The 56,261-nt window shown below is 70.7% G+C and carries 42 protein-coding genes and 1 pseudogene; 24 read left to right on the forward strand and 19 right to left on the reverse strand.

What is annotated here, in order from left to right; translation table 11 throughout:
- From ACIBEC_RS42670 to mmsB, 4 genes are all read left to right on the forward strand, one after another.
- Positions 1 to 173, forward strand: a 173-nt coding sequence (locus tag ACIBEC_RS42670; RefSeq protein ID WP_396290390.1) for a non-reducing end alpha-L-arabinofuranosidase family hydrolase, incomplete at its 5' end; no start/stop codon positions are given.
- Between the two features lie 620 nt (positions 174 to 793).
- Positions 794 to 1,894, forward strand: coding sequence for a multiple monosaccharide ABC transporter substrate-binding protein (gene chvE, locus ACIBEC_RS42675; RefSeq protein ID WP_360501618.1), 1,101 nt, complete (start codon positions 794 to 796; stop codon positions 1,892 to 1,894).
- Positions 1,895 to 2,000: 106 nt separating this feature from the next.
- Positions 2,001 to 3,569, forward strand: coding sequence for a multiple monosaccharide ABC transporter ATP-binding protein (gene mmsA / locus ACIBEC_RS42680; RefSeq protein WP_360501621.1), 1,569 nt, complete (start codon positions 2,001 to 2,003; stop codon positions 3,567 to 3,569).
- Positions 3,566 to 4,810: a multiple monosaccharide ABC transporter permease gene (gene mmsB, locus ACIBEC_RS42685; RefSeq protein WP_360501623.1), complete on the forward strand. Its 1,245-nt coding sequence runs from the start codon at positions 3,566 to 3,568 to the stop codon at positions 4,808 to 4,810. The genes mmsA and mmsB overlap by 4 nt, the downstream gene beginning before the upstream one ends.
- A 96-nt stretch (positions 4,811 to 4,906) precedes the next feature.
- Here the strand turns inward: mmsB and ACIBEC_RS42690 are convergent, their stop codons facing one another.
- From ACIBEC_RS42690 to ACIBEC_RS42730, 9 genes are all read right to left on the reverse strand, one after another.
- Positions 4,907 to 5,986 carry a LacI family DNA-binding transcriptional regulator gene (locus tag ACIBEC_RS42690; RefSeq protein ID WP_360501626.1) on the reverse strand — a complete coding sequence of 360 codons (1,080 nt, stop codon included), beginning with the start codon at positions 5,984 to 5,986 and terminating at the stop codon, positions 4,907 to 4,909.
- Positions 5,987 to 6,436: 450 nt separating this feature from the next.
- The gene (gene yjfF / locus ACIBEC_RS42695; protein ID WP_360501629.1) at positions 6,437 to 7,423 is read right to left on the reverse strand and encodes a galactofuranose ABC transporter, permease protein YjfF; all 987 of its coding nucleotides are present in this window, start codon (positions 7,421 to 7,423) and stop codon (positions 6,437 to 6,439) included.
- Positions 7,420 to 8,472: an ABC transporter permease gene (locus ACIBEC_RS42700; RefSeq protein WP_360501632.1), complete on the reverse strand. Its 1,053-nt coding sequence runs from the start codon at positions 8,470 to 8,472 to the stop codon at positions 7,420 to 7,422. Before ACIBEC_RS42700 ends, yjfF begins: the two co-directional genes overlap by 4 nt.
- Positions 8,472 to 10,022, reverse strand: coding sequence for a sugar ABC transporter ATP-binding protein (locus tag ACIBEC_RS42705; protein WP_360501635.1), 1,551 nt, complete (start codon positions 10,020 to 10,022; stop codon positions 8,472 to 8,474). The genes ACIBEC_RS42700 and ACIBEC_RS42705 overlap by 1 nt, the downstream gene beginning before the upstream one ends.
- Positions 10,023 to 10,078: 56 nt before the next feature.
- On the reverse strand, positions 10,079 to 11,077 hold the full coding sequence (locus tag ACIBEC_RS42710; protein WP_360501638.1) for an ABC transporter substrate-binding protein: 999 nt from the start codon (positions 11,075 to 11,077) through the stop codon (positions 10,079 to 10,081).
- Positions 11,078 to 11,990: 913 nt separating this feature from the next.
- Positions 11,991 to 12,188: a hypothetical protein gene (locus ACIBEC_RS42715; protein WP_360501641.1), complete on the reverse strand. Its 198-nt coding sequence runs from the start codon at positions 12,186 to 12,188 to the stop codon at positions 11,991 to 11,993.
- Between the two features lie 76 nt (positions 12,189 to 12,264).
- Positions 12,265 to 13,770 (reverse strand): L-arabinose isomerase, encoded by a 1,506-nt coding sequence (araA, locus tag ACIBEC_RS42720; protein ID WP_360501643.1) that lies wholly within the window; start codon positions 13,768 to 13,770, stop codon positions 12,265 to 12,267.
- An 11-nt stretch (positions 13,771 to 13,781) separates the two neighbouring features.
- Positions 13,782 to 14,462 carry an L-ribulose-5-phosphate 4-epimerase gene (locus tag ACIBEC_RS42725; protein ID WP_360501646.1) on the reverse strand — a complete coding sequence of 227 codons (681 nt, stop codon included), beginning with the start codon at positions 14,460 to 14,462 and terminating at the stop codon, positions 13,782 to 13,784.
- Positions 14,459 to 16,189 (reverse strand): ribulokinase, encoded by a 1,731-nt coding sequence (locus tag ACIBEC_RS42730; protein ID WP_360501649.1) that lies wholly within the window; start codon positions 16,187 to 16,189, stop codon positions 14,459 to 14,461. The genes ACIBEC_RS42725 and ACIBEC_RS42730 overlap by 4 nt, the downstream gene beginning before the upstream one ends.
- A gap of 1,142 nt (positions 16,190 to 17,331) precedes the next feature.
- Here ACIBEC_RS42730 and ACIBEC_RS42735 point away from each other — a divergent pair.
- The 13 genes and pseudogenes from ACIBEC_RS42735 (at position 17,332) to ACIBEC_RS42795 (ending at position 35,977) form a co-directional block, all read left to right on the forward strand.
- A complete protein-coding gene (locus tag ACIBEC_RS42735) occupies positions 17,332 to 18,888 on the forward strand; it encodes an alpha-L-arabinofuranosidase B (protein WP_360501651.1) in 1,557 nt (518 codons plus the stop codon).
- Positions 18,889 to 19,035: 147 nt separating this feature from the next.
- On the forward strand, positions 19,036 to 20,592 hold the full coding sequence (locus ACIBEC_RS42740) for an alpha-L-arabinofuranosidase B (protein WP_360501653.1): 1,557 nt from the start codon (positions 19,036 to 19,038) through the stop codon (positions 20,590 to 20,592).
- Positions 20,593 to 20,716: 124 nt separating this feature from the next.
- On the forward strand, positions 20,717 to 21,271 hold the full coding sequence (locus ACIBEC_RS42745) for a polysaccharide deacetylase family protein (RefSeq protein ID WP_360501655.1): 555 nt from the start codon (positions 20,717 to 20,719) through the stop codon (positions 21,269 to 21,271).
- 48 nt (positions 21,272 to 21,319) lie between these two features.
- Entirely contained in the window at positions 21,320 to 23,302 is a 1,983-nt protein-coding gene (locus ACIBEC_RS42750) for a glycoside hydrolase family 31 protein (RefSeq protein ID WP_360501658.1), read from the forward strand.
- Between the two features lie 377 nt (positions 23,303 to 23,679).
- On the forward strand, positions 23,680 to 25,359 hold the full coding sequence (locus ACIBEC_RS42755) for a Tat pathway signal sequence domain protein (RefSeq protein WP_360501660.1): 1,680 nt from the start codon (positions 23,680 to 23,682) through the stop codon (positions 25,357 to 25,359).
- Positions 25,356 to 26,303: an ABC transporter permease subunit gene (locus ACIBEC_RS42760; protein ID WP_360501663.1), complete on the forward strand. Its 948-nt coding sequence runs from the start codon at positions 25,356 to 25,358 to the stop codon at positions 26,301 to 26,303. The genes ACIBEC_RS42755 and ACIBEC_RS42760 overlap by 4 nt, the downstream gene beginning before the upstream one ends.
- On the forward strand, positions 26,300 to 27,271 hold the full coding sequence (locus tag ACIBEC_RS42765) for a carbohydrate ABC transporter permease (protein ID WP_360501666.1): 972 nt from the start codon (positions 26,300 to 26,302) through the stop codon (positions 27,269 to 27,271). The genes ACIBEC_RS42760 and ACIBEC_RS42765 overlap by 4 nt, the downstream gene beginning before the upstream one ends.
- 106 nt (positions 27,272 to 27,377) lie before the next feature.
- Positions 27,378 to 28,415 carry a LacI family DNA-binding transcriptional regulator gene (locus tag ACIBEC_RS42770; RefSeq protein ID WP_360501668.1) on the forward strand — a complete coding sequence of 346 codons (1,038 nt, stop codon included), beginning with the start codon at positions 27,378 to 27,380 and terminating at the stop codon, positions 28,413 to 28,415.
- Positions 28,416 to 28,471: 56 nt separating this feature from the next.
- The gene (locus ACIBEC_RS42775; RefSeq protein WP_360501671.1) at positions 28,472 to 30,616 is read left to right on the forward strand and encodes an alpha-galactosidase; all 2,145 of its coding nucleotides are present in this window, start codon (positions 28,472 to 28,474) and stop codon (positions 30,614 to 30,616) included.
- Positions 30,617 to 30,679: 63 nt separating this feature from the next.
- Positions 30,680 to 30,862, forward strand: a pseudogene (locus tag ACIBEC_RS42780) (cellulose binding domain-containing protein); the annotation flags it as partial.
- 87 nt (positions 30,863 to 30,949) lie between these two features.
- Positions 30,950 to 32,461, forward strand: coding sequence for a glycoside hydrolase family 43 protein (locus tag ACIBEC_RS42785; RefSeq protein ID WP_360501673.1), 1,512 nt, complete (start codon positions 30,950 to 30,952; stop codon positions 32,459 to 32,461).
- 48 nt (positions 32,462 to 32,509) lie between these two features.
- The gene (locus tag ACIBEC_RS42790; RefSeq protein WP_360501675.1) at positions 32,510 to 34,255 is read left to right on the forward strand and encodes a cellulase family glycosylhydrolase; all 1,746 of its coding nucleotides are present in this window, start codon (positions 32,510 to 32,512) and stop codon (positions 34,253 to 34,255) included.
- A 69-nt stretch (positions 34,256 to 34,324) separates the two neighbouring features.
- The gene (locus ACIBEC_RS42795) at positions 34,325 to 35,977 is read left to right on the forward strand and encodes a glycoside hydrolase family 27 protein (protein WP_396290379.1); all 1,653 of its coding nucleotides are present in this window, start codon (positions 34,325 to 34,327) and stop codon (positions 35,975 to 35,977) included.
- 79 nt (positions 35,978 to 36,056) lie between these two features.
- Here the strand turns inward: ACIBEC_RS42795 and ACIBEC_RS42800 are convergent, their stop codons facing one another.
- The gene (locus ACIBEC_RS42800) at positions 36,057 to 36,917 is read right to left on the reverse strand and encodes a helix-turn-helix domain-containing protein (protein ID WP_396290381.1); all 861 of its coding nucleotides are present in this window, start codon (positions 36,915 to 36,917) and stop codon (positions 36,057 to 36,059) included.
- A 106-nt stretch (positions 36,918 to 37,023) separates the two neighbouring features.
- Here ACIBEC_RS42800 and ACIBEC_RS42805 point away from each other — a divergent pair, with 106 nt between their 5' ends.
- Positions 37,024 to 38,217, forward strand: a complete 1,194-nt coding sequence (locus ACIBEC_RS42805; RefSeq protein WP_360501679.1) for a Gfo/Idh/MocA family oxidoreductase — start codon at positions 37,024 to 37,026, stop codon at positions 38,215 to 38,217.
- Positions 38,218 to 38,406: 189 nt separating this feature from the next.
- Positions 38,407 to 38,988: an oxygenase MpaB family protein gene (locus tag ACIBEC_RS42810; protein WP_360501682.1), complete on the forward strand. Its 582-nt coding sequence runs from the start codon at positions 38,407 to 38,409 to the stop codon at positions 38,986 to 38,988.
- Here the strand turns inward: ACIBEC_RS42810 and rpmF are convergent.
- Genes rpmF through rpmB form a run of 5 tightly spaced genes read right to left on the reverse strand, consistent with a single transcriptional unit; the run spans position 38,954 to position 41,107 of the window.
- Positions 38,954 to 39,118, reverse strand: coding sequence for a 50S ribosomal protein L32 (gene rpmF, locus ACIBEC_RS42815; RefSeq protein WP_360501684.1), 165 nt, complete (start codon positions 39,116 to 39,118; stop codon positions 38,954 to 38,956). The genes ACIBEC_RS42810 and rpmF overlap by 35 nt on opposite strands.
- Before the next feature lie 11 nt (positions 39,119 to 39,129).
- Positions 39,130 to 39,378 carry a 30S ribosomal protein S18 gene (gene rpsR, locus ACIBEC_RS42820; protein WP_360501686.1) on the reverse strand — a complete coding sequence of 83 codons (249 nt, stop codon included), beginning with the start codon at positions 39,376 to 39,378 and terminating at the stop codon, positions 39,130 to 39,132.
- Positions 39,379 to 39,396: 18 nt separating this feature from the next.
- Positions 39,397 to 40,569 (reverse strand): GTP-binding protein, encoded by a 1,173-nt coding sequence (locus ACIBEC_RS42825; protein WP_360501689.1) that lies wholly within the window; start codon positions 40,567 to 40,569, stop codon positions 39,397 to 39,399.
- The gene (rpsN, locus tag ACIBEC_RS42830) at positions 40,566 to 40,871 is read right to left on the reverse strand and encodes a 30S ribosomal protein S14 (RefSeq protein WP_360501691.1); all 306 of its coding nucleotides are present in this window, start codon (positions 40,869 to 40,871) and stop codon (positions 40,566 to 40,568) included. The genes ACIBEC_RS42825 and rpsN overlap by 4 nt, the downstream gene beginning before the upstream one ends.
- Entirely contained in the window at positions 40,871 to 41,107 is a 237-nt protein-coding gene (gene rpmB, locus ACIBEC_RS42835; protein WP_360501693.1) for a 50S ribosomal protein L28, read from the reverse strand. The genes rpsN and rpmB overlap by 1 nt, the downstream gene beginning before the upstream one ends.
- A gap of 155 nt (positions 41,108 to 41,262) precedes the next feature.
- On the opposite strand from rpmB, the gene rpmG reads away from it, so the two are divergent.
- From rpmG to atzF, 5 genes are all read left to right on the forward strand, one after another.
- Positions 41,263 to 41,427 carry a 50S ribosomal protein L33 gene (gene rpmG / locus ACIBEC_RS42840; RefSeq protein WP_360501696.1) on the forward strand — a complete coding sequence of 55 codons (165 nt, stop codon included), beginning with the start codon at positions 41,263 to 41,265 and terminating at the stop codon, positions 41,425 to 41,427.
- Between the two features lie 249 nt (positions 41,428 to 41,676).
- A complete protein-coding gene (locus ACIBEC_RS42845) occupies positions 41,677 to 42,411 on the forward strand; it encodes a GntR family transcriptional regulator (RefSeq protein ID WP_360501699.1) in 735 nt (244 codons plus the stop codon).
- A gap of 145 nt (positions 42,412 to 42,556) precedes the next feature.
- A complete protein-coding gene (locus tag ACIBEC_RS42850) occupies positions 42,557 to 44,203 on the forward strand; it encodes an allantoin permease (protein ID WP_360501701.1) in 1,647 nt (548 codons plus the stop codon).
- A gap of 75 nt (positions 44,204 to 44,278) precedes the next feature.
- Positions 44,279 to 47,869: an urea carboxylase gene (gene uca / locus ACIBEC_RS42855; RefSeq protein WP_360501704.1), complete on the forward strand. Its 3,591-nt coding sequence runs from the start codon at positions 44,279 to 44,281 to the stop codon at positions 47,867 to 47,869.
- A complete protein-coding gene (atzF, locus tag ACIBEC_RS42860; protein WP_360501707.1) occupies positions 47,866 to 49,614 on the forward strand; it encodes an allophanate hydrolase in 1,749 nt (582 codons plus the stop codon). The genes uca and atzF overlap by 4 nt, the downstream gene beginning before the upstream one ends.
- 607 nt (positions 49,615 to 50,221) lie before the next feature.
- Here atzF and ACIBEC_RS42865 read toward each other — a convergent pair.
- From ACIBEC_RS42865 to ACIBEC_RS42880, 4 genes are all read right to left on the reverse strand, one after another.
- Entirely contained in the window at positions 50,222 to 51,775 is a 1,554-nt protein-coding gene (locus tag ACIBEC_RS42865) for a Na+/H+ antiporter (RefSeq protein ID WP_360501709.1), read from the reverse strand.
- 269 nt (positions 51,776 to 52,044) lie between these two features.
- On the reverse strand, positions 52,045 to 53,484 hold the full coding sequence (locus ACIBEC_RS42870) for a hypothetical protein (protein ID WP_360501711.1): 1,440 nt from the start codon (positions 53,482 to 53,484) through the stop codon (positions 52,045 to 52,047).
- 604 nt (positions 53,485 to 54,088) lie between these two features.
- Entirely contained in the window at positions 54,089 to 54,763 is a 675-nt protein-coding gene (locus ACIBEC_RS42875) for a response regulator transcription factor (RefSeq protein ID WP_360501713.1), read from the reverse strand.
- Positions 54,760 to 56,261: ATP-binding protein (locus tag ACIBEC_RS42880; RefSeq protein ID WP_360501716.1), on the reverse strand; the 1,502-nt coding region annotated here is incomplete at its 5' end. The genes ACIBEC_RS42875 and ACIBEC_RS42880, both read right to left, overlap by 4 nt.

The following is a 56,261-nucleotide window of genomic DNA, read 5'->3' on the forward strand; positions in this document are numbered from 1 at the left end:
GGACCAACGACATCAGCCACGGTGACCTGGTCCGCAACAACCCCGACCAGACCATGACCATCGACCCCTGCAACCTGCAGTTCCTCTACCAGGGCTACGCCCCCAACACGCCGACGAACACCACCTACCTGCAACTTCCGTACCGGCCGGGCGTCCTCACCCTGCAGCGCTGACCCGCACCCTGCAGCGCTGACCCGCCCGATCCACGGTGATCGCGATGCGGTGCGGTCCGCCGACGCGTGGACGAGCGGTTCACGGCGTGGGTGACTCCACCTGCTGACCGATACTCACCGCCCTGAGGAACCCCAGCCGCGCGTCGGCTGGGGTTCCTCTCCTTCGTGGGGCCCGTCCAACCGACGGCTCTGTCCCGTCATCGGACTGGCGATCACCCGCGAGGCCGTCCCGGTCGGCTGCTGGACCTGGCTCGGCAACACCAGCGGCGCTACCGTGCCGATGACCGAAGATGAGCGGCCTCCAGGCCCAGGAACAGCCCCTGACCAGGCCTTATCCCTCACGGAGCCGTGGCCGCACAACCCCCCGGCGGCACCTCATACCCATTCTTCCCAGGTCAACCCCCACGTTGAGCCCGCCCTTGGGCCTGCCAACTGTCGAACTCGGGCGGCTCGTCGAGTGGTCGACGAGGCCGACAGCACAGCCCGGGAAACCACTCCGACACATCGGGGTAACGGTTCGAAACCGGTCTCTTGACGTGTCTGTTGTTAGCGTTAACACTCAGGCAACGTAACCCGAGAGCAGCTGGCTCGGCAGCATTCGGCGCACCACTGGAGGAACTGTGCGTAAGGCAATAGCGGGACTCGCCACGGCGGCACTCGCCCTGACGCTGTCGGCCTGCGGGCAGAGCAGCAACGGCGTCGGCGACGGTGCCGCCAAGAGTGCCGACGCCAAGGGCGGCACCATCGGCATCGCGATGCCGACCAAGTCGTCGGAGCGCTGGATCAACGACGGCAACAACATGGTCAAGCAGTTCCAGGCCCAGGGCTACAAGACGGACCTCCAGTACGGCGACAACGTCGTCGAGAACCAGGTCTCGCAGCTCGAGAACATGATCACCAAGGGCGACAAGCTCCTGGTGGTCGCGGCGATCGACGGTGCGGCACTCACCGACGTGCTGCAGAAGGCCGCCGACGCGAAGATCCCGGTGATCTCGTACGACCGCCTGATCCGTGGCACCAAGAACGTCGACTACTACGCGACCTTCGACAACTTCAAGGTCGGCGTCCTGCAGGCCACCTACATCGCCGACCAGCTCGGGCTGAAGGACGGCAAGGGCCCGTTCAACATCGAGCTCTTCGCCGGCTCGCCGGACGACAACAACGCGGGCTTCTTCTTCAACGGCGCGATGAGCGTGCTCAAGCCGTACATCGACTCGAAGAAGCTGGTGGTCCAGAGTGGCCAGACCGAGTTCAACCAGGTCGCCACGCAGCGCTGGGACGGCGGGGTCGCACAGTCCCGGATGGACAACCTGCTGAGCAAGTCGTACACCTCCGCGCACGTGGACGCCGTCCTCTCGCCGTACGACGGCATCTCGATCGGCATCCTGTCCTCGCTCAAGGGCGTCGGCTACGGCGGTACCGGCAAGGCACTGCCGATCGTGACCGGCCAGGACGCCGAGCTGGCCTCGGTGAAGTCGATCATCGCGGGTGAGCAGACCGAGACCGTCTACAAGGACACCCGTGAGCTGGCCAAGGTCACGGTGCAGATGGCCAACGCCGTGCTGACCGGTGGCAAGCCCGAGGTCAACGACGAGAAGCAGTACAACAACGGCGTCAAGGTCGTGCCGGCCTACCTGCTCGACCCGGTGAGCGTCGACAAGGCGAACTACCAGAAGGTGCTGGTGGACGGCGGCTACTACACCGCCGACCAGCTCAAGTAGCCTGTCGGCCCGAACCCGGGCCACACCCCGAGCCGGCGGAGCCGGCGGCGGACCGCCCCGACCGATCCCGCCGCCGGCGCCGCCCCCAAGCGAACGGATGCACCACATGGCCGGACCCGTCCTCGAGATGCGTTCGATCAGCAAGTCCTTCCCCGGCGTCAAGGCCCTCTCGGACGTGAACCTCACCGTCGCGCCGGGTGAGGTTCACGCCATCTGCGGCGAGAACGGCGCCGGTAAGTCGACCCTGATGAAGGTCCTCAGCGGCGTCCACCCGCACGGGTCCTACGACGGGGAGATCCTCTTCGAGGGCGAGCCCTGCGCCTTCAAGGACATCAGGGCGAGCGAACACCGCGGAATCGTCATCATCCACCAGGAACTCGCCCTGGTCCCCTACCTCTCGATCGCCGAGAACATCTTCCTCGGCAACGAGCACTCCCGCCGGGGGATCATCGACTGGAACCGGGCTCTCGGCCATGCGAAGGAGTTGCTCGCGCGGGTCGGCCTGCCCGAGCACCCGCAGACCAGGGTCGCCGACATCGGCGTGGGCAAGCAGCAGCTGGTGGAGATCGCCAAGGCGCTCGCCAAGCAGGTCAAGCTGCTCATCCTGGACGAGCCCACCGCCGCGCTCAACGACGAGGACAGCCGCAAGCTTCTCGACCTGATCCTCGAGTTCAAGGCGCAGGGCATCTCCTGCATCATCATCTCGCACAAGCTCAACGAGATCGCGCGGGTCGCCGACGCCGTCACCATCCTGCGCGACGGCCGGACCATCGAGACCATCCAGGTCGGCGAGGAGGGCATCGCCGAGGACCGGATCATCCGTGGGATGGTCGGCCGCGACCTCGACCACCGCTTCCCCGAGCGCGAGCCGTACACGGGCGAGGACGCGGGGGAGATCGCCTTCGCGATCGACGACTGGACGGTGTTCCACCCGATCGACCAGCACCGCAAGGTGGTCGACGGTGTCTCGATCAACGTGCGGCGCGGCGAGATCGCCGGCATCGCAGGCCTGATGGGCGCCGGCCGGACCGAGTTGGCGATGAGCGTCTTCGGGCGCTCGTACGGCCGGTACGCCGGCGGCCGGGTCGAGCTGAACGGCACGGAGATCCGCACCCGGACCGTCCCCGAGGCGATCAAGCACGGCCTCGCGTACGTCACCGAGGACCGCAAGCACTTCGGGCTGAACCTGATGGACAGCATCGGCCGGAACATCTCGCTCAGCGCGCTGGGCAAGGTCTCGAAGCGCGGGATCGTCGACGAGTACGCGGAGTCCCGGGTCGCCGAGTCCTACCGCAAGAGCATGAACATCAAGGCCCCGTCGATCTTCGCGGCCACCGGCAAGCTCAGCGGCGGCAACCAGCAGAAGGTGGTGCTGAGCAAGTGGATCTTCTCGGCGCCCGAGGTGCTGATTCTCGACGAGCCCACCCGGGGCATCGACGTCGGCGCGAAGCACGAGATCTACACGGTCATCGGTGAGTTGGCGGCGCAGGGCAAGGCGATCCTGATGATCTCCTCCGAACTGCCCGAGCTCCTCGGCATGTGCGACCGCGTCTACACCATGGCCGAGGGCCGGCTGACCGGCGAGGTCCAGCGGGCGGACGCCACACAGGAATCACTCATGCGCCTCATGACCAGGGGCAAGGCGCCCGACATCGAGCAGGGAACTACCGAATGAGCGACGTGAAGACCGAAGAAAGCCTGCGCCCCGCGCCCACCGCGCCGGCCCCGGGCGGCGGCACCCCCGGCACGCTCGGCCTGCTGGTGCAGGCCGTGCGCGGCAACCTCCGCCAGTACGGCATGCTGGTCGCCCTCGCCCTGATCGTGGTGCTGTTCCAGTTCTGGACCGACGGCATCCTGCTCAAGCCGCTCAATGTCACCAACCTGATCCAGCAGAACAGCTACATCCTGATCCTGGCGATCGGCATGATGATCGTCATCATCGCCGGGCACATCGACCTCTCGGTCGGCTCGCTGGCGGCGTTCGTCGGCGCGGCGGCCGCGGTGATGATGGCCAAGGACCACATCTCCTGGCCGGTGGCCCTGGTAGCGGCACTGCTCATCGGCGCGGCGGCCGGCGCCTGGCAGGGCTTCTGGATCGCGTACATCGGCATACCCTCGTTCATCGTCACGCTGGCCGGGATGCTGCTCTTCCGGGGCGGCACGCAGATCCTGCTCCAGGGCCAGTCGGTGGCGCCGTTCCCGAAGGGCTTCCAGAAGATCAGCAGCGGGTTCCTGCCCGAGGTCGGTCCGCAGACCAACTACCACAACCTGACTCTGCTGCTCGGCCTGGCCGTGCTGGCCGTCTCCCTGCTGCAGGAGGTGCGCGGCCGCCGCCAGGCGCAGCGCCACGGCCTGGAGCCGCTGCCGGTCGGGCTCTTCCTGGCGAAGTGCGCGGCGATCACCGCCGCCGTCGTCGTCTTCACCCTGCTGCTCGCGAGCTACCACGGCTTCCCGATCGTGCTGCTGATCCTGGGCGTGCTGCTGGTGGCGTTCGGCTACCTGATGCGCAACTCCATCCTGGGCCGGCACACGTACGCCATCGGCGGCAACCAGGCGGCGGCGAAGCTGTCGGGTGTGAAGAGCAAGCGCGTCGTCTTCCTGGTCTTCGTCAACATGGGCGTCCTCGCGGCGCTGGCCGGCATGGTCTACGCGGCCCGGTTGAACGCGGGAACGCCGAACGCCGGTATCAACTTCGAGCTGGAGGCGATCGCGGCCGCGTTCATCGGCGGGGCCTCGGCCAGCGGCGGTGTCGGCACGGTGTTCGGTGCGATCGTCGGTGGCCTGGTGCTGGGTGTGCTGAACAACGGCATGTCGCTGGTGGGCATCGGTACCGACTACCAGCAGGTCATCAAGGGTCTGGTGCTGCTGGCCGCCGTCGGTTTCGACGTCTGGAACAAGCGCAAGAGCGGATCCTGAACCCTGCATGCACAGCACTGTGCCCGCCTCTCGTGTGAGGGGCGGGCACAGTGCCGTGCGCGGGCAGGGCCGGGTGCGGGCGCCGGGCTGTCCGGACTACGCCCGGCTGCGAGCGGGTGCGGGCGCGGTGCTCAGGCGGACCACCATCTCCGGGGCCACCAGGACGCTGCCGGGTGCGCCCGAGCGGTTGTCCGGGGTGTCGTCGAGCTGGGCGACGAGGAGCTCGAGCCCGCGTCGGCCGAGCCCGCCGAAGTCCTGGCGGACCGTGGTCAGCGGCGGCACCAGATAGGACGCCTCCGGGATGTCGTCGAAACCGACCACGCTGATGTCCTCGGGCACCCGGCGGCCCGCCTCGTGCAGCGCCCAGAGCAGGCCGAGCGCCATGTGGTCGTTCGCGCAGAACACCGCAGTGACGTCCGGGTCCGCTGCCAGCTGCCGGCCGGCCTCGTACCCCGAACGGGAGCTCCAGTCGCCGGGCAGCGGGCGGGGTGCGGCCACGCCGGCATCGGCGAGCGTGGCGGACCAGCTCTCGGCGCGGTGCCGGGCCTCCAGCCAGCTCGGTGGGCCCGAGACGTGGTGCACCGTGCGGTGCCCGAGATCGAGCAGGAACCGCGTCGCCGCCCTGGCGCCTGCGATGTTGTCCGCGGCCACCGTGGGCACCCGAACCTGGCCGGACGTACCGAGGCGAACGACCGGGACGCTCACCGAGATGTGGGCCAGCGGGTCCGCCGCGGAGGTCTGGGGCGCGATCAGCACGATGCCCTCGACGCCCTGGTCGCGCAGGCGGTCGACGGCCTCCTGCACCGATCGGGCGTCCAGTGCGCGCGGCGAGACGATGCTGATGTAGTAGCCCGCCGCGCGAGCGGCCCGCTCGATGCCGTAGAGCATCGAGGCCGGGCCGAACAGCGTGGTGTCGAAGCTCACCACGCCGAGCATGTTCGACTTCCGGGTGACCAGCGTGCGGGCTGCCGAGTTCGGGCGGTAGCCCAGCTCCCGGATCGCCGAGAGCACGCGGTCGCGGGTGGCCGGGCGTACGTTCGGGTGATCGTTGAGAACCCGGGAGACGGTCTGGTGCGAGACTCCGGCCAGCGCCGCGACGTCGGCCATCACCGGCTGGCGGGGCCCGGCGGCAGCGGCCTCCTCCGACCTGCCCTGTCGACCTGCGGCGGTGCTCATGATCTCCGCTCCGTCCTGAGTTTGTGGATCACTCTCACGAGCCTACCGAGAGCGCGGGCGCGCTCCGGTTGGCGCCCCGGCACCGGCGCCGCCGGCCAGGCAACCGTCACAGCTCGCAGCCGCCGACGACCGGCCGCGCCTCCGCACCGGGTGGGTGTGCGGAGGTGCGGCCGGTCGTCAGCCGACGGTGCGGTGGAGGATCCGGTCAGGCCCAGGCTGTGCGAGCCGACCTGGCCGACGGTGTGGGTCGCGCCCGACCCGAGTGTCGCGGTGTGCGCGTTCCCCGGATTCTGGTCCGGTGGCGCATGGGGATCCCTTGCTGGTGGGTGGCAAAGGGAAGGTGCCATGGCGCCGGTCCTGCGGGCGCCATGGCACCGGTGGTGGTGGTGCTGGTGGTGTTTTCTTTCTGGTCCCCCGTGCGTGGTCCCCCGTTGAGCCCGCCGCCGTCCGTCAGGAGCGGCGGCGGGCCGTCATGATGCGCTGCAGCAGGACGAAGACGAAGAGCAGCGTGCCGACCGCGATCTTCGTCCACCAGGAGCTGAGCGTGCCCTCGAAGGTGATGATGGTCTGGATCACGCCGAGCACCAGGACGCCCAGCACCGTGCCCAGGACGTATCCCGAACCGCCGGTGAGCAGCGTCCCGCCGATCACCACGGCCGCGATGGCGTCCAGTTCGGTGCCGACCAGGTGCAGGCTGTAGCCCGACAGGGTGTACAGCGTGAAGAGCACGCCGCCGAGCGCGGAGCAGAGCCCGCTGACGGTGTAGGCCCGGATGACGGTCCGTCCGACCGGCACGCCCATGAGCAGCGCCGACTGCGGGTTGCCGCCGACGGCGTACACCGCCCTGCCGAACCGGGTGTAGTGCAGCACGACGAACGCGGCCGCCACCACCGATACGGCGATCACCACCGACCACGAGACGAACACCCCGCCGGGCAGCGTCAGATGGCTCTGCGCCAGGGTGGTGAAAAGGTGATCGGAGATCGGGATGGAGTCGGTGCTGATCAGGTAGCAGAGGCCCCGGGCGAAGAACATGCCCGCCAACGTGGCGATGAACGGCTGCACTTCGAAGTGGTGGATGGCGTACCCCATCCCGGCGCCGAACAGAGCGCCGACCACCAGGACCAGCGGGATCACCAACAGCGGTGGCCAGCCCTGACGTTCGACCAGGTCGGCACAGAGCATGGTGCTGAGCGCCCCGACCGCGCCGACCGAGAGGTCGATCCCGCCGGTCAGGATCACGAAGGTCATGCCGACGGCGATCACCAGCAGGTGGGCGTTGTCGACGAAGAGGTTGGCCAGGACCTGGCCGGAGAGGAAGCCGTAGTAGCGGTAGTTGCCGGCCTCCAGAGTGAGCGCGAAGAGCGCGGTGGTGGCGAGGACCGGGAGGTAGCCCCGGCGCTGTGCGGCGAACTCCCGCAGGGACGTCGTACTCATGCCGCCGTGGCCTCCTTCTTCCCTGGCTTGGCTTCGACGACACCGGCACGGCGGCGGGCCCGGCCGGGGAGCACCTTGGCGCGGAAGGCCGGGGACTGCAGCAGGCACACTGCGGTGACCACCAGGGCCTTGAACACCAGGGTGGTCTCCGGCGGAACGCCGATCGTGTAGACGGTCGTGGAGAGGGTCTGGATGACGAGCGCTCCGACGGCCGTTCCGCCGAGGTGGAAGCGGCCCCCGGAGAGCGAGGTCCCGCCGATCACGACGGCCAGGATGGCGTCGAGCTCGATCCACAGACCGGCGTTGTTGCCGTCCGCCGACGCGACGTTGGAGCTGATCATCAGGCCGGCGCCGGCCGCGCACAGGGCGCAGAAGGCGTACACCGTGACCGTGAGGCCCCGCGCCCGGATGCCGACCAGCCGGCTGGCCTCGCGGTTTCCGCCGACCGACTCGAGCAGCAGGCCGAGCGCGCTGCGTCGAACCGTGAGACCGGTCAGTACCAGCACTGCCGCCGCGATCAGGACCGAGAGCGGCAGGCCGAGTTCGTAGCCGCCGCCGATCAGGTGGTACGGCTCGCTGTTGACGGTGATGATCTGTCCGCCGGTGATCATCTGGGCGACACCGCGCCCGGCGACCATCAGCACCAGGGTGGCGATGATCGGCTGCATCCCGGCTCCCGCCACCAGCAGGCCGTTCCAGATCCCGAGGGCGACGCAGACCGCCAGCGCGAGCAGCACGGCCGGCACGACCGCCCCGCTGTCCTTCTGGTTCGTCAGGTGACTGATGTTCAGGCAGGCGACGGCTCCGGAGATGGCCACCAGGGCGCCGACCGAGAGGTCGATGCCGCCGGTGGCGGTGACCAGCGTCATCCCGAGGGCGACCAGCAGCAGCGGCGAGCCGAGGCGCAGGATGTCGATCAGGCTGCCGTAGAGGTGGCCGTCACGGACCCGGATGCTGAGGAAGTCCGGCGAGTAGATCACGTTGGTGACGAGCAGTGCGGCCAGCAGGGCCACCGGCCAGAACAGTCGGTGGCCTAGGAGTTGCCTCATCAGTGGGCACCTCCGCTCGCGATGGTCTCCATGAGCCGGTCCAGGGTGAGTTCGGGAGTGTTGGGGAGCGTCGCCACGAGCTCGTGGTCGCGCAGCACGCCGACGGTGTCGGAGAGGCGCAGGACCTCTTCGAGTTCGGCGGAGATGTAGAGGACTGCCATGCCGTCCTCGGCCAGCGAGGCGACCAGCTTCTGGATCTCGGTCTTGGCGCCGATGTCGATGCCACGGGTGGGCTCGTCCAGGATCAGCAGCTTGGGTTCGGTGATCAGCCAGCGCGCGAGCAGGACCTTCTGCTGGTTGCCGCCGCTGAGGTTGCGGACCAGAGCCGAGGGGTCGGCCGGATGGACGTGCAGCGCCTTGATCCACTTGTCGACCAGTTCGTCGGCCCGGCGGGTCGGCAGCGGCCTGGTCCAGCCGCGGGAAGCCTGCAGGGCGAGCAGGATGTTCTCGCGGACGGTGAGGTCCGGGACGATGCCCTCCGTGCGGCGGTTCTCGGAGCAGAACGCGATGCCGTGCCGGATCGCGGCCCGCGGGCTGCGCAGGCTGACGCTCTGTCCGGCGACGGAGATCTTGCCGGTGTCCGCGTGGTCGGCCCCCGCGATCAGCCGGGCGGCCTCGGAGCGCCCGGCGCCGAGCAGGCCGGCCAGGCCGACCACCTCGCCCGGGTGCAGGGCCAGGTCGAACGGCTCCACCGCGCCCTTGCGCCCGAGGCCGTGCGCGGCCACGTACGGCTCGCCGGCCGCGCCGGACTCCCGGCCCGTCCGCTGGTGGTCGGAGACCTCCAGCTCGCCGAGTTCCTGGCCCAGCATCGCCGCGACCAGCTCCAGTTGGGGCAGCTCGGCGGTCAGGTACTCCCCCACCAGCTGCCCGTCGCGCAGGACGGTGATCCGGTCGCAGACCTCGTAGACCTGGTCGAGGAAGTGCGTGACGAAGAGGATCGCCACGCCCTCCTCGCGCAGCCGGCGGATGACCGTGAAGAGCCGCGCGACCTCGTCGCGGTCGAGGCTGGAGGTGGGCTCGTCCAGGATCAGGACCTTCAGCCCGCCGACGCCGCCGTCCTCGGTGTCCACGGCTCGGGCGATGGCGACCATCTGCTGCAACGCGAGTGGCAGGGTGCCGACTTCGGCCCGTACGTCGATGTCGAGGTCCAGGCTGCGCAGCAGCTCGGCCGCCTTGCGGCGCAGGGCGGACCAGTGGATGCCGCCGAGGCGGCGCGGTTCACGTCCGAGGAAGAGGTTCTCCGCGACCGAGAGGTTCGGGCAGAGGTTCACCTCCTGGTAGACGGTGCTGACTCCGGCTCCCTGTGCCTGCAGCGGGCCACCGAAACGGACCGGCGCGTCGGCGAGGACGATCTCGCCGACCTCCGCGGTGTGGACGCCGGTGAGTACCTTGATCAGGGTCGACTTCCCGGCGCCGTTCTCGCCCATCAGGGCGTGCACCTCGCCGGCGAATAGCCGGAGGTCGACGCCGGACAGAGCCTGGAATCCGGCGAACTCCTTGCTGATACCGGTCATTTCGAGGACCGGGCTGGCGGACTGTGGCGCCGGCATGGTTGCTCCTCTCCTCGCCTGGTGGCCGGGGCCCGGCGCGGGCCCCGGCGGGGTGGTCAGTACTGGCGGTTGGGGAGCTCGGCGGCGGCCTGGTCCTTGGTGAAGACGCCCTCCTTGGAGAGGACCCGGTCGGACACGTCCTGCTTGTCGTGGATCTTCTGGACCAGGTCCATGATCTGCGGGCCGATCAGCGGGTTGCACTCGACGACCTCCTCGATCTTGCCGTCGGCCATCGCCTGGAAGGCGTCCTTGATGCCGTCGATCGAGACGATCTTGATGTCCGTGCCCGGCTTGAGGCCGGCCTCCTCGATGGCCTGGATGGCGCCGACGGCCATGTCGTCGTTGTGCGCGAAGAGGATGTTGATGTCCTTGTGCGCCTTGAGGAAGGCCTCCATGACCTCCTTGCCCTTGGCGCGGGTGAAGTCACCGGTCTGGTCGGCGATGATCTTGAACTTCGGGTCCTTGAGGACGACGTCCTCGAAACCCTTCTTCCGGTCGAGCGCCGGGGCCGATCCGGTGGTGCCCTCGAGCTCGGCGATGTTCACCGGCCCGGTCGCGCTCTTCTCGGCGTCCACCAGCCACTGCCCGGCGCTGGTGCCCTCCTTGACGAAGTCCGACCCGATGAACGACTTGTAGAGCGTCTTGTCCTGGGTGTCGACGGCCCGGTCGGTGAGGATGACCGGGATGCCGGCCGCCTTGGCCTCCTTCAGGACGGTGTCCCAGCCCGTGGTGACCACCGGCGAGAAGCCGATGACGTCCACCTTCTGCTGGATGAAGGACCGGATCGCGGCGATCTGGTTCTCCTGCTTCTGCTGGGCGTCCGAGAACTTCAGCTCGAAGCCGGCCGCCTTCGCCGCGTCCTGGATCGACTTGGTGTTCGCGGAGCGCCAGCCGCTCTCGGCACCGACCTGCGAGAAGCCGAAGACGAGCTTGTGCTGACCGCCCGCGTCGGCGGAGCCCGCGGGGGCCTTCTTGCCGTCGCAGGCGGCCAGCGAGACGGTCAGCGCGGCGGCGACCGCGACGGCGCCGAGGGTTCTGCTGATGGAACGGGACATCGTGCTCTCCTTGATGATGGCGGATCAGTGAGCGTTGTCTGAAGTGCGATCGGTGATGCTCCGGTCCCGGAGGGCGGCCGAGGGGCGGGCGCCAGCCGGCACGGTCGACGGGCCTCGAAGGCCGGCCACCGCCCCCGCCGCGAATGGCGATCCTCGGTGTCTGCGGGTACGCGCCGCTCGGGCGGCGGGCGAGCGCGCGGGCGCCGGACGGGACGGGTGCGACGTGAGTGGATCTTCCGATCCCCACCGATGGCGCCGGGAGGGGCTGCGGCCGCCACGGGGTCACCCGTGGAAGCGGTGGGACGGGCGGCCCCGGGCGGCCGCAGCCGCGCGGAGCAGCGGGCCCGCCCGGTCGCCTATTTGACCGTGCGACCCCACTGCCTGGCCAGGACCCCGCCCTGCGGGTCACCAGGAGCGGTCCCGAAGGCCGACCGGCGGCAGGCGGCTCTGCCGGTCAGCTCCGCGGACGCCTCGGACGAGAATCGGGTCGCGCCGACGGCGGCTCCGGTGGAGCTCATCTTTGATCTCCGTACTCGGTGGGGTCTACGGGCAATGTGGCAGTTGGCGCTGACAAAGAACCGTCGAGAAAGCGCGCCGACAGGTCACGGGGGCACGCCTTGAAAGCTGCCGCAATTGAGCCCCTGTCAGGGTCCGGATCACTACCGACGTGTGAATTGTTATCGCTAACATTCTGTCCGTCAATGCCCTGTGCAGGTCACATTCGGGTCTCGCCAGGACACACGGGCTCGCGGAATCCCCGTCCGCTTCCGGGCAAGGCGAAGGGAAAGGCGCGAAGGGAAGGTGGGGGGATCGAGGACACGCAGGCAGGGCGAATTCGACGACATGCCTGCCTCGGCTCCGACCATGCGTCACATTGTCGAGAAGCGATAGCGGGGTGGTGCTGCGGCACTCCTCACCGAGGCGCAACACCGTGGACGGATAGTCGGGGTGGTGCGTCCCGGTCGCGAGCGCGCAGCGTGTGCAGGGTCGCACCGAGGTCGAGCATCTCCACCGTGACCGCGCTCTCGCAGCCGAACGTCCAGCACCTGATGGTCCGTCCGTCCGGGAGGACGGCATACGGCTCGTGCCGGACGGACAGTGCGGCGGTCATGCTGCTCCGTTTTCAAGGGTGGGACACGGTGCTGTGGCGGCGCCCCGCCGGCGCCGGGCGCCGCCACGTCAGGGTGTCAGAAACCCTGGGCCAGCCGGTGGTAGGCCTGGTTCCAGCGGATCTCCTTGGTGAACTGGCGCATCGTGGTGTCCGCGTCGATGAGCAGCAGTTCGGTGCCGACCATCTCCGCGAGGTCGGTCAGCTCCTCGGCGCCGATCGCGCTGGAAAGCACGGTGTGGTGCGGGGCGCCGGCGGTCAGCCATGCCTCGGCGGAGGTCCGCAGGTTCGGCCGCGGCTTCCAGACGGCGCGGGCGACCGGCAGGTTCGGCAGCGGCTCGGCGGGCTCGACGACGTCGATCTCGTTGGCCACCAGCCGGAACCGGTCGCCCATGTCGGCCAGGCCCACCACCACGGCCGGCCCGGTCTGCGCGTCGAAGACCATCCGGACGGGGTCCTCACGGCCGCCGATACCCAGCGGGTGGATCTCGAGCGTGGGCGTCTCGGAGGCGATGCTCGGGCAGACCTCCAGCATGTGGGCGCCGAGGATGACCTCCTGACCGGGCTCCAGGTGGTACGTGTAGTCCTCCATGAAGGACGTGCCGCCGGGCAGCCCGGCGGCCGCCGCCTTGAGCGTGCGCAGCAGGACGGAGGTCTTCCAGTCGCCCTCGCCGCCGAAGCCGTAGCCGTCGGCCATCAGGCGCTGCACGGCGAGGCCGGGCAGCTGGCGCAGACCACCGAGGTCCTCGAAGTTGGTGGTGAAGGCCTTGAAGCCGCCTTCGTCCAGGAACCCGCGCAGGCCGAGCTCGATCCGCGCCGCGTAGCGCAGCGACTCGTGGCGGTCGGCGCCGTGGCGCAGTTCGGCCGACACCCGGTAGGTGTCCTCGTACTCCTTCACCAGCTCGGTGATCGCGTCGCCCGCGACCGCGTCGACCGCGTCGACCAGGTCGTTGACGCCGTAGGTGTTGACCGAGACGCCGAACCGCCGCTGCGCCTCGACCTTGTCGCCCTCGGTGACGGCGACATCGCGCATGTTGTCGCCGAAGCGGGCGAGCTTCAGGGTGCTGAGCTCGGCGCGGCCCGCAGCGGCGCGGACCCAGGAGCCGATCCTGGCGGCCACCGACGGGTCGCTCACGTGGCCGGCGACGGTCTTGCGGGCCACCCCGAGGCGGGACTGGATGTAGCCGAACTCGCGGTCGCCGTGGGCCGCCTGGTTGAGGTTCATGAAGTCCATGTCGATGGACGCCCACGGCAGCGCGACGTTCGCCTGGGTGTGCAGGTGCAGCAGCGGCTTGCGCAGCGCGTCGAGTCCGGCGATCCACATCTTCGCCGGGGAGAAGGTGTGCATCCAGGCGATCAACCCGACGCAGTCGTCGGAGGCGTTGGCCTCCAGACAGACGCGGCGGATCGCGGAGGCGTCGGTGAGCACGGGCATCCACCGGACCTTGACCGGCAGGCCGGTACCGTCGCCCAGCGCGTCGGCGATCTGCCGGGACTGCTCGGCGACCTGCCGCAGGGTGTCCTCGCCGTAGAGCCCCTGGCTTCCGGTGAGGAACCAGACCTCGCGGCCTTCGAGTGACGTCACTTCAGGACTCCTTAGCCGGCCACGGACTGCTGGCCGTACACGTTCTGGTAGCGGTGGTTGAGGCTGTCGATGTCCGCCTGGGCGATCGGCAGCGGCTCGCCGAGCTGGCGGGAGATGTGGACCGTGCGGGCGACGTCCTCGCACATCACGGCCGCCTTGACCGCCGCCTTGGCGTCCTTGCCGACGGTGAAGACGCCGTGGCTCTTCATCAGCACGGCCGGGGAGCGGTGGCCGCTGAGCGTCTCGACGATGCCCCTGCCGATCGAGTCGTCGCCGATCAGGGCGAACGGGCCGACCGGGATCTCGGCGCCGAACTCGTCGGCCATCGCGGTCAGTACGCAGGGCACGGCCTCGCCGCGCGCCGCCCAGGCGCAGGCGTACGTCGAGTGGGTGTGCACCACTCCCCCGACCTCGGGCATGTGCCGGTAGACGTACGCGTGGGCGGCGGTGTCGGAGGAGGGCGAGTAGTCGCCCTCGACGACCTTGCCGTCCAGGTCGCAGAGGATCATGTTCTCCGGCGACAGCTCGTCGTACGAGACGCCGCTCGGCTTGATCACCATCAGGTCGTGGCCGGGCACCCGGGCGGAGACGTTGCCGGCGGTCCAGACGACCAGGTTGTAGCGCACCAGCTCCTGGTGCAGTTCGCTGACGTGGCGGCGCAGCAGCGCCACGGTGTCGGGCAGGGTGCTCACAGGGTCAGACCTCGCTGTTCGGGGCTGGCGGCGGTGGCTGCCGCGGCGGCGGTCAGGGCGGCGTTGCGGATCGAGCGCAGGCGGTGCAGGGCCTTGTCGGGCCCGGTGCCGAAGTGGTCGTGCAGCAGCCGGTACTCGGCGTACAGGGCGTCGTACGCGTCGGCCCGGTCCGGGTCGGGCGTGTAGGCGGCGCGCTCGACGCGGCCCATCGCGGCGGCGCCCGCACGGACGTTTGGGTAGGCCCCCGCCGCGACGGCCGCGTGGATGGCGGAGCCCACCGCGGGGCCCTGGGTGGAGACCGCGAGGGAGACCGGGCGGCGCAGCACGTCCGCGTAGATCTGCATCAGCAGCGCGTTCTTCTTCAGGCCGCCGGTGACGATGAACTCGGTCACCGGGACGCCGCCCTGCTCCAGGGCGTCGACGATGGCGCGGGTGCCGAAGGCGGTGGCCTCCAGCAGAGCGCGGTAGATCTCCTCCGGACGGGTGGCCAGGGTGAGCCCGACGATGACGCCGGAGAGATGGTGGTCGACCAGGGTGGAGCGGTTGCCGTTCATCCAGTCCAGCGCCACCAGGCCGTGGCCGCCGACCGGCTGGTCCGCCGCCTTGCGGGTGAGCAACTGGTGGATGTCCTCGCCGAGTTCGGCCGCCTCTGCGAGGTAGTCGGCGGGTACGCCCTGGCCGGTCCACCACGCGAAGATGTCGCCGACCGCGCTCTGCCCGGCCTCGTAGCCGTAGCTGCCGGCGATGATGCCGCCGTCGACCACACCGCAGATGCCGGGGACGTCCGCCAGGGTGGACCCGTTGACGACGTGGCAGGTGGAGGTGCCCATGATGGCGAGGAGTTGGCCGTTCTCGACGGCCTGGGCCGCGGGGGCGGCGACGTGCGCGTCGACGTTGCCGGCGGCCACCGCGATGCCCTCGGGCAGGCCGGTCCAGGCGGCGGCCTGCGCGGTCAGCGAGCCGACCCGGGAGCCGAGCGGGGAGAGCGGGTGGTCGAGCCGGGTGGCGGCGAAGTCCGCGAAATCGGGGTGCAGGGCGGCGAGGTAGTCGGCGCTCGGGTACTGGCCGTCCTGGAAGATGCCCTTGTACCCGGCGGTGCAGGTGTTCCGGGTCTCGGTGCCGCAGAGCTGCCAGACGATCCAGTCGGCCGCCTCGATCCAGCGCTCGATGGCGGCGTAGGTCGGCGGGTCCTCCTCCAGTACCTGGAGCGCCTTGGCGTACTGCCACTCGGCGGAGATCTTCCCGCCGTAGCGCGAGATCCACTTCTCGCCGCGCTGGTGGGCCAGTTCGTTGATCCGGTCGGCCTGGTGCTGCGCCGCGTGGTGCTTCCACAGCTTCGGCCAGGCGTGCGGCCGGGCGGCGAACTCCTCGACCTCGGCGAGGGGGGTGCCGTCGGCCAGCACGGGCAGGACGGTACAGGCGGTGAAGTCGGTGGCGATGCCGCTGACGTCGGCCGGGTCGATGCCGGCTGCGGCAACGGCGGCCGGGACGGCGGTGCGCAGCACCTCGCGCCAGTCGTCGGGGTGCTGGAGGGCCCAGTCGGGCGGCAGCGTGGCCCCGCCGACCGGCAGTGTCCGGTCGATGACGGCGTGGGCGTAGTCGTGGACGGCGGAGGCGAGTTCCTCACCGTCGGCGACCCGCACCACCACGGCGCGCCCGGAGAGCGTGCCGAAGTCGATTCCGACGACGTACTGCTGCGGGTCGTCAGGCGCAGGAGTCACGGTCACGTCATCAGTCCTTCGTCCGGTGCGGGGGTGTCGGTGGGAGGTGGGAGGCAGGCCGCCGAGTCGTCCACCCGGAGGATGTCGGGCTCGGCGGCCTGCGGGCCCGCGCCGCGCCCACCCTCAGAGGTGCGGAACGGGGTCCGGGAAGCACGCGCCGCCGTTGCCGTCGCCGTGTCCGGGCATGGGCGGCGTCGGGGTCGTGGTGCGGGCGCTCCGGGAAATTGTGAGCGCTAACAATTAGCCTGTCAAGACATGCCTCGTAACCCGCTGTCAACGGGAACGAAACAAGGTCGTGGCCCGACCCGCCGGCTCCCGAGGGACGACGGCCACCGGTGGCGCGAGATGGATCCTGGCCGGCGGCGCAGCCGTCCTCCCCCTCCTGCTCCTCCTACGGGCCGGCCTCGACAACGGCGACTCGACGCCTCCTGGCGCCACCACGCCGCCCGTGACCGCCAACGCCACCACACCGGCCGCCACCAGCACGACGACGCCACCGCGGCCCGACTGCCGCCCCACCCGTCACCCGAGGAGCAACGCACCCGAATCGAACGAGGAGTTCGGTGAGGGCGACGGACGTGCCGACGACCACTCGTTGCCGCACGGCCCTCTCATTCCTGTTGCGACGGGGCGGGATCGGCTCAGGGCCTGCGCCCCACGTGCGCGGAGCCGCCGTTCGTGATCGCTTCGACCTCCGCCGGCGACAGCATGGACACGTCTGCGAGCCCGGTCATGACCAGGGCGTCGTGGGCCGCTCCGCAGGCCAGGGCCCGTTCCAGGCCACGCCGGTCGGCAGGCCGTCGATCAGCCCGGCGGCGAAACCGTCCCCGGAGCCGATGCGGTCCGGGTCGAGCCGAGGCGGCTTCCCGGGAACCGCGCTTGCCCTGGTGCGTGTGCGCGCGGCCATCGAGCCGGGAATGCGCAAGCCTTGACTGGGCTTCCGCGTCTACTTGATAGTGATGGCCGCACCGCACTCCTGGCGCGGCGACACCGTCGAAACTCTTGGCATTCCCTGTCGACCGCAATTGTTAGCGCTAACAGTCACCCGGAGTACGAAGCCGGATCGGACCGCCCCCAGGGGGGCAGGCGCGCCGCCGATTCGGCCACGGCGAGGCTCTTGGTATCGCACCGAACAAGGGAGTCCATGCATGCTGCCCACCCTTCGCGCTGATCGCCGACCTCTGCGGGAACTGCTCGCCGCCCTCGTCACGGTCGCACTCGCCCTGACCGGCGTCCTCGCCCTTGCCGGCACGTCTCAGGCCGCCACGCAGAAACCGTGTGACATCTACGCCGCGGGCGGCACGCCGTGTGTCGCGGCGCACAGTACGACCCGCGCGCTGTTCGCCTCCTACAGCGGTCCGCTGTACCAGGTGCAGCGGACCTCGGACAGCGCGTCGCAGAACATCGGGGTACTGTCCGCCGGCGGCGTCGCCGACGCCGCGGCGCAGGACTCGTTCTGCGCGGGCAGCGTCTGCACCATCACCCGCGTCTACGACCAGACCGGCAACAGCGGCAACACCCTGGTCTACCAGGGTCTCGGCGGGACCGGCGGCGCCGACACGGCCGCCACCGCGACCACCGAAGCGGTGACCGTAGGCGGCCAGAAGGCGTACGCGCTCTACATCACCCCCGGCAACAGCTACTTCGCCAACGGCTCGGGCGTGCCGACCGGCAGCTCACCCGAGGGCGCATACATGATCACCAGCGGCACCCACGTCAACAACGGCTGCTGCTTCGACTACGGCAACACCGAGACCGACCACCACGCCGACGGCAACGGCGCCATGGACGCGATCAACTTCGGCACGGAATGCTGGTTCGGCGGCTGCAGCGGAACCGGGCCCTGGGTACAGGCGGACCTGGAGAACGGCCTGTTCACCGGCGGAAGCAGGGCATGGAACCCGAACCAGGTCTCCGAGACCAGCCACTTCGTCACCGCGATGCTCAAGAACAACGGCACCACCCAGATGGCACTCAAGGGCGCCGACGCCCAGTCCGGGAGCCTGACCCAGTTCTACAGCGGCGCACTGCCCAGCGGATACAACCCGATGCACAAGCAGGGCGCCATCATCCTGGGCAGCGGCGGCGACTGCTGCCAGACCAACCGCAACGCGAGCGCGGGCACCTTCTACGAAGGCGCCATGGTCAAGGGCTACCCCTCCGACGCCACCGACGCCGCCGTCCAGGCCAACGTCACCGCGGCCGGCTACCGCACCAACACCACCACCCCCTTCACGCCGGGCGCGAAGGTGTCGCTCCAGGCCACCAGCTCCTGCTGCACCAGCGACTACCTGCAGCACGACACGAGCGACGACAAGGTCGTGATCGCGCCAGTGACCTCCGGTAGTTCCGCCACGGACAAGGGCAACGCCACCTGGATCGTCCGCGCAGGCCTGGCCAACAGCAGCTGCGTCTCCTTCGAGGCGGCCAACGCTTCCGGCAGTTACCTCAGGCACTACGCGTTCCAGCTCCACCTCCAGCCCAATGCCGGCACCAGCCAGTTCGCCGCCGACGCCACCTTCTGCCCCAAGCCCGGAAACAGCGGCACGGGCTACTCCCTGCAGTCCTTCAACTACCCGGCCAAGTACATCCGCCACTACGCCCTGACCGCCTACATCGCGAGCAACGGCGGACCCAACGCCTGGGACTCCGCGTCCTCGTGGGCTCAGGACACCAGCTGGCTCGCCGCCACCCCCTGGAGCTGACCAGCAACCCGCCCCGGGTCCGGTACCGAAGACCGCCGAATCCGCACCGGCTCCGGGGACGTCAACCCGACCCCCGCCGCCCGCACAGCCGGGCACCGGGAGTTCGTCGAGGCTCACCTCACACCCCACCCAGTGAAAGAGTCCTTCATGACCAAGCAACCGTGGATCCACCGCGTCAGGCGCGCGCTCCTCTCGGCCGGCACAACCGCCGTGCTCGCCGCCGGCCTGCTCACCGCCACGGCCACCACCTCGCAGGCCGCCACCCAGCAGCCGTGCGACATCTACGCCGCGGGCGGCACCCCGTGCGTCGCCGCGCACAGCACCACCCGCGCCCTGTACGCGGGGTACGGCGGCCCGCTGTACCAGGTCAGGCGCGCCTCCGACAGCGCGACCAAGGACATCGGCGTCCTGAGCACCGGCGGATACGCCGACGCCGCCGCGCAGGATGCCTTCTGCGCGAACACCAGCTGCGTCATCACCGTCATCTACGACGAGTCCGGCAAGGGCAACCACCTCACCCAGGCACCCGCGGGCGGGGCCGCCGGCGGGCCGGACAACCTCGCCAACGCCTTCGAGGCACCGGTCACCGTCGGCGGCCACAAGGCGTACGGCGTCTACGTGGCCCCCGGCACCGGCTACCGCAACGACCACACCAACGGCATCGCCACCGGCGACCAGCCCGAGGGCATGTACGCGATCTTCAACGGCAAGCACTTCAACGACGGCTGCTGCTTCGACTACGGCAACGCCGAGACCAACGACCACGACACCGGCAACGGCCACATGGAGGCCATCTACTTCGGCAACAACAAGGTCTGGGGCTCCGGCAGCGGCAACGGCCCCTGGGTGATGGCCGACCTGGAGAACGGCCTGTTCTCCGGCGTGAACACCCGCTTCAACGCCGGCGACCCCACCGTCACCAACCGGTTCCTGAGCGCCATGGTCAAGGGCGCCCCGAACCAGTGGGCCATCCGCGGCGGCGACGCGCAGTCGGGCAGCCTGTCCACCTTCTACAGCGGCGTGCGCCCCAACGCCTCCGGCTACAACCCGATGCACAAGGAAGGTTCGATCATCCTGGGCATCGGCGGTGACAACAGCAAGGGTGCCCAAGGAACCTTCTACGAAGGCGTGATGACCTCGGGTTACCCCTCGGACGCCACCGAGAACGCCGTGCAGGCCAACATCACCGCCGCCGGCTACAGCAGCGCCTCGACCAGCACCGGCTCGCTGACGCCCGGCTCCCGGATCTCCCTCCAGGCCACCACCGCCCCCTGCTGCACCTCTGACTACCTCCGCCACGACGACGCCGACAACAAGGTCGTCATCTCCACCATCAACTCCTCCAGCTCGGCCACCGACAAGGCCGACGCCACCTGGATCGTCCGCGCCGGCCTGGCCGACACCTCCTGCCTGTCCTTCGAGTCCGTCGACAACCCCGGCCAGTTCCTGCACCACTACAACTACGAGCTCTACCTGAGCGCCGACACCGGCAGCGGCTCCTTCGCGCAGGACGCCACCTTCTGCCCCACCACGGGCAACAGCGGGGTCGGCCACTCCTTCCAGTCCGTCAACTTCCCGACGAAGTACCTCCGCCACTACAACTTCACGGCCTACATCGCGAGCAACGGCGGAACCAACGCCTGGGACTCCACGTCCTCGTGGGCCCAGGACACGAGCTGGCTCACCGCCTCTCCCTGGAGCTGACGGAAACACTGTCCGGCGCGGCCGGGTGTGATGACGGTGCCGTCGGCGTCGAGCAGCTCCTGCTGGTCGACGCCGACGGCACCGTTCCACGTCCCGGCCCCCCTTCCTGCCAGGGGAGCACCGAATGAGCACCGTGGCCCTGACCTTCGACGACGGCCCACACCCCGACAGCACGCCCGCCCTGCTCGACGCGCTGACCCGGGCCGGCGTCCGGGCCACCTTCTTCGTGTGCGGCGAACAGGTCGTCCGTCACCCGGAGTTGCTGGGCGCCCTGCACGAGGCCGGGATGTGGCTGGGCAACCACAGTCACACCCACCCGCACCTGACGGGCCTCGACGACCACGCGCTGCGGCGTGAACTCCGGTTGCCACAACGCCTGTTGCACCGAGTGACCGGCAGCTACCCGACCCTCTTCCGCCCACCCTACTGCGACACCGACGCCCGGGTGCGCGGCGCCGCGGCGGCACTCGGACTCACCGAGGTGCTGTGCACCACCGACACCCGTGACTGGGCGGGCGCCGACGCCGAGGCCATCGTGCGCGCCGCCCGGGACGAACCGCCGGGCGGCGTGGTGCTGATGCACGACCACGGCCGCCAGAGCACCGTCGAGGCCGTACCGCACCTGCTGGCGGCCTGGGCCGAGCGGGGTCTGCGGCCGGGACCGGTCCCGCCTCGATGACGGCCACAGCCGACAGCTGACGACTCTCCGTCACAGTGAGGAGCCACCTTGCCCTACAGCATCCGCGCGGGCGGCCTGGAGCGGCACACCGCCGAAGAGGTCCTGCGCGTCGAGCCCTGGGGACCGGACGCCGTCCGGGTGCGGGCCTCGGCCGGGACCATCGACCCCGCTGCCCCCGGTGCGCTGGAGAGCCCTTCGCCCTCCCCGCACGCCGAGCTGTCGGTGTCGGACGACGGCTGTGCCCGCCTGGTCAACGGACGCCTCGCGGTCGAGGCCTCCACGGACGGCCGACTGACGTTCCGTCACGCCGCTTCGGGCCGCGAACTGCTCGCCGAGAAGAGCCCGCACGCGCATCCCGCCGGCCATCGCGTCCACGCGGCGGCCGGTCGGACGGAGCAGCACTTCGCGGCCTACGGCGGTGAACGGCTGCACGGCCTGGGCCAGCATCCGCACGGGCACCTGGACCAGAAGGGCCGTGTGATCGACCTCGTCCAGAGCAACACCGTGGCCGCCATCCCGTTCCTGCACTCCTCGCGCGGCTACGGACTGCTGTGGAACAACCCCGCCACCGGCCGCGTCGAACTGGGCGCCGACACCACCGGGTGGACCGCCGACGCCGGTGGGCGCATCGACTACTGGATCACCGCCGGCGACACCCCGGCCCGGATCCTGGACTCCTACACCCGGGCCACCGGCCGCCCGCCGCTCCTGCCCGATTGGGCGTCCGGTTTCTGGCAGTCGAAGCTGCGCTACCGCACCCAGGACGAACTCCTGGCCGTGGCACGGCAGTACAAGGAGCGTGGACTGCCGCTGTCCGTCATCGTCTGCGACTTCTTCCACTGGCCGAGGATGGGCGACTGGCGCTTCGAGGAGAGCGAATGGCCCGACCCCGCCGCCATGGTCGAGGAACTGACGGACCTCGGGGTGAGACTCGCCGTCTCGGTGTGGCCCACCGTCGAGCCCGGCAGCGACACGCACGACGAGCTGCGTTCGGCCGGGCACCTCGTGCGCGACGCCGACGGCGGCTTGCTCACCTACCCGTGGCCGTCGCGGTACAGCGGGGATGCGCTGATCCGCCCCATGGCCTACTACGACGCCACCCACCCCGGCGCCCGCGCCGCGCTGTGGCAGCGGCTGAACGACAACTACCGCTCTCTGGGCGTGGCGTGCTTCTGGCTGGACGCCTGCGAGCCCGACCTGCCCCGGGACCGGGCCGACCGCGCGGTCTACGCCGCCGGCCCGGCCGCCGAGGCCGCGAACCTCTACCCGCTGGAGCACACCCGCGCGGTGGCCGACGGCCTGCGCGCGGCGGGTGAGGACCGGCCGCTGTCGCTGGTCCGCTCCGCCTGGGCCGGCAGTCAGCGGCACGGGGCGCTGCTGTGGTCCGGCGACATCCCCACCACCTTCGACTCCCTCGCGCGCCAGATCAGGGCCGGGCTGAACGTCGCGATGAGCGGCATCCCCTGGTGGAACACCGACATCGGCGGCTTCTTCGGCGGCGCCCCGGACGACCCCGCGTACCGCGAACTGCTGATCCGGTGGTTCCAGTACGGCACCTTCAGCCCCGTCATGCGGCTGCACGGGGACCGCGAGCCCAACCACCCCACATTCTCCGCGGACATGACCGGCGGGCCGAACGAGCTCTGGTCGTACGGGGACGAGGCCTACGGCATCCTCCGCGACCACCTGTTGCTGCGCGAGCGCCTGCGCCCGTACCTGAGAGAGCTGTCCGAGGACGCCCACCGCACCGGCGCCCCGCCGATGCGCCCGCTGTTCTTCGACTTCCCCGAGGACGAGCACACCTGGGACGTGGACGACCAGTTCCTGCTCGGCCCCGACGTGCTGGTGGCGCCCGTGTACGAGGCCGGCGCCCGGGCCCGCCGGGTGTACCTGCCGTCCGGCGCCCGCTGGCTCGACCCGGTCAACGGACAGGTGCTGGAGGGCGGGACGACGCACGACGCCGAGGCCCCGCTGGAACGCATCCCGGTCTTCGTACGGGAAGGGGCCGAGATCGCGGCCCGGCTCGGCTGAAGCGGCCGGAACAACAGGAACGGCGGGCGAGACCGCGTCACCGTCCACCTGGGTGGCGTCGACGACCGTGATGTTCGCATGGTCGTCGACGTCGACCGTCCGGGTCCGACAGTCGAGGACCACGCGGGTCACGGAAAGAAGCAGGTCGGCTGCCGACGCGGACGCGGAACCCCCATGGCAAACCCCTCGGGCAGGTTGGGCTCGACGGCGAACGTCGAAGCGCATCGACGCTGACATGAACCAGATTTGCTGTCAACCACCCCTGCACAGAAGGAATTTGGATTTGTTCAGGGCCTTGCTGAACCGGTAACACGCCATTAGTCTCGCCGAAACATCCAAGCGCTTCGACATCCTCCGCGGGGAAGGGCTGGCCCACCATGACCACCGAGCTGAACCGGAGAAGGTTCCTGTCCGCCGGCGCATCGATCGCGGGAGCCGTCGCCATGGCGCCGCTGCTCTCCGCCTGCGGCGGCGGCTCGCACCAGAAGACCGGGGCGAACACCTCGTCGGGCCTCAAGGCGGCACTACCGGCCTTCCTGTCGAGCACGGCCCTCACGCCGGACATCGCGTCGGTCACGGGCGGCGCCGACGCGGCGACGGACCCCGGTTTCCTCAGCTACCCGGCTGCCCCGGCCGCCACGGTGTCCGGCCCGCCCGGCAAGGGCGGCAGCTACACGGCGGTCACCCCGCTGTGGGGCACCGTGCCGCAGCCCGGCAACTCCTTCTACCAGGCCATGAACAAGGCCCTGGGCGTGAACCTCACCATGAAGCCGGCCGACGGGAACAACTACCACACCATCGTGCCGACCATGACGGCCGCCAAGAAACTGCCCGACTGGATCAACCTGCCGGCCTGGTGGAACCCCAACTTCAACACGGGCGAGCTGGCCCGGACCCAGTTCGCGGACCTGACACCTCACCTGTCCGGCGACAACGTCAAGAAGTACCCCAACCTGGCCGCCCTCCCCACCGGTGCCTGGCAGACCGGCGTCTGGGGCGACAAGCTCTACGGCATCCCCTGCTTCGCCACCACGTTCCCCGGCCCCGGTGGTGTCTTCCACCGCAGGGACCTCCTCGAATCGCACGGGATCACCAATGCCCAGGTGAAGTCCCCCGCCGACCTGATGAACCTCGGCAAGGAGCTGACCGACGCCAAGCGCGGCGTGTGGGCCTTCGACGACGTGTGGACCTACCTCTACCCCTCCTTCGGCGCGCCCGTGAAGTGGAAGGTCGACAACGGCAAGCTGGTCCACCTCTTCGAGACCCAGGAGTTCCTGGAAGCCCTCGACTGGCACTACCGCCTGGCCACCTCCGGGTACATGCACCCGGACGCGCTCGCGGGCGACGGCGCCAACCAGGGCACCCGCTTCTACGCCGGAAAGGTGCTGATCGCGGGCGGCGGGCTGGGTGCCTGGAATCTCGCCGACTACCAGTCCGGTGTCGCCGCCGACCCGAACTACCGGCGCGGCGCCTTCGACATCCTGACCGCCGACGGCAAGAGCACGCCGGTGGCCTACATGGGCGCCCCCAGCAGCATGATCAGCTACCTCAACGCCGACCTGAAGCCGGATCAGATAGCGGAACTGCTCGCGGTGGCGAACTACCTGGCCGCACCGTACGGCTCGGCCGAGTACACGATGACCAACTTCGGGGTCGAGGGCGTCCACCACAATCGGGTCAACGGCGTGCCGACCTTCACCGACGAGGGCAAGAAGAACGTCCAGGCAACCACCTTCCCCTTCCTCTCCTCCAGTTCGTCCGTGATCAGCAACCCGGGCGGCGACGTCGTCACCAAGGACTACTCCGCCTGGCAGGCCGCCAACGTCAAGGCCCTGGTCAAGCCGCCCTTCTGGGCCATGAACTACAGCATGCCGCAGGACATCGCCACAGCCGAGGCGGCGCAGGCCGTCAACGACACCATCATCGACTGCTACCACGGGAAGAAGAAGGTCTCCGACGTCCAGGCGGCGGTCTCCACCTGGAAGTCCGGCCAGGGGGCGCGGCTCAAGCGGTGGATGACCGAGAACGTCCTCGACAAGTACGGCGCCGGCCAGTGAGCACCGCGCGGTCGGAACGCCGGGCATCGCCCACCCGGTTGAGCCGACGGATCAGGCTGCGGCGGGACAAGTCGCTGCTACTGATGACGATACCCGCGGTCGTCCTGCTCCTGGTGTTCAACTACGCGCCGCTGTTCGGCCTGGTGACCGCGTTCCAGAGCTACGACCCACTGGTCGGTGTCTGGCACAGCGACTGGGTCGGGCTCGACCAGTTCCAGGCGCTCTTCGGCGACCCGCTGTTCTGGGAGTCGATGAAGAACACGCTGTACCTGAGCTGCGTCCAGCTGGTCCTGTTCTTCCCGATCCCGATCGCGCTCGCCCTGCTGCTCAACTCGGTGCTGAGCGAGCGGATGCGCAACTTCATCCAGTCCGTGCTCTACCTGCCGCACTTCTTCTCGTGGGTGCTGGCCCTGACGATCTTCCAGCAGATGCTGGGCGGCGCCGGCCTGCTCAACCAGTTCCTGCGTCAGCACGGGATCGGCACCTGGGACATCATGACCGACCCGCACACCTTCGCGCTGCTGGTCACCTCCCAGGCGATCTGGAAGGAGGCGGGCTGGGGAATCATCGTCTTCCTCGCCGCGCTGAGTGCGATCAACACCGAGCTGTACGAGGCGGCGGCCGCCGACGGCGCGGGACGGTGGCGGCGGATGTGGCACATCACCCTGCCCGGCCTGCGCGGTGTGGTCATGCTGATGCTGGTGCTGCGCCTGGGCAACGCTCTGTCGGTCGGCTTCGAGCAGTTCCTGATCCAGCGGACGGCGGTCGGCCACGACGCGGCCGACGTGCTGGACACCTTCTCCTTCTACTACGGCATCGCCGCCGGCAACTACAGCTACGGCGCCGCGGCCGGGCTCTTCAAGAGCCTGGTCTCGCTGCTGCTGCTCTGGGGGGCCAACCGGCTGGCGCACGCCTTCGGCGAGGACGGGCTCTACCGGAAATGACCAACACACTCAGCATCGGCCGCGGCAAGCGCACACGCAACGCGGTGACCGCTCCCCCACGCTCCGCCCGGACCGCACGCCCGCCCTGGCAGGAGCCGCCGACCACGATCGGCCAGGCCGCCAAGGGGCTGACGCTCGGCGGGGTTCTGGCGGTCGTCCTGGTCCCGCTCTGGATCATCGTGGTCACCAGCTTCTCCACCCCCGGGGCCGTCAACCGGGCCGGCGGGATGGTGATCTGGCCGGACGGCCTGACCGTCGAGGCCTACCGCGCGATGCTGGACAACCCGACGGTGCTCACCGCGCTGCTGGTGAGCCTCGGCATCACCGGCGTCGGCACGGCAGTGTCCATGGTGGTGTCGATCCTGTGCGCCTACGGGCTCTCGCGCCCGCGCTCGCTCGGCCACCGCTTCATCCTGCTGCTGCTGGTCGTCACCATGTTCGTCGGCGGCGGCCTGATCCCGACCTTCCTGGTGGTCACCGGACTCGGCGGCTACGACCAGTGGTGGGCACTGATCCTGCCCAGCGCGGTCTCCGTCTTCAACATCCTGGTGCTGCGCGCCTTCTACTCCGAGACCTCCGCCGAACTGATCGACGCGGCCCGGATGGACGGCGCCGGCGACTGGCGGATCCTCTGGTCGGTGGTCCTGCCCACCTCGCGCGCCGTGACCGCGGTGATCGCGCTCTTCTACGGCGTGGGCTACTGGAACTCGTTCTTCAACGTCATGCTCTACATGCCGACCGACAGCCAGAAGTGGCCGCTGCAGTACGTCCTGCTCACCTACGTCAACCGGGGCAACGGAATGCCGGGTTCGGTCAACTCCGGCTTCGGCAGCACACACGCCCAGACCGCGCCGCTCTCCTTGCAGATGGCAGTGGTGGTCCTCACCCTGGTGCCGCTCGTTGTCGTCTACCCCTTCATCCAGAAGCACCTGCGAACCGGCGTGCTGACCGGGGCGATCAAGGGCTGACCCGGCCTCGCCCCCGTCGGCTCGCACCGAACGGAGCGGTCCCGGCACACACCGCCCCGGCACGCACCGGGACCGCTCTCCACCCCGACCCGAAGGAGCAGGACCGATGGTGACACTCGCCGACGTGGCCAGGCACGCCGGCGTCTCGGCAAGCACCGTCAGCTACGCGCTCAGCGGCAAGCGCTCGATCTCGACACAGACCCGGCAGCGAATCGAACGGGCCGTCACCGACCTCGGCTACCACCCGAACGCCGGCGCCCGGGCGCTGGCCGGCAAGCGTTCGCACATCATCGCCCTGGTGGTGCCACTGCACACCGAGGTCTACGTGCCGACCATGATGGAGATCGCCATCGCGGTCACCGTCGCGGCCCGGGACCATGGCTACGACGTGCTCCTGCTCACCAACGACGAGGGCCCCGAAGGGGTGCAGCGCGTCGCCGCCAGCGGGCTGGCCGACGGCGTGATCCTGATGGACATCCGGCTGGACGACGACCGTATCCCGGTGTTGCACGCCCAGCGCACCGCGGCCGCGCTCATCGGGCTGCCCGACGACCCGTCCGGGCTGGCCTGCGTCGACCACGACTTCGCCGCCTCGGGCGCCTTGTGCGCCGACCACCTGGCCGACCTCGGCCACCGCGACATCGCCTTCATCGGCTACGGCAGCGCCGTCTACCGGCGGCACGCCGGTTACGCCGAGCGGACCCTGAACGGCTTCCGCTCCCGGGCCGAGCAGATCGGCCTGCGCTTCCTGCACCGACCCTGCGAGGGCACCTACGAGAGCACCGCCGGCACCCTGGCCCGGATCCTCGCGGACCGCCCGGACACCACCGGCTTCGTGGTGCAGAACGAGGGCGCGATCGGCCCGCTGCTCAACCTGCTGCGCGCCGGCGGGCGGACCGTTCCGGAGGACGCGTCGGTGATCGCCATCTGCCCCGAGCAGCTGGCCGAGCAGCACTCGCCCAGGCTCACCTCCGTGACGGGCCCGAAGAAGGAGCTCGGCCGGGTGGCCGTGGAGCAGGTCCTGGCCCGGATCGCCGCAGTAGCAGCGGGCACCGAGCCGGCGGACGAACTGGTCCTGACGCCACCGGAGCTGGTGGTCCGTGAGAGCACCGGCCCGGCCCCGGTGCGCGGTCCACGCCAATGACGCCACATTGACACGCCGTCAGCATGCCCTCCCCTCCCCACGCGAGGAAGACCACCATGTCCGAAGAGCGCCAGACGATCCGCTGGGGCCACCAGGCCCTGAGCGTGGAGATCGCCCTCGGCGAGGACGGCACCGCCCGCCTGGTCCACATCGGCCCACCCTGCCGGCCCATCGGCGCTCCGCGTCCCGGCGCGCCGCTGCCCCTGGTGGAGGTGACCGCGGGGGGGCAGGGCCGCCACTGGTCGGGCCGGCACCTCATCGACACCGGCATCGGGGCGCGGCTGCGCCACCGGTCCCACCGCGCCACCCGCGAGGGCGACTGGCACGTGCTCACCGTGGAGCTCCACGACCCGGTCACCGGCCTGGCCGCGGAGCTGGTCCACCGGTCGCCGGACGGCCTACCGGCACTGCGCACCGAGGTCACCCTGCGCAACGAGGGCCCGGCCGCCCTGCACCTGGAGTCCGTCAGCTCCCTGGTGGTGGGCTGCCTGACCGACGGGGATCCGGCCGACCTGGAGACCGCCGACCTGCTGTGGGCGGACAACGACTGGTTCGCCGAGTGCCGCTGGCGGCGCGAGCCGCTGCGGACGGCCTCGCCCGCGGCGCACGGCCGCTACCACCTTCGCTCCGGCCGGGTGACCCAGGTGGTGGCCGGCCAGGGTGTCTGGTCCAGCTGCGGCCGGCTGCCGATGGGCGGCCTGACGGACCGTCGGTCCGGGCGCGGCTGGCTCTGGCAGATCGAGCACAACGGCGGCGGCTGGCGCTGGGAGTGCGGGGTTCGCGACGACACCGCGTACGCGGCACTGTTCGGGCCGACCGACCTGGACCACGGCTGGCGCCAGGTGCTGGAGCCAGGGGAGGGCTTCCGCACCGTTCCAGTGACTCTGACGTACAGTCAGAATGCCGGCCTGGACGCCGCATTCGCGACCATGACCCGCTACCGCCGCCTGGCCCGCCGCCCGCACACCGACCACCGCGACCTGCCGGTCGTCTTCAACGACTACATGAACTGCCTGATGGGCGACCCCACCACCGCCAAGCTGCTGCCGCTGATCGACGCCGCCGCCGAGGCCGGCGCCGAGTACTTCGTGATCGACGCCGGCTGGTACGCCGACGAGGACGACAACTGGTGGACCACCGTGGGCGCGTGGGAGCCGTCCGCCACCCGGTTCCCCGGGCCGCGCGGGATCCACGAGGTGCTGGACCGGATCCGCGAACGCGGCATGGTCCCGGGCCTGTGGCTGGAGCCGGAGGCGGTCGGCGCGGCGAGCCCGGTCGCCGGATCCCTGCCCGACGGGGCGTTCTTCCGCCGGGGTGGGCAGCGCGTCACCGAGGGCGGCGGCCGGTACCACCTGGACCTGCGCCACCCCGCCGCCCGAGCCCACCTGGACCGCGTGGTGGACCGCCTGGTCGGCGAGTGGGGCGTCGGCTACCTCAAGCTCGACCACAACACCGACCCGGGCTCCGGCACCAGCGGCCACCCCGGGGAGACCCCGGCCGCCGGCCTGCTCGGCCACAACCGGGCGCAACTCGACTGGCTCGACGGCATCCTGGACCGGCACCCGCACCTGGTGGTGGAGAACTGCGCCTCCGGCGGCATGCGGATGGACCACGCCCTGCTCTCCCGCCTCCAACTGCAGTCCACCAGCGACCAGCAGGACCTGCTGCTCTACGCCCCCATCGCGGCCTCCGCGCCCACCGCCGTCACCCCCGAGCAGGGCGCGGTCTGGGCCTACCCGCAGCCCGGGGACTCGCTCGACGAAGTCGCCCTCACCATGGCCAACGCACTGCTCGGCCGCATCCACCTCTCCGGCAGGATCACCGAACTCTCCACAGAAGCACGGGACTTGGTTGACGAGGCGATAGCCGTCCACAAATCGATCCGCGCCGACCTGCCGCAGGCGCTGCCCGCCTGGCCGCTCGGACTCCCGGGCTGGGAGGACCCGTGGATCGCCCTGGCACTGCACACCCCGGCCACCACCTACGTCACCGCCTGGCGCCGCTCCGGCGAGGAGACCGCCAGGGATCTCGACCTTCCCCATCTGGCCGGGGCCGACGTCCGCGTCGAGGTGCTCTTCCCGTCGTCCAGCCGGGCCGCCGCGGTCTGGCACCCGAACACCGCCGAACTCGCCCTGACCCTGCCGACGGCACCGTCCGCCGTGCTACTCCGCCTCACCAAAAGTGCTTCCGAAGGGAGTTGACGATGCGACCGACGATCGCGCGCGCCCCACCGCGCCGGTCCGGATCCGTACGAAACCCGCCTCACCGACAGCTGGAACGCCTCGGTGTCGCAGAGCGGCACGAGCGTCAACGCCGCGAACGTGTCCTACGGCGCCGCCGTCCCGCAGGGCGGCAGCGTCCACTTCGGCTTCAAGGCCACCTGGTCCGGCAGTGACGCCAATCCCTCCGCCTTCCGGTTCAACGGCGCCGCCTGCGCGATCGGCTGAGCCCGCATGACCGGTGGCGCCCCGGCCGCCCCGAACAGCCGGGGCGCGCACCCGCGAAGAATCTTCCCCACGAAAGGAATTGACCGCGTGTCAGGTCAGCACCAGGCGCACAGCACTGTCACCAACCCCGTGATCCCCGGGTTCCACCCCGATCCCAGCATCTGCCGGGTCGGCGACGACTACTACCTCGTCTGCTCCAGCTTCGAGTACTTCCCCGGCATCCCCGTCTTCCACAGCCGCGACCTGGTGAACTGGACCCAGATCGGCAACGCCCTGGACCGGCCGAGCCAGCTGCGCCTGCCCCGCGACATGCCCTCCTCCGCCGGTATCTTCGCCCCCACCCTGCGCCACCACGACGGCCGCTTCCGGCTGATCGTCACCAACGTCGGCGACGGCGGCAACATGCTCTTCACCGCCACCGACCCGGCCGGCCCCTGGTCCGACCCGCTCCGGCTGCCAGATGTCCCCGGCATCGACCCGGACCTCGCCTGGGACGAGGACGGCACCTGCTGGTGCACCGTCGCCGGCGTCTCCCAGGTCCGGATCGACCCGGCGACCGGAAGGACCTCCGGCGAGCCGCACAAGCTCTGGTCCGGCACCCCCGGTGCACTGGCCCCCGAGGCGCCGCACCTGTACCGGATCGGCGAGTACTGGTACCTGATGATCTCCGAGGGCGGCACCGAACGCGGCCACAGCGTCGCCATCGCCCGCGCCGACTCCCCCTCAGGTCCCTTCGAGCCGTGCCCGGCCAACCCGATCCTGACCCACCGCGGCACCAGCCACCCGATCCAGAACACCGGCCACGCCGACCTGGTGCAGGCCCCCGACGGCTCCTGGTGGATGGTGCTGCTCGCCGTGCGGCCGGGCGGCGGCACACCGGGCTGGCACGTGCTCGGCCGCGAGACCTTCCTCGCACCGGTGAGCTGGGTCGACGGCTGGCCCGTGGTCGGCGCGCTCTCGTCGGAGATGCCCGCGCCCGCATGGCCGCTCCAGCCCGCGCCCAGCGTTGCGGTCCGGGACGACTTCGACCAGGCCGAGCTGCACCCGCGCTGGATCTCGGTGCGGGAGCGCCGCGCCGAGCTCTGCACCACCAAGGAACGGTCCGGCTGGCTGACCCTGCACGCCGCCGGCGCCTCCCCGGACGAACCCGACCTGGTGTTCGTCGGCCGGCGCCAGCAGCACCTGACCTGCCGGGTCCGCACGCTGGTCGACGCGACCGCCGGCCGCGGCGGGCTGGCCGTGCGGCTGGACGAGCAGCACCACTACGAGATCGAGGCCGGCGACGGCCAGGTGCGCGTCCTCGCCCGGATCGGCCCACTGCGCACCGAGGTGGCCGCCAAGCCGCTGCCCGCAGGACCGGTGGTCCTCGGCCTCGGGATCGCCCCGGCACCGCCGCAGGGCTCGCGAACCGGCCCCGATCTGCTCTCCTTCGGCGTCGAGCAACCGGACGGCAGCTTCGCCGTGCTCGCCACCCTCGACGGCCGCTACCTGTCCACCGAAGTGGCCGGCGGCTTCACCGGCCGGGTCATCGGCATGTACTCCGCGGTCGGCACCGTCCGCTTCGACTGGTTCGACTACGAGCCCCTCCCACTTCCCTGATCGTCCGTCAGGGCTCCCCCACCCCCGTTTCACACGAAAGGGACACCCGTGAACGACGCACAGCAGACCGCACGCCCGCGCAACCGCCGACTCCACCGCACGGCCTGTCTCGTGGTGGCGCTGGTCACCGCGGGCAGCCTCGCCGGCGGCACGGCCGTCGCCGCACCGGCCGAGCCGGCCAAGGACCGGGCCCGGGCGGCCTGGGTCCCGAGCGACCCGATGGCCGCGGTCGCCGCGATGCAGCCCAGCTGGAACCTCGGCAACACCTTCGACGCCCTCCCCGACGAGACCTCCTGGGGCAACCCGCTCACCACCAAGGCGACCTTCGACGGCCTCAAGGCGCAGGGCTTCCGCAGCGTCCGCATCCCCGTCACCTGGTACCCCCACCAGTCCCCCACCGCGCCGTACACCATCGACGCGACGTGGATGGCCCGGGTCAAGCAGGTGGTCGACTGGGCGCTGGCGGACGGCCTCTACGTCGAGATCAACGTCCACCACGACTCGTGGCAGTGGATCGCGAACATGTCCGCCGACCACGACAACGTCATGGCCCGGTTCGACTCGACCTGGCAGCAGATCGCCACCGTCTTCAAGGACGAGCCGCGCGCGCTGCTCATGGAGAGCATCAACGAGCCGCAGTTCTCCAACGCGACCGACGCCCAGAAGACCCAGTACCTGCGCGAGCTCAACACCTCCTTCCACCGCATCGTCCGCAACTCCGGGGGGCGGAACAAGGACCGCCTGCTGGTCCTGCCCTCGGAGGAGACCAACAACGCCCAGCACTGGCTCGACGACCTGTCGACGACGATGAACTCGCTGCACGACCGCAACCTGGTGGCGACCGTGCACTACTACAGCTGGTACCCGTTCAGCGTGAACATCGCCAACGGCACGACCTACGACGCCACGGCCCAGGCCGACCTGAACGACGGCTTCGCCCGGGTGCACGACACCTTCGTCGCCAAGGGCGTCCCCGTCTACCTCGGCGAGTACGGCCTGCTCACCTCCCCCTACTCCGGCGTGGTCGAGCGCGGGGAGATGCTGAAGTACTTCGAGCACGTCAACTACGAGGCGCGGGTCAACGGCATGACCTCCGCCGTCTGGGACGCCTCCAACGACTTCCTGAACCGCTCCACCATGCAGTGGCAGGTCCCCGAGATGAAGGCCCTGATCCAGACCTCCTGGCGGACCCGCTCGGGCACCGCCTCCACCGACAACCTCTTCCTGCCGAACTCCGGCCCCCTCACCGCCCGGACCATCACCCTGAACCCCAACGGACAGTGGTTCACCGGGGTGTGGCAGGGCAACACCCCGCTGATCCCGTCCCGCGACTACACCCTCAACGGCGACCAGCTCACGCTGACGGCGACCGCCCTCACCCGGCTGGCCGGCAACCGCGCCACCGGGGTCAACGCCACCCTCGAGGTCCGGTACTCCGACGGCGTGCCGTGGAAGCTCTTCGTGCGCTCGTACCACCAGCCCGTGCTGTCCGACGCCATCGGAACCGCCGACGGGCTTACCATCCCGACCCGGTTCAACGGTTCCCTGCTGGCCAACGTGGAGTCCACGTATGCCGACGGCACCGCCGCCGGCCCGGCCTCCTGGACCACCTACCAGTCGTTCGACAACTACCGCGCCGACTACGGCGCCGACACCACCACCGTCAAGGCCGACTTCCTCAAGTCGCTCAAGGACGACGCCCCGGTGACGCTCACCTTCCGCTACTGGACCGGCGCCACCGTCACCTACCACGTGACCAAGTCCGGCAACACGGTGACCGGCACCGCCTCCTGACCAGCCCCCCCGCCCGCCCGGCTGCCGGTCCCCGCCTGCGGCCGGGCGCCTTCCCGAGATGAGCCCTCCATGTTCTCCCTACGGTCCCACGGACGGCGGCTGCGTCTTCTCGCAACCACCGTACTGATGCTCACCGCGTGCGTCACCGCATCCACCGGCGCGACCGCCCAGGCCGCACCGGGCAGCCCTGCGCTCACCCCGCCGCTGGGCTGGAACAGCTGGAACAGCTTCGGGTGCGGTGTCAACGAGTCACAGATCCGCCAGGCCGCCGACGCAATGGTGTCCTCCGGCATGAAGGCCGCCGGCTACCAGTACGTCGTCGTCGACGACTGCTGGTTCGACCCGCAGCGTGACGGCGCGGGCAACCTCCGGGCCAGCCCGACCAAGTTCCCCAGCGGCATGAAGGCGCTCGGGGACTACATCCACAGCAAGGGCCTGAAGTTCGGCCTCTACGAGGCGCCCAACGAGCGCACGTGCGCACAGGCCGTGGGTTCCTACTCCGGCTCCACCGGCAGCAAGGGCCACGAGGCCCAGGACGCCACCACGTTCGCCTCGTGGGGCGTGGACTACCTCAAGTACGACTGGTGCTCCTCCAGTGGCACGTTGGATGAGCAGGTCGCGCAGTTCACGCTCATGCGCGACGCCCTCCGCGCCACCGGCCGTCCCATCGTCTACAGCATCAACCCCAACAGCCTGCACGCCATCACCGGCTCCTCGTACAACTGGGGTCAGGTCGCGGACCTGTGGCGGACGACCGAGGACCTGCTGGACATCTGGCAGAACGGCAACACCAACAACTACCCGATGGGCGTGGGCAACGTCCTTGACATCGACGCGCCGCTGGCCGCTCAGTCGGGCCCTGGCCACTGGAACGACGCCGACATGCTCGTGGTCGGCCGCCCCGGTCTGTCGCTGACCGAGTCCCGTTCCCACTTCGCCCTCTGGTCGCTGCTCTCGGCGCCCCTCATAGCGGGCAACGACATCCGGACCATGTCCGGCGACGTGAGCGCGATCCTTCGCAACCCCCGCCTGCTGACGGTGAATCAGGACGCGCTCGGCGCGGGCGGCCGCCGGGTGCGCGACGACGGCGACCTCGAGGTGTTCGCCAAGCCCCTGTCCGACGGTTCGGTCGCCGTGGGCCTGTTCAACCGGGGCACCGGCACCGCGACCGTCACCGCCACGGCCGCGCAGGTCGGCCTCACCGGAGGGCCGTTCACGCTCACCGACCTGTGGACCGGCGACACGTCGAGCACGTCCGGCCAGATCTCGGCGAGCGTCCCGGCGCACGGTGTCGCCGTGTTCAAGATGACCGGCGGCAGCCCGCTGGCCTCCACCACCGCCCGCCTGCGCGGAACCGGGTCCGGCCGCTGCCTGGACGTGGACCGCGCCGCCACGACGGCCGGGACGACGGCGCTGATCTGGGACTGCCACACCGCCGCCAACCAACTGTGGACCACGTGGGCCGGCGGCGAGATCCGCGTCTACGGCGACAAGTGCCTGGACGCCTCCAACCAGGGCACCACCGACGGCACGAAGGTCGTCATCTGGCCCTGCAACGGTCAGGACAACCAGAAGTGGACCGTGCAGACCGACGGGTCGATCCGCAACGTCCACGCCGGGCTGTGCCTGGACGCCGACCACGCCGGAACCGTCGACGGGACGCCTGTGATCCTGTGGACCTGCACCGGTCAGAACAACCAGAAGTGGGCCACGCTCCCGTAGCCCGCACCCCTGCCGGTTCGTCGAGGAACCGGCGTCCTGACGGGGCGCCCCGGCGGCGGTGGAGCCGGATGAGGCAGTGTCAGATTCCTCGTCCGCGCCGGAACCGCGCCGGGGTGGTTCCGCACTCGTCGGTGAAGACCCGGTAGAAACGGCTGACCGAGCCGAAGCCGGCGGCTGCGGCCACCTGGCTCGCTGGGAGGTCGGTGGTCAGCAGCAACCGGCGCGCTTCGGCGAGCCGGTACAGCTTCACGTACTCGCCGATCGTGGTGCGCACGACCTTGCGGAACTGGGTCATGGCGTAGGTCGGGTGGACGTTCACCGCCGCGGCGACGTCCCCGACAGTGATCGGCTCCCGGAAGTGGCGGGCGATGTGGCGCGCCATGGACACCGCCTGGCGCAGAGCCGGATCGTCACCCGCGTAGCGGTGTACCGGGTCACCGCCCGCGGCGAGCGCCAGGCGCCGCACGCGCGCCTGGATCTCCAGCATCGCGATGCGGTGCAGCTCGTCGTCGCCCGCGGCCAGATCCGCGGCCCACTGGGTGAACTTCGCCGGGTCGCTCTCATCGGCACGGGCCGGGGGAGCGATCACCGGCACGCCCGAGAGCACCCGGGCGAGGAGCGACTGCGGCAGCCCCCAGGCCAGGAACCGGTCGAAGGGCACGTGCAGCCAGTGGACGCTGGTCGCCCGGCTCGCCACCAGCTGGTGCGGGATCGCGGCCCAGAACACGGCGAGGCCACCCGCCGCCACTTCGAGGAGTTCGCCGCCGTAGAGGTAGAGCATCGGCCCGCCGCCGGCCACGAAGTTGATCTCGAGGTCGTCGTGCCGGTGCGCTGCCGACATCAGCAGCGGGCGTCCGGACCAGCCGCGCAGGTGCGACGGTTCGTCGACCAGGGCACCCTGAGGATCCAAGAAGTTCTCGCTTCGAAACGGTGCAGACATCGCAGTTGCTCGGATCCTATCGTCGTGGAGCAGCGCCGATGCTTCGCACCGTCGTGCATCCGGCGACACCGCACGCCCACCCCTGCGTTCCTGATGGAGATCTCACGTGTTCTCACTCGGCATCGTCGGCGCCGGCCAGTTCGCCGGCTCGTTCGCCAAACTCTGGCGCCTGCACCCGAACGTCGGTGACATCAAGGTCACCGACCTCCTCCCGGAGCGCGCCGAGCATCTCTTCGCCGAATACGACCTCGCCGGCACGCTCCCCTCGTTCGAGGACATGCTCGACTCCGATCTCGACGCCGTCGCACTCTTCACCCAGCGCTGGACACACGGCCCACTCGCGGTCCAGGCACTGCGCGCGGGCAAGGACGTCTACAGCGCGGTCCCCATGGCGGTGACCGAGGCCGAGATCGCGGACATCATCGCCGCGGTCGAGCAGACCGGCCGGATCTACATGATGGGCGAGACGAGCTACTACCACCCGGCGACCGTCTACGCGCGCGCCCGGATCGCCTCGGGAGCGTTCGGCCGGATCTTCTACGCGGAGGGCGACTACGTCCACGACATGGACTGGGGCTTCTACGACGCCTACAAGTACAGCGGCGGTGCGAACTGGAAGGCCACCGCCAGCTACCCGCCACTGCTCTACCCCACCCACTCGATCGGCGGCGTCCTCGGCGCCTGGCAGACCCACGCCGTCAGCGTCTCGGCGATCGGCGTTCCGGACGAGCGCGGCGACGGCGTGTTCGACCGCGAGATCAGCCAGTTCGACAACGACTTCTCCAACGCGACCGCACTGTTCGAAGCCGCGGGCGGCGGAAGCTTCCGCACGAACGAGTTCCGCAGGGTCGGATACATCGGCAAGGAGTCGCGTTTCCGCTACTTCGGCACAGAAGCGGTCTTCGAACAACTCGGCTCGGTCAGCCTGTGGCAGGACAAGAAGGGCGAGCACGACGTCACCGCGCACCTGGACCCCGCACCCACCCTCGCACCGGACGACCCGGCACTCGCCCACCTCGCCCCGGAACTACGCGGCGCCTTCGCCTCCGGCACCGCGCCGGTGCACGATCGCTCCCGCCTCCCGCGTGAGTTCGCCCACGCACCCAACGGCCACGAGGGCAGTCATCACTTCCTCGCCGACGACTTCGCCACCGCGGTCACGACCCGAACGCTTCCACCGCTGCACGCGTGGACCGCCGCCCGCTACACCCTCCCCGGCATCATCGCCCACCAATCCGCCCTCCGAGCCGGAGCGCGCCTGCCCATTCCCGACCACGGAGACGGTCCCCGGTCCGCGTGACACCGCCTGACTGCACCGTCCGGTCACAGACCATCTGACAGTCCGACGGAAGGGAGATACCGATGCCGGGAACCGGCCGGCCGTGCTGCTCCGAGTGCGCGGTACCGCTCACGGGGCCGCCGCCCGTGCGGCCCCGCCCGGTGCCGGACCACGAACCGGGCTGACCCGTGGACTCGGTAAGGCATCCGTATGAGCAGCGACACCTTCCCCTGCCCCCGCGATCGGCAGCGGGCCGATGCGGGCCTGTTCGGCCCGTCCTCGGTGACCTGGCACCTGCACGCCGACCCGGCGATGTGGATCGGCGGGATCAGCGCCCTCCACCTGCAGGCGCTGCACCCGATCGCGGCTCTCGGCATAGCCCAGAACTCCTCGTTCGAGGACGATCCCTTCGGCCGCCTGGTGGGGACGGGTTCGTTCATCGTGGCGACCACCTGGGGCACCCGGGCACAGGCCGAGCAGGCCGACGCCCGGGTGCGCGCCGTGCACGAGCGCCTGCGCATCCACGATCCGCACAGCGGCGCGCAGTACCGGCTGGACGCCCCCGACCTGCTGCTCTGGGTGCACTGCGCACTGGTCAGATCGAACCTGCACGCCGTGCGGCAAGGCGGCATGCGGCTGACGAGCGCCGCTGCGGCACCGCCTCCCGAGCTCCGACACCGGCTACTTCAACACCCCGGCGTCGCCATCACCGCCTCCAGGAGGAGCCGTAGTGCTCGCACTGCGGCTCCTCCTGGTCTCACGGCTTCAGCAGCCCTCGCTCGTAGGCCTTGACCAGGTTGCGCGGCACCAGGTGTTCACGGCCCTCGACGGCGATCGGGACGAGCTGCGGGGCCGCAGCCTTCCACTGCGACCGGCGGTGGCGGGTGTTGCTGCGGGAGGTCTTGCGCTTGGGTACGGCCATGGGACCTGCTCCTATCGGGTGGTCGAGGCGTAGGGCAGCAGGGCCATCTCGCGGGCGTTCTTGATCGCCCGCGCCATCGCCCGCTGCTGCTGCTGCTGGACGGTCAGCCGGGTGACCCGGCGGCTGCGGATCTTGCCGCGGTCGGAGACGAACCTGCGCAGCAGGTTGGTGTCCTTGTAGTCGATGTAGGTGATGCCCGCCTCGAACAGCGGGTTGGGACGTGGACGGGCCGGACGTCCGCCGGTGGGGCGCTTGGCCATTACGAGTCTTCTCTCTGGTCAGGACGCGGGTTCGAGCAGGTCCTCGAAGGCGTCGGGTAGGGCCTTCCAGCCGGCCTCCCCCGCCATCAGTTCGGCGTCGGTGAGCAGGCAGGAGTCGAGCAGTTCGGTGATCCCGTCGACGTCCAAGCCCTCGGCGATGAAGACGAGTTGCTGGACGCGGTCGCCGTGCGCGGGATGCCAGTCGAGGGCGGCGGCGGCCCTGCGGGCCGGCGGGTAGAACTCCCAGGCGGCGTCGGGAAGTCCGGCCAGCCACGGACCGCACTCCTCCACCGCGAGGTTCGCACCGGCGGCGTCCCAGGCCGGCATCGACCCAGGCCGGTTGGCCAGCCAGAACCGTCCACGGCTGCGCTGGGCGGCCGGGACGAGCAGCTCCAGCGCCTCGTACAGCCGGCCCGGGTGCAGCGGGCGGCGGCGCTCCCAGACCAGGGTTGCCACGCCCGCGTCATCGGCCTGCTGCGGCAGCAGGGCGAGCGCCGGGTCCACGCGGTCGCGGGCGGCTGCCACGTCGAAGCCGCCGAGCGCGGCACGCAGCAGTTCACCGGTGCCGAGCAGCACCCGCCGGGCGGTCGGGTGCAGCTGGCGCAGCATCGCGAGGCCGGGCTCGCCACCACGGGCGACCGCGATGGTCGTGGCGTACTCGATCTGGTGGGCGAGCGCCTCGGCCCGAGTGCGGGTGTCGTCCGGCGACGTGTGCTCGCCGTGCTCGGCCAGATCGTCGGGGACGGAGAGTTCGCCGAGCAGCCGGTCCGGGTCGACCGCGACCACCACGCCCGCCAGTTCGATGAACTCCTCCGCCGACTGGCCGTCCACCTCGCCGCCCGCGATCACCTCGACCGCCGGGTGGGGGTCGCTGCCGCCCCACAGCTCCACGACTGCCAGCCCGTGCTGCCCGTCCTCGGCCAGGCGCAGCAGCTCGGGCAGCAGGTCCTCGCGCAGCGCGCAGCAGGCGCAGTCGTTGCTCAGCGGGACGTCCGCCGTCGCGATGGTGCCGGAGGCGTCGCGGAGTTCGCGACGGACCGTACGACGCGAGGCGTCGCGCAGGTCGTGGTGGAGGACGACGCCGTTGACGCTGCCGTCCAGCAGCTCCTGGACGGCGCGGCGGCGTTCGGCGCGGTGCAGGCCGGCGACCACGACGACCGGGAGCCTGAGGTGTTCGAGCACGGCGCTCACCAGCTCGACTTGCGCACGCCCGGCAGGTGTCCGGCGTGGGCCATGGTGCGCAGGTTGATCCGGGAGAGGCCGAAGGCGCGCTGGTAGCCGCGGGGGCGGCCGTCCACGGCGTCGCGGTTGCGGATCCGGGTGGCGCTGGCGTCGCGCGGCTGGCGGCCCAGCTCCCGCTGGGCGGCGGCGCGTTCCTCGGCGGTGGCAGCCGGGTGGGCGATGGTGCGCTTCAACTCGGCGCGGCGCTCGGCGTACCGGGCAACGACCGCACGCCGCTGCTCGTTCTTGGCGATCTTGCTCTGTTTGGCCATCAGACTTTCCCCCCTCGGGCGCGGATGCGGGCGACGGCGGCCTCGATACCGATCACGTCGACGGTCTTCAGGCCCTTGGCGCTGAGCGTGAGACGGACGTGCCGGCCCTCGCTGGGCAGCCAGTAACGCTTGCGCTGGATGTTGGGGTCGAAGCGGCGGCGGGTTCGCCGGTGCGAGTGCGAGATCGCGTTGCCGAAGGACGGCTCGCGGCCGGTCAGTTGGCAGTGAGCGGACATGGTGACGGCTCCGTTGCTCATCGTGCGGGCAGGCAGAAGGTCACGCCCCGGGACCGGCGTGCGGCCCCGGGATGCCCGCCCCACACTACGCCAGATGAAAATGGATTTCATTTCGCTATAGTGGGGCCACCACCACGCCGACCGAGGGGACATCCATGGCCCGCAACGAACTGCGCCCGATCATCAAGCTCCGCTCCACCGCCGGCACCGGCTACACGTACGTCACCCGCAAGAACCGCCGGAACGACCCCGACCGCCTCGTCCTGCGCAAGTACGACCCCGTCGCCAAGCGGCACGTCGACTTCCGCGAAGAGCGCTGACCACGCCCAGACCACCACCGTCAGGGGCGAGGGGCTGACGCGGCAGCGCGTCAGCCCCTCGGCTCGTTCCTCAGGGCTGGTCGATGCCGGCATTCCGAATCGGCCGGCGGCAGCCCCACCCCACCCCGCCTCCGCGAGTTCTCGCAGCCTCGGAGCAATCCGCCTGCGGCCCGCGGTGAGATCTTGGAAACGATGCGTTCACGACGTGTGGACGCTCCGGGAAACAAGCGGTTTCTAGCGTATCCACTCATGGATTCGAAGCTGTATACGCAGCCGGACACGATCCTGGATCCGGGTCCGGTGCCCCCGCCCTCACTCCGCGAAGCGGCCTACGCGCAGTTGCGCACGGCCGTGCTGGACGGCGAGTTCGGTCCGCGCGAGCGGCTGGCCGAGACGCGGCTGGCCGTACGGTTCGGGGTGTCGCGGACCCCCGTACGCGAGGCGCTGGCAAGGCTGCTGGCGGACGGTCTGATCGAGCGTGGTGACGGCGGCTTCTACGTCACGATCCCCAACCTGACCCAGCTGAAGGACTTCTACGAACTCCGGGTCACCCTGGAACTGCGCGGCATCGCCCGGGTGATCGAGGACCCCTCGGTCCGGCACGACCCGGCTGTCATCGCGGCCGAGTTGGAACGCTGGTACGCCCTGCGCGAGAACCCACCCGAGCGTGACCCGCGCTTCGTCGTCCAGGACGAGCGCTTCCATGCGGAACTCTCCCGCGCTGCGGGCAATCCCGCGCTGACCGACGCCCTCGTGACGGTCAGCGAGCGCATCCGCAGCGTCCGTATGTACGACTTCCTCACCCAGGACCGGGTGGAGACGACCATCACGGAACACATCGAGATCATGGAGTTCGTCCGGGACGGACGGCTCGACGAGGGCTACCGGGCCCTGCACGCCCACGTCGGCGACTCGATGTCCGTGGTGCTGCAACGCGCCCAGCGCGCGATGACGCAGATGGCCCTGCACGCCGACCGTCTCTGAAGCAGGCCGGCCGCTCCCGAACCCGCGGGTGACGCCGCGGGTAACGCCCGGCCCCGATTCCCCGGCTGTCGACGACGCCATCCGAGGTGCCCACCGCTCTCCTTCCCTCCCTCCCCCACCGGCCCGCACCCCCGAAGGGCATGCCATGACCGCCACCGAGTCACCGCAGCCGGTGACAACACCGCACTCCCCGACGAGCCAGGCGACCAAGGAGACGCTGGAGGACTACACCCTCCGTTTCGCGCCCCGCAGCTACCGTCGCTGGACCCCCATGGTCGTGGCCACCACGGCACTCGGCGGCATCGCCTACATGGCCGACTTCTCGATTGGCGCCGGCATCGGCCTCGCCCACGGCACCGGCAACGCGCTGGTTGCGATCGCCGTCGCGGCCGCAGTCATTTTCGTCACCGGCATCCCCCTCGCCTACTACGGCGCCCGCTACAACATCGACCTCGACCTCATCACCCGCGGCTCCGGCTTCGGCTACTACGGCTCGGTCCTCACCAGCGTCATCTTCGCCAGCTTCACCTTCATCTTCTTCGCCCTCGAAGGCTCGATCATGGCCCAGGGGCTGAAGCTGGGCCTCCAACTCCCCCTGTGGCTGGGCTACCTGGTCTCCACGCTGATCGTGTTCCCCCTGGTGATCTACGGCATGAAGGCGCTCAGCAAGCTCCAGGTGTGGACCACCCCGGTCTGGTTGCTGCTGATGGTCGCCCCGCTCGTCTACCTGATCGCCCAGGACCCCGGCACGGTCGACCGCTTCCTCGGCTACGCCGGTACGGACGGCGACGGCGGCGGCATCGACACCGCGTCGGTGCTGCTCGGCGCGGGCGTGTGCCTGTCCCTCATCGCGCAGATCGGCGAGCAGATCGACTACCTGCGCTTCATGCCGCCCAAGACCGAGGCCAACAAGCGCACGTGGTGGACCGCCGTGGTCATGGCCGGTCCGGGCTGGGTCGTGCTCGGCGCACTGAAGCAGGCCATCGGCGTCTTCCTCGCCGTCTACATCCTCGCCAAGGTCGGACCGTCCGTCGCGACCGAGCCGATCCAGCAGTTCCGCGGCGCGTTCGACGCGATGATGCCGTCCTGGATGGTGGTCCCGCTCGCCCTCGCCCTGGTCGTCATCAGCCAGATCAAGATCAACGTGACGAACGCCTACTCCGGCTCCCTCGCCTGGACGAACTCCTTCACCCGAGTCACCAGGCACTACCCGGGCCGCATGGTCTTCGTCCTGGTCAACCTCGGCTTCGCGCTCGCCCTGATGGAAGCCGACATGTTCAGCTTCCTCAACAGCATCCTGGGCTTCTACTCGAACTGCGCCATCGCCTGGGTCGTCACCGTGGCCACCGACATCGGCATCAACAAGTACCTGCTCAAGATCTCCCCGCTCCAGCCGGAATTCCGCCGGGGCATGCTGCACGCAGTCAACCCGGTCGGCGTGGTCGCCTTCGTCGCGGCCTCGGGCCTGTCCATCGGCATGTACTTCCACGCGCTCGGCGACACCCTCCAGCCCTACTCCCCCGTCGCCGCCGCCGTCATCGCCTTCGTCCTCACGCCCCTGATGGCCGTCGTCACCAAGGGCAAGTACTACCTGCGCCGCACCGACGACGGCATCGACGAGCCGCTTCTGGACACCGACGGCAACCCCAGCGCGGTCACCCTCGACTGCCACGTCTGCCGCCAGCCCTACGAACGACCCGATCTGGCCGCCTGCGCCACCCACGACGCGGCGATCTGCTCCCTGTGCCTGAGCACCGACAAGGTCGGCGACCACGTCCTGCCCGCCGCATGACCCCTTCGTCGCCGGTGCCGCGGGAAGCCTCGCCGAGTTCCCGCGGCACGGCCCGCCTTCTGAGGAGCTGACATCGTGTTCGACACCCTTCTGGTCGCCAACCGCGGCGAGATAGCCTGCCGCATCATCCGCTCGGCGTCCGCACTCGGCCTGCGGACCGTGGCGGTGTACTCCGACGCGGACCGCGCCGCACCGCACGTGCGGATGGCCGACACAGCGGTACGCCTGGGCCCGGCGCCGGCCGCCGAGAGCTATCTGCGAGCGAACCTGGTCCTGGCCGCCGCCCGCGAGACGGGCGCCGGGGCGATCCATCCCGGGTACGGCTTCCTCTCCGAGAACGCCGCGTTCGCCGCCGACGTGGAGGTGGCGGGCCTGGCCTTCGTCGGCCCGACGCCCCGCCAACTGGAGGTCTTCGGCGCCAAGCACACCGCCCGCGCCGCGGCCGAGGCAGCCGGGGTCCCTCTGCTGGCCGGTACCGGGCTCCTTCCGGACCTGGCCGAGGCCCTGCGAGCCGCCGAGGACATCGGCTACCCGGTGATGCTCAAAGCGACCGGCGGCGGAGGCGGCATCGGCATGCGGGCCTGCACCGGTCCGGACGAACTGCGCTCGGCGTACGCCCAGGTCACCAGACTCGCCCGGGGCAACTTCGGCGACGGCGGGGTCTTCCTGGAGCGGTACGTCTCCCGCGCCCGACATGTCGAGGTGCAGGTCTTCGGCGACGGCACCGGCCGGGTCGTCAGCCTCGGCGACCGGGACTGCTCCCTCCAGCGCCGTCACCAGAAGGTCCTGGAGGAGGCCCCCGCCCCCGGCCTCCCACCCGCGCTGCGCGAGGAACTGCACCGCAGCGCGCGGGAGCTGTGCGAGACGGTCGGCTACCGCTCCGCCGGCACCGTGGAGTTCGTCTACGACGCCGAACGCGAGGAAGCCGCTTTCCTGGAGGTCAACACCCGCCTTCAGGTCGAGCACCCGGTCACCGAGGAGATCACCGGCGTCGACCTGGTCAGCTGGATGCTGCGGCTGGCCCGCGGCGACCAGGACGTCCTCGACGGCATCGGTCCCGACGGCCCGCCCACGCGCGGGCACGCCGTCGAGGCGCGCGTCTACGCCGAGGACCCGGGCCAGGACCACCGCCCGAGCGCCGGCCTGCTCACCCGCGTCCAACTCCCCAGCGGCGTAAGGGTGGACGGCTGGGCCGAGACCGGCCAGGAGATCTCCACCGCCTACGACCCGATGCTCGCCAAGATCATCGCCACCGGCCGCGACCGCGACGAGGCGTTCGCCAACCTGGCCGAGGCGCTGGAAGAGACCCGGATCGACGGCGTGGAGACCAACCTCGGCCTGCTGCGCGCCGCCTGCCGCACGGAAGAGGTCACGGCCGCCCGGCACACCACGAGCACCCTCACCTCCGTCACCGACCCGCGCCCCCGCATCGACGTCGTACGCGGCGGCACCCTGACCACCGTCCAGGACTGGCCCGGCCGCACCGGCTACTGGGAGGTCGGCATCCCGCCCGGCGGCCCGATGGACGACCTCTCCTTCCGCCTGGGCAACACCGCCGTCGGCAACCCCGAGGGTGCCCCCGGCCTGGAGTGCACCCTGGAGGGTCCGGCCCTGCGCTTCTCGCGCCCGGCGGTCGTCTGCGTCACCGGCGCCCCGGCCCACGTCACGGTCGACGGCACACCCGCCGCCCAGTGGAAGCCCTTCGACCTGCCCGCCGGAGCCCTGCTGGAGATCGGCACCCCCAAGGGCCCGGGCATGCGCACCTACGTCCTCGTCCGAGGTGGCCTCGACCTGCCCGCCTACCTCGGCAGCACCGCCACCTTCACCCTCGGCGGCTTCGGCGGCCACGCCGGACGCGCCCTGCGCACCGGCGACGTCCTCCGTCCCCTCGCACCCGCCCCCGGATCGCCGGCACCGACCTCCGTACCGTCCACCGACCGCCCGCACTTCACCACCCACTGGCGGATCGCGGTCAGCGAGGGCCCGCACCCCGCCCCCGACTTCCTCACCCCGCGCGGCCTGGAAACGATGTACTCGGCCGAGTGGAAGGTCTCCGCCCAGTCCGCCCGCACCGGCGTACGACTCGTGGGCCCCCGGCCCGAATGGGCCCGCCCCGACGGCGGCGAGGCCGGGCTGCACCCCTCCAACATCCATGACACCGCTTACTCCGTCGGCGCCGTCAACCTCACCGGGGACACCCCCGCGATCCTGGGCCCCGACGGCCCCAGCCTCGGCGGCTTCGCCTGCCCGGTCACCGTCGTCGCCGCCGAACGCTGGAAGTCGGGCCAGCTGCGCCCCGGTGACACCGTGCGCTTCATCCCCGTCACGGAAGCCCGCGCGGACGACCTGCGCCGCTCACCGGCCCTGCTCACCCTCCCCACCGAGGGTCCGGACCCCGACCACGGTGTTCTCGCCCGGCGGCCCGCCACCGACACCACCCCCGAGGTCGTCTACCGGCGCGGCGCGGACGACAACATCCTCGTCGAATACGGTCCGATGACCCTCGACCTGGCCCTGCGGATGCGGGTGCACGCCCTGGCCCGGCACCTCGCCGCCCACCGCCCCGCCGGCCTCGTCGACATCACCCCCGGCGTCCGCTCCCTTCACCTGCACACCGACCCCGACACGCTCCCGCTGCGCACCCTGCTCGGCGCGCTCCAGGAGGCCGAGGACCAGCTCCCCGCCGCCGAGGAGCTGGCCGTGCCCAGCCGGGAGGTCCACCTCCCCCTGTCGTGGGACGACCCGACCGTGGACGAGGCCATCTCCCGCTACCTCACCTCGGTGCGCGACGACGCCCCCTGGAACCCGTCCAACATCGAGTTCATCCGCCGTGTCAACGGTCTGGACTCGGTCGACGACGTCCGCCGGATCGTCTTCGACGCCCAGTACCTCGTCCTCGGCCTCGGCGACGTCTACCTGGGCGCCCCCGCCGCCACCCCGCTCGATCCCCGCCACCGCCTGGTCACCACCAAGTACAACCCGGCGCGCACCTGGACCGCCGAGGCAGGCGTCGGCATCGGCGGCTCCTACCTCTGCGTCTACGGCATGGAGAGCCCCGGCGGGTACCAGCTCATCGGCCGCACGGTCCCCATCTGGGGCGGCCTGCGCCCCGGCCGTTCCTTCTCGGACGGCATCCCCTGGCTGCTGCGCTTCTTCGACCGGATCGTCTGGCACCCCGTCTCCCCCGCCGAACTCCTCGACATCCGGGCCGACCTGGCTTCCGGACGGGGACAACTCGACATCAGGCCCGGCACGTTCTCCCTCAGCGACCACGAACACTTCCTGCACCGGAACGCCGACAGCATCACCGCCTTCCGCACCCGCCAGGCCGCGGCCTTCGCCGCCGAACGGCAGGCGTGGGAAGCAGCGGGCGAACTCACCGAACGGGCCGAGGCCGCCCCCGTGGCGTCCGCCGGGCCCGTCTCCCTGCCTCCCGGCGGCAGCCTGGTCGACGCCCCGCTCAGCTCCAGCGTGTGGAAGGTGGCCGCCGCACCCGGTACCCGAGTCGAGGCCGGACAGCCGCTCGTCGTCCTGGAGGCCATGAAGATGGAGGTCGTCGTCCGCGCCCCGGCCGACGGCGTCGTCGCCGACGTCCTCGTCTCCCCCGGCCAGCAGATCGACGCCGGCACCCCGTTGGCCGTCATCCTCCGAGAGGAAGCAGCGTGAACCAGTCCCCCACCGGCCCCGTGACAGCCGAGGAGCGGCTCGCCGCCGCCTACGAGCGCATCGACAAGGCCGAACGACCCGAGATCTGGATCGCCCTGCGCCGCTACGAGGACATCCTGGCCGAAGCCCGCACCGTCGACGCCCGCGTCGCGGACGGAGAAGTCATGCCACTGGCCGGTCGTCTCTTCGCCGTCAAGGACAACATCGACGTCGCCGGCCTGCCCACCACCGCCGCCTGCCCCGCCTACGCCTACCGTCCGCAGGTCTCGGCCACGGCCGTACAACGGCTGACGGACGCCGGCGCGCTCGTGCTCGGCAAGACGAACATGGACCAGTTCGCCACCGGCCTCGTCGGCACCCGCAGCCCGCACGGAGCCGTCCGCAGCGCGGGCCATCCGGAGAAGATCTCCGGCGGCTCCAGCTCGGGCTCCGCCGTCGCCGTGGCCCTGGGCATCGCGGACTTCGCACTGGGCACGGACACGGCCGGCTCGGGCCGGGTACCGGCCGCGTTCAACAACATCGTCGGCATCAAACCCACCCTCGGCCTGATCCCCAACACCGGCGTCGTCCCCGCCGCCCGTCCCTACGACTCCGTCACCGTCTTCGCCCGCACCCTCACCGAGGCCCGACAGGCGCTGACCGTCATGATCGGTCCCGACGCCGCCGACCCGCGCAGCCGAACCTGGCCCGACGCCGTACGGCTGGCAGCACCGCAACGGCCCCGCATCGCCCTCCCCCGCGACGAGGACCTCGCGCCCCTCTCCGACGAAGCCCGAGCCGCCTTCCACACGGCTGCCGGACAGCTCCGGGAAACCGGCGCCGAAACAGTCGTCACCGACGTATCGCCGCTGCTGGAGGCCGCCCGGCTGCTCTACGACGGCGCCCTGGTCGCCGAACGCTACGCCGCCGTCGGCGAGTTCATCGCCCGCGACCCCGAAGCCGCAGACCCCATCGTCGCCGGCATCATCCTCGCCGCGGCCGCCCTGCCCGCCCACGCCCTCGCCGCCGACCAGGAACGCCTCGACCACTTCAGGGCGGCCACCGCCCGCCTGCTGGCCGGCTTCGACGCCCTGCTCCTGCCCACCACAACCGAGCACCCCACCATCGCCGCCGTCCAAGCCGACCCGGTCGGCATCAACAAGCGACTCGGCACCTACACCAACTTCGTCAACCTGCTCGACCTGGCCGCCGTCGCCGTTCCAGCCGGCAAGGCCGACGGCAGCCTCTTCGGCATCAGCATCATCACCCGAGCCTTCGACGACCAGACCGGCCTCGACCTCGCCGCCCGGCTCATCGAGGCCCGCCTCATCGAGGAGAGCGGCGAATCCGCCGGCCAGGCCCGGGTTCCCCTCCCCGGCACGGGAGTCGACCTCGCCGTCTTCGGTGCCCACCGGCACGGCCAGCCCCTCAACCACCAGCTCACCAGGCTCGGCGCACGCTACACCGGCGACGTACGAACCGCCGCCGCCTACCGGCTGACCGCCCTCGCCACCGAACCTCCCAAACCGGGCGTGATCCACGTCGGCCCCGACAGCGGCGGCGCGATCAGCGGCGAACGCTGGACCCTCTCACCGGCCGCCCTCGGCCACTTCCTCGCCGAACTGCCCGCCCCCATGTCCCTCGGCCGCATCCGACTCGACGACGGCTCCTGGGTCCTGGGCTTCCAATGCGACCCACACACCGCGGCCTCGGGAACCGACATCACCCACCACGGGGACTGGCTCGCCTACCTGGCCACGATCTGACCACGGGCCGACGGCCTCGGGAGCGATTTGAGCTCGAGGCGTGCCGGCCTGGCGGCTATGCGGCGTTGCCGTCGGGTCTCCGACCACACGTCACCCGTGCGAGCGGTCGACCGTGCCTGGTCGCGCGGCACGGCGCGCACCGCCCCGGTCGTCGGCCAGGAACTGAGACCTGTCCGACGTCCGGGGAGGTGGTGAGAGGCGCCGTGCCGATCGGGCGACCGGTAGCTGCGGTCAGGCGGGCGCCCGGCAACGCCCGGGCACACGACTGAGTGTCCGTCAGTTCGCGAGCGGGCGCTTGAGCAGGAAGTACCAGCGGCCGCGGTTGTACTCGCCGGGCCCCGATGGTCTTCCTCATGTGCACGGAACTCCCGTCAGGTGATGGTGATCTCGAAGGCGGTCTGGGCTCCGCATGCTCGTCCAGGCCCGGCAGCTCTTCGACCCGCTCAGCGTCACCGCCTGCCCGGCCTGCCTGAACCGGCTCGCCTCGCCTCCCGCCGTGACGGACGGCCACAGCAGTTTCTGCCACCACGAGGTGCCTTCCCCGGACGGAGTGGCGACCCTCGGCAGCGCCACTTCCGTTCAGGGTCCCGCTCGATAGCCGTCAGGGTCACGGGGTGCCAAGGGCGGCCTCCTCCCGGTCGAGGTCGTGCTGGAGGCGGCGGCGGGTGGTGTCGCTGATGCGGTGCTCGTCGTACAGACGGTGGAGTTCGGCGCCCTGGACGGCGATGACCTCCTGGCGCAGCTGGCGGTAGGCGGCGTCGGCGGTGGTGCCGTCGGGGGTCTCGGGGGTGCGGTCGAGGCGGGCGGTGAGGGCGCGGCGCACCCGGTCGAGGGCGGTGTCCGGCAGGGCTTCCAGCTCGGCGAGGTGGTCGACGTGGTCGAGGGCGGCGCGGTTGAGGGCGTCGCGAGCGTCGTCCTCTTCGCGGGCGGTGTGTTCGGGTTCGAGGGCGAGGCCGGAGCGGTTGACGACGGCGGCAAGGGTGAGGCCCTGGACGACGAGGGTGAACACGACGACGGCGGTGGTCAGCACCAGCACCAGGGGCCGTCCCGGGAGCTTCGTGCCGTCGTCGGCGAGCAGGGGGATGGACAGGGCGGCGGCCAGCGGCATGACTCCCCGGGTGCCGGCCCAGGTGACGACCCCGGCGACCCGCCAGGACAGTCGACCTCTGCCCTGGCTGGGCTTGACGGCACGGGTGACCGGCAGTGTGGAGAGGACCCGCACCACGATCAGCACCGCCGCCAGGGCGAGCGCCTGCAGTGGCCACCAGCCGGTGCCGGCGGGCAGGTCTCGTACCAGCGTCGGCAGTTCCAGGCCGACGATGCTGAAGACGACGCTCTCCAGCAGGAACACCACCACCGCGTACACGGCGTGCAGCTGCAGCCGGATGTGGGCGTCGGTGAGGCGGTGGCCGGAGCGGCCGAGCAGTACGCCGGCGACCACGACCGAGGTGACGCCGGAGGTGTGGGCGGACTCGGCGAGAACGTACGCCGCGTACGGGGTGACCAGCGCGATCACCGTCTCCAGCACCGGGTCGGTGGTACGGCGGCGCACCAGCCACACCAGGCCCGCGACGGCGGCGCCGACCACGCTTCCGCCCCCGCCGAGCAGCAGGAACTCCCCGCCCGCCGCCGGCAAGCTGACCGAGGCGCCGACGGCCACCGCGATGCCGATGGCGACCTTGAACAGCACCAGTGAGGTGGCGTCGTTGAACAGGCTCTCGGCCTGCACGAGCACCTGGACGCGCCCCGGCAGGGCCAGGCGGCGGCCGAGTGCGGTGACGGCCACCGGGTCGGTGCTGGAGAGGACGGCGCCGAGCACGAAGGCCATCGCGGGCGGCAGTCCGGCGACGGCGACGGCGGTGAAGCCGACGGCGGCGGCGGAGGCGAAGACCAGGCCGAAGGAGAGGATGGTCACCGGGCGCCAGACCGTGCGTAGGTCGCGTAGCGACAGCTCCTCGGCGGAGGCGTACAGCAGTGGCGGCAGGACCACCATGCCGATGATCTGCGGGGGGATGTGCAGTGCGGGGACGCCGGGTATCAGTGCCACCCCGATGCCCGCCAGGACCAGCAGCGACGGCGCGGGAACGCGCAGGCGCTGGGCGAAGGTGGCCACGGTCGTGGCCAGAACCACCAGGACGAGAACGATCGCCACAACGTGCATCGGTGGAAAGGACCCCATCGCAAGAATCGGGGTCACCGCCGCCGATCGCCGCAGTCGTCCCCCGCGCCGACCAGGCTTCCCGGCACACCTGTGGACATCTTATCGGAGCATTAGCGGGGAAAGGCAGGGGCGAAACACGGACCGTCGGAGCGCGAGCGGCGCGAACAGCGTGTGATCGCCTCTGACCGCGACCCCTTTCGGTCACCGCCTGCATCCGACGGCAGGTGATGGGCGGAGGCGAGCCGGACGTCGGTGGCCCGTGTCCTCCGTCAGGCGAACTCGCGCAGGCGCGGCCGCACTCCCACCACGGTCAGGGCGAGCGCCACCGCCAGGGCCGCCGCGCCGAGACCTGCGGTCGTGGCGTCGAGGTCGTTGTCGCCGTCGGCGACCGCCCCCTCGAAGGCGCGCTGGTTGATGGCCTGGTTCTCCTCGAGCGCGGCGCTGAGCACGCCGAAGTCCGCATTGGACTGGCCCGGATTGAGGCCCGTGTTGAAGGTGACGGCCTCCTTGAGCTTGCCTTGGGCATTCAGCTCTCGGATCTTCCGGTCGTCCCGCTGGTACTGCTGGAACGCCGCCAGCACCCGCTCCGCCGCGTCCTGCTCTCCGGCGAAGGTGATGTTGCGCAGTTCGTCGCCGAGGTACCCGCCGAACCCGACCTGGCCGTGGTCGGCCCGGTGCTTGTCGGCCGGCGCGGCGAGCCTGTCGTTGTACGTGGCGAGGGTGGCACCCTCGACCCGGGCGAAGGACTGGGTCTTGTCGAGGAAGCTCTGCTCGTAGGCCGCCGCCCGGGCGGGGTCGGTCAGGTAGCGGCTCTCGTCGGCGTTGAGGTCGTACGCCACCGCGCGGGCCCGGCTGAGGGCGATCACCGAGTCGAAGGAGTTGCTCTTCGCGACCACCAGGTGGTGGTCCGCCCGGGAGGTCAGCGTCAGCGCGGTGACCATCCCGATGACGGCGATCAGGGAGGTGACGGCCAGCGGCACGTTCACCAGCCGGCGGAAGCGCACCGCCAGCAGTCGCTGCAGCAGCCCGAGCGCGACCAGGGCAACCAGCCCGGCGACCAGGATCTCCCACCAGCCGCCGGCCAGGGCGTCGCGCTGGTCGGTGTAGTTGCGCTCGACCACGGACGCGTTGGCCTTGGTCACGTCGTCGACGGCCGGCAGCAGGCGCTGGCGTAGCAGGTCAGTGGCCTGCCGGTAGGCCGCGAGGGCGTCCGCCGACGGGCGGCCGGCCGGCGCGTGGGCCTGGTCCTCCAGCAGCTGGGCGCGGGCCACCAGGGCCTCGTAGCGGCCGAGTTCACCGATGACGGTCTGGACGGCCCGCTGCCCGGCCTCGTCGCCCGCCACCGCTTCCGTGACGCGCTGCAGGTCGGTGTCGGCCTGGGTGCGCCGCTGCTCGTAGGTGTCCAGGGTCTCCTTGTGCAACGCGGCGTAGTCCGGGTCGGCCCCGAACAGCAGCAGGTTCGCGGCCTGGGCGTCCATGTCGTTGAGCGCGAAGTAGAGATCCGCCGAACGCACCACCTGCGGTGCCGCCTGGTGTCCGATGACGTCCGTGCCGCTCCGGGCCCCGCCGAGGACGGTGGCGGTCGCCGTGCCCGCGGCGAGCAGCGCCACCAGGCAGAGCCCGGTGAGCCCACGTACCAGGCGCGGGGTGTTCCACCACGCCCGGCTGCGCCAGGAGCGGCCGAACCAGTGCTGGGGGGCGCGCGACACGGGGAGTGGTACGGCCGTCTCGTGCCGCGCCGTCTCCGACGCGACCGTTTTCCCCATGACCGCCGTACCGCCCGACGTACCCGTTGGCATCGCCGCGCGCCCCCTTCCCTGTTTTTCACTGGCCGCCGAACCTTCCCCGGAGGAACCCGCCGGGGGTCGGGATTCGGCAACGGTTCACCGCCAGGCCCCACGCCAAGGCGGCGAACCGTTTCCTCGCAGATCACGCTAGGTGCGCTCGAACGCCCGTCCGTCCGCCCTGACGGGTCCTTGATGCTCCCGGGGTGCATCTTGACGAGGCATTGGCGCGATATCCGTCCGGCGGACGACCACGGCTCGGTCCAGGCGGGGGTTCCTCCCGCTCAGCGGGTGACCGCCCACTGCTGCTCCACGGATCCGTCGCAGGTCCGGACGCCGAGCGTCTTCTGGTCCTCGTGGTAGGCCAGGCCCGGGGGATCGGCACGCCCGGCGTGGCGGGCTCGCCGCCCCTGGGAACGGCGGGAACGGTGGGCGCCTGACAGGTTCGTTGAGACTTGGAGGAGCCGTAGGCCGGAAGGAGGGACGCCGACACGGAACGCGAGCCTCGACCGTCCCGGGTACACGCGGGTCAGGGCTGGAACCGGTAACCGATCCCGGGCTCCGTGATCAGGTGGCGTGGCCGGCCCGGGTCGGATTCGAGTTTTCGCCGCATGCTGGAGAAGTAGACCCTCAGGTAGTTGCCGTTGCCCTCCGCCTCGGGGCCCCAGACCTCGGTCAGGATCTGTCGCCCGGGCACCAGCCGGCCGGGGTTGGCCAGCAGCAGGGCGAGGATCTTCCACTCGGTCGGGGTCAGCCGGACCGGGCCGTCGGGGCCGGTGACGGCGCCTGCCGCAAGGTGGGCCTCGTATGGCCCGATCCGCACCGACGGGTCGGGCGGGGGCGGGACAGGCCGGCGCAGAACGGCCCGCAACCGTGCCAGGAGTTCGTCCACGATGAACGGCTTGGTTACGTAGTCGTCCGCCCCCGCGTCGAACGCCCGGAGCTTCTCCTCGATCTCGGCCCGCCTGGTCAGCACGATGATCGGCACGGCCAGCGTCGAACGGATGCCTTCGATCACGTTCACACCGTCGAAGTCCGGCAGGCCGAGGTCCAGGACGATGGCGTCGGGCGGCGCTTGGCCCGCCAGGTCCAGGGCCTCTTGGCCGGTGACGGCGGTGAGCACCGAGTAGTGCCGGGCCTGGAGGTTGATCCGCAGGGTACGCAGCAGCGCCGGTTCGTCGTCGACGACGAGGATGTGGCTCACCGGTCCGCGCTCCTGTCCAGCGTTGCGAGGCCGCGTTCCTCGATCCGCATCTCCGGTGCGGCGGGCAGGGTGAGCAGCATGGTGGTGCCGCCGCCGGGGGTGTCCTCGACCTCCAGGCTGCCGCCCATGGCCTCGGCGAGGCCGCGGGAGAGAGCAAGCCCGAGGCCGACGCCGGTGGTGTTGTCGGTGTCGCCGAGGCGCTGGAAGGGCAGGAAGACCCGGTCGCGGTCCTCGTGGGCGATGCCGGGGCCGCGGTCGATCACCCGGAGCTCGACCTGGTCGGCGTGGTGGCTGGCGGTGACCAGGACTGGCGTGCCGGGGGCGTTGTACCGCAGCGCGTTGGTGATCACGTTGGCGAGGACGCGTTCCAGCAGCGGCGGGTCGGCGAGCACCGCCGGGGCCGTGTCCAGGTCCAGCGGCTGGATCGGCGCGTACGGGTCGGGCAGTGAGTCCATGGCGCGCGTCAGCACCTCTTCCAGCGGCGTGGGCGCCAGGTGCAGGGTGAGTGCGCCGGCCTGGAGGCGGCTCATGTCGAGCAGGTTGTCGACCAGGCGGGTGAGCTTGACCAGGGATTCGTCGGCGGTGGCGAGGAGTTCGGCCTGGTCCTCGCGCGAGAACTCGACGTCGGGGCTGCGCAGTGAGCCGACCGAGGCGAGGGCGGCGGCTAGCGGGGTGCGCAGGTCGTGGCTGACGGCGGCGAGCAGGGCGGTGCGCATCCGGTCGGCGGCCTTGATGGGTTCGACCTCGGCGGCGACCACGGCGAGCCGGTCGCGTTCGAGGGCGGCGGCGACGTGGGCGGCGAAGGCGGTGAGCACGCGCTGGTCGGCGGCGGGCAGCCGGCGGCCGGTGAGCACCAGAACGGCCCGCTCTCCGACGGCTACCTCGGTCGACTCCTGGTCTTCGATCTCCTCCACCCCACCCGCCTCGGCGTCACTGTGAGCGATCATCTCTCCTGTAAGGCTGTCGAGCAGGGTCACGGAGTCCATGCCGAAGGCCGTCCGGGACTTCTCCAGCAGGGCGGGCACCGCATCGGCGCCGCGCAGCACGCTGCCGGCCAGGGTGGAGAGGGTCTCGGCCTCGGCGGTGGCCCGGGCGGCCCTGCTGGTGAGCCGACCGGCGTGGTCGACCACGGTGGAGACGGTGAGTGCGACCGTGGCGAAGACCACCAGGGCGACGATGTTGTTGGCCTCGTCGATGGTCAGGGTATGGAGCGGCGGGATGAAGAAGTAGTTCAGCAGCACCGAGGCGATGAGCGCGGCCAGCAAGGCGGACATCGCGCCACCCAGCAACGCCACGGCCACGACGCCGAGTTGGAAGATCAACGCGTCCGTGGTCAGGTTGAGCGCACCACGGAACGGCGACAGCGCAGCAGTGAGCAGCAGAGGAACGATCAGGCCCGCTGTGTAGCCGACCAGGGTGCGGCGCCGGGAGTGGCGGCGGCCGAGCGCGGGTAGCCGGCCGCGGCCGGTGAACTCGTGGGTGACCATGTGGACGTCGA

This window comes from Kitasatospora sp. NPDC051164 (assembly GCF_044455625.1).
In the GTDB taxonomy this organism is placed as follows: Bacteria; Actinomycetota; Actinomycetes; order Streptomycetales; family Streptomycetaceae; genus Kitasatospora.

Bases quoted from the DNA above. Each gene is read 5' to 3' on its own strand.
- ACIBEC_RS42690 (WP_360501626.1), bottom strand. From the start codon at position 5,986: ATGAGCACCGCCGCAGGTCGACAGGGCAGGTCGGAGGAGGCCGCTGCC.
- ACIBEC_RS42715 (WP_360501641.1), bottom strand. From the start codon at position 12,188: ATGACCGCCGCACTGTCCGTCCGGCACGAGCCGTATGCCGTCCTCCCG.
- ACIBEC_RS42850 (WP_360501701.1), top strand. From the start codon at position 42,557: ATGACCGCCACCGAGTCACCGCAGCCGGTGACAACACCGCACTCCCCG.
- yjfF (WP_360501629.1), bottom strand. From the start codon at position 7,423: ATGAGTACGACGTCCCTGCGGGAGTTCGCCGCACAGCGCCGGGGCTAC.
- ACIBEC_RS42845 (WP_360501699.1), top strand. From the start codon at position 41,677: ATGGATTCGAAGCTGTATACGCAGCCGGACACGATCCTGGATCCGGGT.
- ACIBEC_RS42740 (WP_360501653.1), top strand. From the start codon at position 19,036: ATGACCAAGCAACCGTGGATCCACCGCGTCAGGCGCGCGCTCCTCTCG.
- ACIBEC_RS42800 (WP_396290381.1), bottom strand. From the start codon at position 36,917: ATGTCTGCACCGTTTCGAAGCGAGAACTTCTTGGATCCTCAGGGTGCC.
- ACIBEC_RS42770 (WP_360501668.1), top strand. From the start codon at position 27,378: ATGGTGACACTCGCCGACGTGGCCAGGCACGCCGGCGTCTCGGCAAGC.
- ACIBEC_RS42710 (WP_360501638.1), bottom strand. From the start codon at position 11,077: ATGTCCCGTTCCATCAGCAGAACCCTCGGCGCCGTCGCGGTCGCCGCC.
- ACIBEC_RS42755 (WP_360501660.1), top strand. From the start codon at position 23,680: ATGACCACCGAGCTGAACCGGAGAAGGTTCCTGTCCGCCGGCGCATCG.
- rpsR (WP_360501686.1), bottom strand. From the start codon at position 39,378: ATGGCCAAGCGCCCCACCGGCGGACGTCCGGCCCGTCCACGTCCCAAC.
- ACIBEC_RS42735 (WP_360501651.1), top strand. From the start codon at position 17,332: ATGCTGCCCACCCTTCGCGCTGATCGCCGACCTCTGCGGGAACTGCTC.
- ACIBEC_RS42865 (WP_360501709.1), bottom strand. From the start codon at position 51,775: ATGCACGTTGTGGCGATCGTTCTCGTCCTGGTGGTTCTGGCCACGACC.
- ACIBEC_RS42700 (WP_360501632.1), bottom strand. From the start codon at position 8,472: ATGAGGCAACTCCTAGGCCACCGACTGTTCTGGCCGGTGGCCCTGCTG.
- mmsB (WP_360501623.1), top strand. From the start codon at position 3,566: ATGAGCGACGTGAAGACCGAAGAAAGCCTGCGCCCCGCGCCCACCGCG.
- rpmB (WP_360501693.1), bottom strand. From the start codon at position 41,107: ATGTCCGCTCACTGCCAACTGACCGGCCGCGAGCCGTCCTTCGGCAAC.
- ACIBEC_RS42745 (WP_360501655.1), top strand. From the start codon at position 20,717: ATGAGCACCGTGGCCCTGACCTTCGACGACGGCCCACACCCCGACAGC.
- ACIBEC_RS42775 (WP_360501671.1), top strand. From the start codon at position 28,472: ATGTCCGAAGAGCGCCAGACGATCCGCTGGGGCCACCAGGCCCTGAGC.
- ACIBEC_RS42795 (WP_396290379.1), top strand. From the start codon at position 34,325: ATGTTCTCCCTACGGTCCCACGGACGGCGGCTGCGTCTTCTCGCAACC.
- ACIBEC_RS42810 (WP_360501682.1), top strand. From the start codon at position 38,407: ATGAGCAGCGACACCTTCCCCTGCCCCCGCGATCGGCAGCGGGCCGAT.
- rpmG (WP_360501696.1), top strand. From the start codon at position 41,263: ATGGCCCGCAACGAACTGCGCCCGATCATCAAGCTCCGCTCCACCGCC.
- rpmF (WP_360501684.1), bottom strand. From the start codon at position 39,118: ATGGCCGTACCCAAGCGCAAGACCTCCCGCAGCAACACCCGCCACCGC.
- rpsN (WP_360501691.1), bottom strand. From the start codon at position 40,871: ATGGCCAAACAGAGCAAGATCGCCAAGAACGAGCAGCGGCGTGCGGTC.
- ACIBEC_RS42705 (WP_360501635.1), bottom strand. From the start codon at position 10,022: ATGCCGGCGCCACAGTCCGCCAGCCCGGTCCTCGAAATGACCGGTATC.
- ACIBEC_RS42765 (WP_360501666.1), top strand. From the start codon at position 26,300: ATGACCAACACACTCAGCATCGGCCGCGGCAAGCGCACACGCAACGCG.
- mmsA (WP_360501621.1), top strand. From the start codon at position 2,001: ATGGCCGGACCCGTCCTCGAGATGCGTTCGATCAGCAAGTCCTTCCCC.